Origin of the sequence: Mycoavidus sp. SF9855, from assembly GCF_024582735.1 — a bacterium.
Lineage (GTDB): Bacteria > Pseudomonadota > Gammaproteobacteria > Burkholderiales > Burkholderiaceae > Mycoavidus.
Genome location: NZ_CP102085.1, coordinates 455344 through 513014 on the forward strand (window position 1 = coordinate 455344; position 57671 = coordinate 513014).

At 50.6% G+C, this 57671-nt stretch carries 44 protein-coding genes, 1 tRNA gene and 3 pseudogenes (2 of these 48 only partly in view); 23 read left to right on the plus strand and 25 right to left on the minus strand.

All coding sequences use genetic code 11. The features are described 5' to 3' along the window. The 4 genes in view from NQD60_RS01955 to NQD60_RS01970 are tightly spaced (at most 51 nt apart) and all read right to left on the minus strand, a layout consistent with a single transcriptional unit that may run on beyond the window. Nucleotides 1-3115, minus strand: the 5' portion of a protein-coding gene (locus NQD60_RS01955; RefSeq protein ID WP_257100847.1) for a DEAD/DEAH box helicase. Its footprint begins 1250 nt before the window's first position; only the first 3115 of its 4365 coding nucleotides appear in the window; it begins with the start codon at nt 3113-3115; its stop codon lies beyond the left edge, outside the window. A 51-nt stretch (nt 3116-3166) separates the two neighbouring features. Next, the gene (locus NQD60_RS01960) at nt 3167-3613 is read right to left on the minus strand and encodes a nuclear transport factor 2 family protein (protein WP_257100848.1); all 447 of its coding nucleotides are present in this window, start codon (nt 3611-3613) and stop codon (nt 3167-3169) included. A gap of 12 nt (nt 3614-3625) precedes the next feature. Further along, nucleotides 3626-4654, minus strand: coding sequence for a lipopolysaccharide heptosyltransferase II (waaF, locus tag NQD60_RS01965; RefSeq protein WP_257100849.1), 1029 nt, complete (start codon nt 4652-4654; stop codon nt 3626-3628). Nucleotides 4655-4681: 27 nt separating this feature from the next. After that, nucleotides 4682-4870: a zinc-finger domain-containing protein gene (locus NQD60_RS01970; RefSeq protein ID WP_223693642.1), complete on the minus strand. Its 189-nt coding sequence runs from the start codon at nt 4868-4870 to the stop codon at nt 4682-4684. A 351-nt stretch (nt 4871-5221) separates the two neighbouring features. Here NQD60_RS01970 and NQD60_RS01975 point away from each other — a divergent pair, with 351 nt between their 5' ends. The 5 genes from NQD60_RS01975 to NQD60_RS01995 all read left to right on the plus strand — a co-directional run bounded on the left by NQD60_RS01975 (nt 5222) and on the right by NQD60_RS01995 (nt 10329). Beyond that, on the plus strand, nt 5222-6430 hold the full coding sequence (locus NQD60_RS01975) for a phosphoglycerate kinase (RefSeq protein ID WP_257100850.1): 1209 nt from the start codon (nt 5222-5224) through the stop codon (nt 6428-6430). A gap of 164 nt (nt 6431-6594) precedes the next feature. Next, a complete protein-coding gene (fba, locus tag NQD60_RS01980; RefSeq protein WP_257100851.1) occupies nt 6595-7659 on the plus strand; it encodes a class II fructose-bisphosphate aldolase in 1065 nt (354 codons plus the stop codon). A gap of 41 nt (nt 7660-7700) precedes the next feature. Beyond that, the gene (locus tag NQD60_RS01985) at nt 7701-8591 is read left to right on the plus strand and encodes a phosphoribosylaminoimidazolesuccinocarboxamide synthase (protein WP_257100852.1); all 891 of its coding nucleotides are present in this window, start codon (nt 7701-7703) and stop codon (nt 8589-8591) included. A gap of 23 nt (nt 8592-8614) precedes the next feature. Then, entirely contained in the window at nt 8615-9121 is a 507-nt protein-coding gene (gene purE / locus NQD60_RS01990; protein ID WP_257100853.1) for a 5-(carboxyamino)imidazole ribonucleotide mutase, read from the plus strand. Further along, nucleotides 9121-10329: a 5-(carboxyamino)imidazole ribonucleotide synthase gene (locus tag NQD60_RS01995; RefSeq protein ID WP_257100854.1), complete on the plus strand. Its 1209-nt coding sequence runs from the start codon at nt 9121-9123 to the stop codon at nt 10327-10329. Before purE ends, NQD60_RS01995 begins: the two co-directional genes overlap by 1 nt. A 14-nt stretch (nt 10330-10343) precedes the next feature. On the opposite strand, the gene NQD60_RS02000 is transcribed toward NQD60_RS01995, so the two are convergent. From NQD60_RS02000 to NQD60_RS02015, 3 genes are all read right to left on the minus strand, one after another. After that, nucleotides 10344-11246, minus strand: coding sequence for an Rpn family recombination-promoting nuclease/putative transposase (locus NQD60_RS02000; RefSeq protein WP_257100855.1), 903 nt, complete (start codon nt 11244-11246; stop codon nt 10344-10346). Between the two features lie 95 nt (nt 11247-11341). Further along, nucleotides 11342-11848 carry a methylated-DNA--[protein]-cysteine S-methyltransferase gene (locus NQD60_RS09125; protein WP_306438077.1) on the minus strand — a complete coding sequence of 169 codons (507 nt, stop codon included), beginning with the start codon at nt 11846-11848 and terminating at the stop codon, nt 11342-11344. 11 nt (nt 11849-11859) lie between these two features. Beyond that, entirely contained in the window at nt 11860-13308 is a 1449-nt protein-coding gene (locus NQD60_RS02015) for a DNA-3-methyladenine glycosylase 2 family protein (protein WP_257100856.1), read from the minus strand. A gap of 366 nt (nt 13309-13674) precedes the next feature. Here NQD60_RS02015 and NQD60_RS02020 point away from each other — a divergent pair, with 366 nt between their 5' ends. The 7 genes and pseudogenes from NQD60_RS02020 to NQD60_RS02050 all read left to right on the plus strand — a co-directional run bounded on the left by NQD60_RS02020 (nt 13675) and on the right by NQD60_RS02050 (nt 25060). Further along, nucleotides 13675-14763 (plus strand): L-threonylcarbamoyladenylate synthase, encoded by a 1089-nt coding sequence (locus tag NQD60_RS02020; RefSeq protein ID WP_257101233.1) that lies wholly within the window; start codon nt 13675-13677, stop codon nt 14761-14763. 99 nt (nt 14764-14862) lie between these two features. Next, entirely contained in the window at nt 14863-16341 is a 1479-nt protein-coding gene (dacB, locus tag NQD60_RS02025; protein ID WP_257100857.1) for a D-alanyl-D-alanine carboxypeptidase/D-alanyl-D-alanine-endopeptidase, read from the plus strand. 87 nt (nt 16342-16428) lie between these two features. Then, entirely contained in the window at nt 16429-17064 is a 636-nt protein-coding gene (locus NQD60_RS02030) for a DUF924 family protein (protein WP_257100858.1), read from the plus strand. Between the two features lie 101 nt (nt 17065-17165). Then, complete coding sequence (gene elbB, locus NQD60_RS02035; RefSeq protein WP_257100859.1) at nt 17166-17840, plus strand: isoprenoid biosynthesis glyoxalase ElbB; 675 nt, start codon at nt 17166-17168, stop codon at nt 17838-17840. 33 nt (nt 17841-17873) lie between these two features. Next, nucleotides 17874-19004 (plus strand): TDT family transporter, encoded by a 1131-nt coding sequence (locus tag NQD60_RS02040; protein ID WP_257100860.1) that lies wholly within the window; start codon nt 17874-17876, stop codon nt 19002-19004. Between the two features lie 49 nt (nt 19005-19053). Then, nucleotides 19054-19161, plus strand: a pseudogene (locus NQD60_RS02045) (group II intron reverse transcriptase/maturase); the annotation flags it as partial. A 625-nt stretch (nt 19162-19786) separates the two neighbouring features. Next, nucleotides 19787-25060, plus strand: coding sequence for an NACHT domain-containing protein (locus NQD60_RS02050; protein WP_257100861.1), 5274 nt, complete (start codon nt 19787-19789; stop codon nt 25058-25060). A gap of 461 nt (nt 25061-25521) precedes the next feature. Here NQD60_RS02050 and NQD60_RS02055 read toward each other — a convergent pair. Both NQD60_RS02055 and NQD60_RS02060 read right to left on the minus strand, forming a co-directional pair. Continuing rightward, nucleotides 25522-25597 (minus strand) — tRNA-Thr (locus NQD60_RS02055). An 11-nt stretch (nt 25598-25608) separates the two neighbouring features. Further along, the gene (locus NQD60_RS02060) at nt 25609-26133 is read right to left on the minus strand and encodes a disulfide bond formation protein B (RefSeq protein WP_257100862.1); all 525 of its coding nucleotides are present in this window, start codon (nt 26131-26133) and stop codon (nt 25609-25611) included. 161 nt (nt 26134-26294) lie between these two features. Here NQD60_RS02060 and NQD60_RS02065 point away from each other — a divergent pair, with 161 nt between their 5' ends. The 6 genes and pseudogenes from NQD60_RS02065 to tyrS all read left to right on the plus strand — a co-directional run bounded on the left by NQD60_RS02065 (nt 26295) and on the right by tyrS (nt 35290). Beyond that, nucleotides 26295-28055, plus strand: a complete 1761-nt coding sequence (locus NQD60_RS02065; RefSeq protein WP_257100863.1) for a cation:proton antiporter — start codon at nt 26295-26297, stop codon at nt 28053-28055. A 200-nt stretch (nt 28056-28255) separates the two neighbouring features. Then, nucleotides 28256-29125 (plus strand): annotated as a pseudogene (locus NQD60_RS02070) (gamma-glutamyl-gamma-aminobutyrate hydrolase family protein); the annotation flags it as partial. An 80-nt stretch (nt 29126-29205) separates the two neighbouring features. Then, nucleotides 29206-30324: a glycine cleavage system aminomethyltransferase GcvT gene (gene gcvT, locus NQD60_RS02075; protein WP_257100864.1), complete on the plus strand. Its 1119-nt coding sequence runs from the start codon at nt 29206-29208 to the stop codon at nt 30322-30324. A 59-nt stretch (nt 30325-30383) separates the two neighbouring features. Then, complete coding sequence (gcvH, locus tag NQD60_RS02080) at nt 30384-30764, plus strand: glycine cleavage system protein GcvH (RefSeq protein ID WP_257100865.1); 381 nt, start codon at nt 30384-30386, stop codon at nt 30762-30764. A 137-nt stretch (nt 30765-30901) separates the two neighbouring features. Continuing rightward, on the plus strand, nt 30902-33883 hold the full coding sequence (gene gcvP / locus NQD60_RS02085) for an aminomethyl-transferring glycine dehydrogenase (RefSeq protein WP_257100866.1): 2982 nt from the start codon (nt 30902-30904) through the stop codon (nt 33881-33883). 165 nt (nt 33884-34048) lie between these two features. Then, the gene (gene tyrS / locus NQD60_RS02090; RefSeq protein WP_257100867.1) at nt 34049-35290 is read left to right on the plus strand and encodes a tyrosine--tRNA ligase; all 1242 of its coding nucleotides are present in this window, start codon (nt 34049-34051) and stop codon (nt 35288-35290) included. A 75-nt stretch (nt 35291-35365) separates the two neighbouring features. On the opposite strand, the gene ruvB is transcribed toward tyrS, so the two are convergent. The 6 genes from ruvB to NQD60_RS02120 form a co-directional block, all read right to left on the minus strand. Next, complete coding sequence (ruvB, locus tag NQD60_RS02095) at nt 35366-36427, minus strand: Holliday junction branch migration DNA helicase RuvB (protein ID WP_223693687.1); 1062 nt, start codon at nt 36425-36427, stop codon at nt 35366-35368. A gap of 37 nt (nt 36428-36464) precedes the next feature. Further along, nucleotides 36465-37043, minus strand: coding sequence for a Holliday junction branch migration protein RuvA (gene ruvA / locus NQD60_RS02100; protein WP_223693689.1), 579 nt, complete (start codon nt 37041-37043; stop codon nt 36465-36467). Between the two features lie 107 nt (nt 37044-37150). After that, the gene (ruvC, locus tag NQD60_RS02105) at nt 37151-37693 is read right to left on the minus strand and encodes a crossover junction endodeoxyribonuclease RuvC (protein WP_257101234.1); all 543 of its coding nucleotides are present in this window, start codon (nt 37691-37693) and stop codon (nt 37151-37153) included. Nucleotides 37694-37767: 74 nt separating this feature from the next. Then, nucleotides 37768-39351 carry a bifunctional phosphoribosylaminoimidazolecarboxamide formyltransferase/IMP cyclohydrolase gene (gene purH, locus NQD60_RS02110; RefSeq protein ID WP_257100868.1) on the minus strand — a complete coding sequence of 528 codons (1584 nt, stop codon included), beginning with the start codon at nt 39349-39351 and terminating at the stop codon, nt 37768-37770. Nucleotides 39352-39402: 51 nt separating this feature from the next. Next, a complete protein-coding gene (locus tag NQD60_RS02115; RefSeq protein ID WP_223693693.1) occupies nt 39403-39636 on the minus strand; it encodes a Fis family transcriptional regulator in 234 nt (77 codons plus the stop codon). Between the two features lie 355 nt (nt 39637-39991). After that, nucleotides 39992-41200 carry a UbiH/UbiF/VisC/COQ6 family ubiquinone biosynthesis hydroxylase gene (locus NQD60_RS02120; protein ID WP_257101235.1) on the minus strand — a complete coding sequence of 403 codons (1209 nt, stop codon included), beginning with the start codon at nt 41198-41200 and terminating at the stop codon, nt 39992-39994. A 252-nt stretch (nt 41201-41452) separates the two neighbouring features. On the opposite strand from NQD60_RS02120, the gene NQD60_RS02125 reads away from it, so the two are divergent. The 4 genes and pseudogenes from NQD60_RS02125 (at nt 41453) to rsmA (ending at nt 46461) form a co-directional block, all read left to right on the plus strand. Next, the gene (locus tag NQD60_RS02125; protein WP_257101236.1) at nt 41453-43753 is read left to right on the plus strand and encodes an LPS-assembly protein LptD; all 2301 of its coding nucleotides are present in this window, start codon (nt 41453-41455) and stop codon (nt 43751-43753) included. Nucleotides 43754-43809: 56 nt separating this feature from the next. After that, a pseudogene (locus tag NQD60_RS02130) lies at nt 43810-44292 on the plus strand (SurA N-terminal domain-containing protein); the annotation flags it as partial. A 205-nt stretch (nt 44293-44497) separates the two neighbouring features. Continuing rightward, nucleotides 44498-45622: a 4-hydroxythreonine-4-phosphate dehydrogenase PdxA gene (pdxA, locus tag NQD60_RS02135; RefSeq protein WP_257100869.1), complete on the plus strand. Its 1125-nt coding sequence runs from the start codon at nt 44498-44500 to the stop codon at nt 45620-45622. Beyond that, on the plus strand, nt 45622-46461 hold the full coding sequence (gene rsmA / locus NQD60_RS02140) for a 16S rRNA (adenine(1518)-N(6)/adenine(1519)-N(6))-dimethyltransferase RsmA (protein WP_257100870.1): 840 nt from the start codon (nt 45622-45624) through the stop codon (nt 46459-46461). Before pdxA ends, rsmA begins: the two co-directional genes overlap by 1 nt. Before the next feature lie 37 nt (nt 46462-46498). Here the strand turns inward: rsmA and NQD60_RS02145 are convergent, their stop codons facing one another. The 9 genes from NQD60_RS02145 to miaB form a co-directional block, all read right to left on the minus strand. Next, the gene (locus NQD60_RS02145; RefSeq protein WP_257100871.1) at nt 46499-47245 is read right to left on the minus strand and encodes a 1-acyl-sn-glycerol-3-phosphate acyltransferase; all 747 of its coding nucleotides are present in this window, start codon (nt 47243-47245) and stop codon (nt 46499-46501) included. A 6-nt stretch (nt 47246-47251) separates the two neighbouring features. Continuing rightward, complete coding sequence (gmhB, locus tag NQD60_RS02150) at nt 47252-47809, minus strand: D-glycero-beta-D-manno-heptose 1,7-bisphosphate 7-phosphatase (RefSeq protein WP_257100872.1); 558 nt, start codon at nt 47807-47809, stop codon at nt 47252-47254. Between the two features lie 84 nt (nt 47810-47893). After that, nucleotides 47894-49993, minus strand: a complete 2100-nt coding sequence (glyS, locus tag NQD60_RS02155; protein WP_257101237.1) for a glycine--tRNA ligase subunit beta — start codon at nt 49991-49993, stop codon at nt 47894-47896. A gap of 28 nt (nt 49994-50021) precedes the next feature. Further along, entirely contained in the window at nt 50022-50972 is a 951-nt protein-coding gene (gene glyQ, locus NQD60_RS02160) for a glycine--tRNA ligase subunit alpha (RefSeq protein WP_257100873.1), read from the minus strand. 158 nt (nt 50973-51130) lie between these two features. Further along, the gene (gene lnt, locus NQD60_RS02165) at nt 51131-52711 is read right to left on the minus strand and encodes an apolipoprotein N-acyltransferase (RefSeq protein ID WP_257100874.1); all 1581 of its coding nucleotides are present in this window, start codon (nt 52709-52711) and stop codon (nt 51131-51133) included. 88 nt (nt 52712-52799) lie between these two features. Further along, a complete protein-coding gene (locus tag NQD60_RS02170; protein WP_257100875.1) occupies nt 52800-53687 on the minus strand; it encodes an HlyC/CorC family transporter in 888 nt (295 codons plus the stop codon). A gap of 56 nt (nt 53688-53743) precedes the next feature. Then, on the minus strand, nt 53744-54403 hold the full coding sequence (locus tag NQD60_RS02175) for a gamma-glutamylcyclotransferase (RefSeq protein ID WP_257100876.1): 660 nt from the start codon (nt 54401-54403) through the stop codon (nt 53744-53746). Between the two features lie 12 nt (nt 54404-54415). Further along, a complete protein-coding gene (ybeY, locus tag NQD60_RS02180; RefSeq protein ID WP_257100877.1) occupies nt 54416-54874 on the minus strand; it encodes an rRNA maturation RNase YbeY in 459 nt (152 codons plus the stop codon). Further along, a complete protein-coding gene (gene miaB / locus NQD60_RS02185) occupies nt 54871-56271 on the minus strand; it encodes a tRNA (N6-isopentenyl adenosine(37)-C2)-methylthiotransferase MiaB (protein ID WP_257100878.1) in 1401 nt (466 codons plus the stop codon). The genes ybeY and miaB overlap by 4 nt, the downstream gene beginning before the upstream one ends. A 288-nt stretch (nt 56272-56559) precedes the next feature. Between miaB and NQD60_RS02190 the strand changes: the two genes are divergently transcribed. Next, nucleotides 56560-57393, plus strand: a complete 834-nt coding sequence (locus NQD60_RS02190) for a ferritin-like domain-containing protein (protein ID WP_257100879.1) — start codon at nt 56560-56562, stop codon at nt 57391-57393. A gap of 9 nt (nt 57394-57402) precedes the next feature. Here NQD60_RS02190 and NQD60_RS02195 read toward each other — a convergent pair whose 3' ends face one another. Further along, nucleotides 57403-57671, minus strand: the final stretch of a protein-coding gene (locus NQD60_RS02195) for a cytochrome c (RefSeq protein WP_257100880.1). It continues 1045 nt past the right edge of the window; only the last 269 of its 1314 coding nucleotides appear in the window; its start codon lies beyond the right edge, outside the window; it ends in the stop codon at nt 57403-57405.

The following is a 57671-nucleotide window of genomic DNA, read 5'->3' on the forward strand; positions in this document are numbered from 1 at the left end:
GAAAATGCTTTTTTAACATGCTCCTGTAATTGGCAATCAGTTCGAAAAATTCAAGCACAGATTTTTTGACGTCGAACTGCTTAAGCCGCTGGATCCGGTCAGCTGCATCACTGATATGAATCCTAAAATAGGCTTCCAGTTCTGAGCGATAGCCGTTGTTCATCGCCAAACTTGCCTGACTGGATTTGACATTGCTAAACTGCCGTTGGTCGCCAAGTACAACCACTTTTTTGGCCCGCAATAACGCCGGAAATGCCTGTGCAATAGAGACTTGCGATGCCTCATCAATCACCACTAGATCAAACACACCGTGCTTCAGGGGTACATATTCGGCAAAGTCACGAATACTGGCAATAATGACTGGAAACGCTTGCGTGAGTGCATCAAAGGCCGCGACTGGAAATTTCTGTTTGGCTTTGATGACTTCCGCTAAGGTCTTTGCAGTTGCACTTTTATCATCGATAAAGTTTAGAAAGCGCCCGTCGATTTCGCTACTCATGCGGGTGGTATGAAGTTGCGCTAATCGTTCCATCTCTCTGACGTAGTTAAAAGAGGGCGCGCTACGGATAATGGCTCCGGACGTTTGCCATAGCAGGCTGTACTCGGAGACGTTATGCAGCAGATCCAGTAAGGCCTGCACGTTTTGCGCAGAGTGCATATGCGGTGCGGCTTTGAATTCTTTTAACGCGCTATGTTCCATCAGCTTTGGCAAGATCGAGTGTTCTCCGGCAAGCAACGAGAGCGCCTCTAACCAACGCCCAGCTTTACTGACGCTTGCTGGGGGCGTACTGGAATTAAGCAATACATGATAGACCGAGCGCATTAGGCCTGGCGATGACGGCGTTTGCTGTAAGGTTTTCGCAATGCGTGTCAGAATCAGATGGACTTCACGTAGCTTGCTGAGCTGTTTATGAAATGCTAAGGGTCGCGCGCAAGGCAACTCGTTGGCGAGTTGTTGGTCAAGGGCTTGAGCTTGTGTCCGTGAAAACAGAAAGCCCACAATGGGTTTGCGGATCGCGTGATACGCTAGAATAAATTTTTCTAATGCTGCATATTCGGCCATGCCCAGCGGGGCAAACAGGGCCAGGCTGTGGCGCATTGACCAAACGTCACTCAACTGGGTCAATAGCGCGGTGGCTTGCAATGTAGACACAATCTCAAGTAAAGAACCCGCCGCGAGGTGGCTGGCGATAAAGCGACTGGCTTCAATCCGCTCATCACTTGACAGCAAATCTGCTGCTAAACGCTGAACTGCATCCGCTGAGAGCGGTGTTTGCAATAACGGTAAAAGCCCTGATATATGTGGCGTAATGTGCCCTTCAAGGGTGCGTAGGCGTGCCAGATCTTTTAGTGTGACCGATGAATAAGCGGTAATGGTTTGCGCCACGTCCGCGCGCACAGCGGCATCTTGTGCGGCTGTTTCATCCGCCAAGCGTTCAGCTTGCCCCTTTGTGACCTTCCAATATGTCTTGATTTTTTCAACGGCCGCTGACGACACCAGGCGTGGGTACGAATTTCCCGCTTTACCTAAACGTAGGATTGGATTTGGAAAGTCATCATCTTGCCGTACACTGGCGAGTGCTGTTTGCAATTTATCTTCGACGACGTCCAGCGCTTCTTTTTTGTCTGACAGAATAAGCAGTGAGCGGGCCGACACAATACTGTCAAATGCAATTGCAGTGATGGTGTGCGATTTGCCTGTGCCGGGCGGCCCTTGTACCGTGACAAAACGGCAAGCAGGGTGAGCCAGCGCGGCTAAGATTTTGCGTTGCTCTTCATTCAGTGGGATCGGCGAGCGGCCCACTAGACGGTCGACAATCGGCGTGTTTTCCCATGCCTCTTCAACTTCTCGCCAAATGGACTGGGGCTCTTCGGTAATGAAACGTTGGATGATGTCGTTAAAAAGCTGGTTGACCTCGTTTTGATCCGCGCCGGTTGCTGTTAACAGCGCTTCATAATCGTTGACCTGACTTTCATCGCTTTTATCAAAAACCGATAAATAAGAGGCTTTGGATAATTTAAGCTGGCTCGATCTGATGGTTTCCAAGGTGGGTAAACGCACATCAAATGCCCCGGATAAATCAAGAACAGGCGTTATTTTAGTGAAAATACGGCTTATTTCATCCAAGAAACTGGCGCTTGCCAGCGGATAAATAATTCGCTGCGCAATCGGGAAAAGCGCTGACTGACCTGCGCCGGGCTTGAGTTCTTGTAAGATGAAATCAACTGCATCACGATTGGTATACAGATGCGGGTTAAATTCCAGTACATATTCGCTGGTTTTTTCATCTAGGTTAAGTTGGACTGGAATATAAAAAAGAGGAAAGGCAAGCTTATCAAAGCGCAGCTCGCACAGATAAATATAAAAGGCTAGGTTATCGCCCGTGCGCATCGTTTGCCAGAGATCGCGTAGTGCTTGATATGCGTTTGCGGCTGCAAAGCCATCAAAAAATGCTTTTAGCTGGGTGCGTGCGTCAGTCGCCACAAAAAACTCTGTGAGAACGGCCTGGACAGGTTCAAGCTTGCCAGTGACAATGAAAGTATTGAGTGCGATGGGCAGGTTGCTGATCGTTGCAGCGCATAGTGACTCAACTAAATCATGTTCTACCTCAAAAATAGAGTCAAGCGCCGCATAACTTTGGTGTTGAAAGGATTCGTTGAGCAGGCTCAAGAGTGGATGAATCACTCGCTTTGAGACTGCTTCAGCGAAGGACGCGATCACTTCATCAACGAAGGCCTCAGGATTTTGCGTAGCGCGCTCACGTAAGGCGGTGGCGCGTGCTAGCGTGTCATCGTGTACCGCGTTAAAAATGGCGCCGTCAAGAGCGTCAATCTGCTGCTTGACGAGATTTTTTAAGACCGGACTAATCGGCGTGGTGTAACGGTTACGTCCAATGCGCAGGGGTTTTAAATTGGCCATTGGCGCAGCAAGTTGTTTCCAAATTGCGCTAAGTAAAGTGGAGTATTGTCGCAACGGTATGCCACAACGAAATCCAGCTTCAGTTTGTAGTTGGATTTTCCGGCGCGGGGCAGCAGATTTTTTAAAATCTGTGCGCAGAAAATCCATGAAGTAGCGGCTTATTTTTTGCGCGAAATGGGTAACAGCTGGAGGCATAGATAGGGCCACTCCGTAACGGATATGCAAAGTGAGCCTGTTGCGCTATGGTTAGTGCAAAGACCCTTGATTTTGCTCGAGGCCATTGGTAAAAAGCGAAGCCGCCTGCTCAGGCATTGGACTGGCATGAATATGTGCGACTCTCCATTTTCCGCATTCCTGGACTAAAACATAAGTTGTCAGCACCAATTTGGGTTGCTCATCTTGGTTAACCGGATTATGGGCTTCGGTCACGACATAGATTGCTGTACCTGGGCTTTCATAAGAACGCGTATCGAGCACCGCGATCTTAGGGGCGCCATATTCAAATTGCTGAGCCAAATGGTAGCGAATCGTATCCAAACCATTAAAAAGAATGCCATCCACGCTAATGAAACTGACCGCGTCTTCATCGATCCAAAGCGCCATGAGGTCTTCAAGCTTGCTGTCAGCCAGCGCGTGGTAATACGCGTGCAGCGTATCAATAGCCGTATCGAATGGGCGAGTGAAGGAAGGCATGAGGTTCTCTTGTTAACTCTTGATCAGCAGCATTTCACGTAATTGCTCGAATATATGTTCTGGTTTGAGTTGGCGCAAGCAGTTCAAATGCCCCAATGGGCATTCGCGCGCAAAACACGGACTGCACTCGAGATGTAACCATTGTACCCGGGCGGTGTCAGTTAGGGGAGGGGTATGGCGTGGGTCGCTTGAACCGTAAAGGGCCAGTAGCGGCCGGCGCAACGCGGCAGCAATGTGCATCAGCCCGGAATCATTGCTGACTACGGCGCTGGCGCTGGCAATTAAGGTGCATGCATCGTTCAGTGTGGTTTGTCCGCATAAATTGCGTACATGGGGCGCGTGTGCGGTGATGAGTGCGCCAAGTGGCGCATCTTGTGCTGAGCCAAGCGTAACAATTTGCGCATAAGGGAAAGCATAGGTAATGAGTTGGGCAAGCGTAGCAAAATGTTCGACCGGCCAGCGTTTGGCACTGCCGTATTCAGCGCCCGGACAAAATGCGATAAGAGGCGCCTGTGCAGTCAGCATAAAGCGTTGCGCAACAAGCGCTGCTTTGTGCGGATCGAGCGTGATGCGCGGCAGCGGCAACTCATCTGGCAACTGCGCGCGTGGGGCATAGGCCAGTGCTGCATAGTGTCGCACCATGGTTGGCCGCTGTGCGTTTTTGCGTGGATTGGGGTGGCGCACATTGACGAGCCCATAACGGTGCTCACCATGATAGCCAATGCGCAGCGGAATGTGCGCAAGCCATGGGAGTAAAGCGGATTTGGCTGAATTGGGTAGCACATAAGCAGCGTCATACTGGACTGTGCGCAGCGTCTGCGCAAGCTGCCAGCGTTGCCATAATTGTACTTTTCTATGAGCGAGCTGGGTGGGGTAGATGTGGTCGATTTCCGGCATCTGCTGCAGTATCGGCGCCACCCAGTTTGGCGCGACTGCATCTAGAATGATGTGTGGATGTAACTTCTTAAGCAAAATGAAAAGGGGTTGCGCCATGAGCGCATCGCCAATCCAATTGGGAGCGATAATGAGTACGCGTTGCATTAAGATGACTGGCTAAAGGATGAGCGGCTAAGCCAGGCGGGTAATCACTTCGCTATGGCGCAGTACATAACGTGTACCGCAATAGGGGCAACTCGCCTCGCCATGGCTCAGGTCGATAAAAACACGTGGGTGCGAACTCCAGTGAGGCATTTGGGGATTCGGACAATACATTGGGAGTTCGTCTATATTAACTTCAAGCAGTGGTATTTGCGTCATCTGTGATTCTCTTTAAATTGGCGTGAGCCAGTGTGCATATTGAGGATTTTGACCCGCCATAAAGCGGCTCCTGAGTGCCGCGATTTAATATTTAGGCTGGCTATTATAAATCAGGTGTTATGCCATTTATTTAGCGTATAACGAAAGAGTGATTGGGATGGCGATAGCCGGCGCTGAGCGGGGTTTCTCACGGGGGAATTTTTACAGGCTGGAGGTTTTTTCGTATAGTGGGTACAATGCGGAATTTCCCCGGCGAGCCTATTAGTTTTTTGCCGAACGTATTGGTATGCATCCTGCTTTACCTTATTGTCTTTCTGATTTTCTGCGGATTTTATCTGCGCTGTGCTCTCCATGCCCCAAATTCTGTGCCTTACTGATTTGATTGCTGCTGGTAAACTGACTGGCAAGCGGGTGTTTATCCGTGCTGATCTCAATGTGCCGCGCGATGCAGCCGGTCAGATCACCGACGATACTCGCATCCGTGCTTCTATACCCGCTATGACTGCAGCCTTGGCTGCAGGTGCGGCGGTTATGGTGACCTCTCACCTGGGCCGGCCCATTGAAGGCCAACTTAAACCGGAAGATTCTTTAGCGGCTGTTGCCCAACGGTTAGGTGAACTCCTTGGCCGTACTGTGCCATTGATCCGTGATTGGGTCGAAGAAGGCGTTGAGCTTGCTCCGGGGCAGTTGGTTTTACTAGAAAATTGCCGGGCAAACCTAGGAGAAAAAAAGAATTCGGACACACTCGCCCAGAAAATGGCGGCGCTGTGCGATATTTATATTAATGATGCATTTGGCACGGCACATCGCGCCCAAGCATCAACGCATGGCATCGCAAAATATGCGCCAATCGCAGCCGCGGGGCCTCTCCTTGCTGGTGAATTAAGTGCGCTTGCACGCGCGCTTGAACAACCCAAGCGGCCGTTAGTGGCAATCGTTGCAGGTTCAAAAGTATCGACCAAACTCACCATTTTGAAGTCACTGGCACATAAGGTTGACCAACTGATTGTGGGCGGCGGCATTGCGAATACGTTTTTGCTGGCGGCTGGTTTGCCGATTGGCAAATCGCTGGCTGAAGCTGATTTACTGAGTGAAGCTAAGGCAATCATGGAATTGATGCAGCAACGTGGCGCATCAGTACCTATTCCGCTGGATGTGGTGACTGCAAAAACATTTAGCGCCAGTGCGCCACCTGAAATCAAACCGGCGCACGCGGTGGCTGAAGATGACTTAATTCTCGATCTGGGCCCAGCTAGCATGAGCCAACTGACGGCGCTGCTGGCTAAGGCCGGTACGATAGTATGGAATGGGCCAGTGGGCGTGTTTGAGTTTGATGCCTTCAGTGACGGTACAAAAGCGCTGGCGCAAGCGATTGCAACCTCTGATGCGTTTTCAATCGCAGGGGGGGGCGATACACTAGCCGCGATCGCAAAATACGGTATCTCTGATCAAATAGATTATATTTCGACTGGCGGCGGCGCTTTTCTTGAGTTTCTTGAAGGTAAAGCACTGCCTGCTGTAGAGGTACTCATGACGCGCTCAGTATCTGGAACCGGATGACTACTTATGTATTGTGCCACTTAGTTATGACCATTGTCCCCACCTGATTTATACGCACGGTGAGGTTAGTCTATGGAACAGACGCTGGTATGAATACCACGAAAATCGCGCAAGTTAGTGATGCGTAAACATCATTTTATTATTTTGAATTAAGGAGAAAGCAAGTGCCTCTCGTATCAATGCGCCAATTGCTTGACCATGCCGCTGAAGAAGGCTATGGACTGCCGGCCTTTAATGTGAATAACTTGGAACAAGTGCAAGCGATTATGGCAGCGGCTGATGAGGTCAATGCGCCAGTGATCATGCAAGCGTCAGCAGGCGCTCGTAAATATGCTGGCGAAGCCTTTTTGCGCCATTTAATTGAAGCTGCAGTCGAAGCCTACCCTCATCTGCCAGTGGTTATGCATCAAGATCATGGCCAATCGCCAGCAGTCTGCTTGGCGGCCATTCGTAGCGGCTTTACCAGCGTGATGATGGATGGTTCACTGCATGAAGATGGCAAAACGATTGCCTCTTATGAATATAATGTGGCAGTTTCAAAAAAAGTCGTCGATTTGGCCCATGCAATCGGTGTGACCGTAGAGGCAGAGTTAGGCTGTTTGGGCTCGTTAGAGACCATGCGCGGCGATAAAGAAGACGGTCATGGCGCTGAATGTGCGATGAGTCGTGAGCAATTATTGACTAATCCAGAGCAAGCGGCTGATTTTGTTAGTCAAACTCAATGTGACGCACTGGCGATTGCTATCGGCACTTCGCACGGCGCGTATAAATTCACCAAAAAGCCGACCGGCGATATCCTGGCCATTGAACGCATCAAAGAAATTCACCGCCGCCTGCCCAATACGCATTTAGTCATGCATGGCTCATCGTCGGTGCCACAGGAATTGTTGGCCGAAATCCGAGAGTTTGGCGGCGAGATGCAACAAACTTATGGCGTGCCGGTTGAAGAGATTCAAGAAGGGATCCGCCACGGTGTGCGCAAAATCAATATTGATACCGATCTACGGCTGGCTATGACGGGTGCGGTTCGACGCTTTCTGGCTGAAAACCCGAGCAAATTCGATCCACGCGACTATCTCAAGCCCGCTCGCGCCGCCGCGCAAGCGATCTGCAAAGCCCGCTATCTCGCTTTTGGCTGTGAAGGGCAGGCTAGCAAAATCAAGCCAGCACCGCTTGAAAAAATGGCTCAACGTTATCAAAAAGGCGAACTGACGCAACAGGTGCAGTAAAAATTAACGCGCGTGCTCACCAGTCGAAAAAAATACTTCTTATGCCGTCACCTACACTTTATCAATCTTCGTTGTCTTCGCTGAACCTGTTAGGCTGCGGCAAAGTCCGCGACAATTATGCGGTTGGCCGGGATCAACTGCTGATTATCACGACTGACCGTATTTCGGCGTTTGACGTTGTGCTCAATGAGCCGATTCCTGGGAAAGGATACGTCCTTAACCAGATGTCAAATTTCTGGTTTGCGCGGTTTGCGCATCATGTCCCCAATCACTTAACAGGGGTTGCGCCTGAGTCCGTCGTGGCCTCTGACGAAGTTGCGCAAGTCAAAGGCCGTGCGGTAGTCGCTAAGCGCTTAACGCCGATTTTGATTGAAGCGGTTGTGCGCGGTTATCTGGCAGGAAGTGGCTGGAAAGATTACCAAGCAACTGGAGCGGTATGTGGGGTTGCGTTACCGGTTGGCTTGAAAAATGCGCAACAGTTGCCGCAGCCGATCTTCACGCCAGCGGCCAAAGCCAATCTTGGCGAGCATGACGAGAATATCTCTTTTGCTGCAGTTGAAGCCTTGATTGGGACTACCTTGGCATCGCAAATTCGTGATCTTAGCTTGTTACTTTACCGTGAAGCGGCAGAATATGCGGCAACGCGCGGCATTATCATTGCAGACACCAAATTTGAATTTGGCTTAGACGAAAATGGCGTTTTGCACTTAATGGACGAAGTGCTCACTGCCGATTCATCGCGCTTCTGGCCGGCTGACCAATACCAGGTTGGTGAAAATCCTCCCTCGTTTGATAAACAGTTTGTGCGCGATTGGCTCGAGACGCAGTCTTGGTCAAAGACTCCGCCTGCTCCTACATTGCCGGCCGCGGTGATCGAAAAAACAGCCGCCAAATATCACGAAGCGCTCGAGCGTTTAACGGGCGAAATTTAATCAGCTATGCAAGGCTTAAGCAGATGGAAAATGACCAGCGACAGCCGCCATTGATAGGCGTGGTAATGGGTTCAGCCTCGGACTGGGACGTCATGCGGCATGCGGTGCAAATTCTAAAAGAGTTTGATGTGCCGTATGAAGCTCAAGTTCTTTCCGCACACCGTATGCCTGACGAGATGCTGGCTTATGCACAGAATGCGCGCGCGCGCTCACTGGTGGCGATTATTGCCGGAGCTGGGGGCGCGGCACATTTGCCGGGTATGCTCGCCGCAAAAACCACGGTACCGGTACTGGGCGTGCCGGTGCCAAGTCAATATCTGAGAGGCGTCGATTCGCTCCATTCAATTGTACAAATGCCAAAGGGCGTGCCGGTTGCTACTTTCTCGATCGGCGAAGCAGGCGCGGCCAATGCGGCCTTATTTGCCATTGCGCTATTGGCCAATGTTTCTGCTGAATTTACCCGCAAACTCGAACTATTCCGCCAGCGACAACACGATGCTGCGTGTGCTGCAACACTACCTAATCTCTAATGTTTGCTCCTAGCTTTCCAATTTTGCCCGGTGCCTGGCTTGGCATACTGGGTGGCGGCCAGCTTGGCCGCATGTTTTGTTTTGCGGCCCAAACAATGGGTTACCGGGTAGCGGTGCTGGACCCTAATCCAGCGAGTCCAGCAGGCGCAGTAGCGGATCGTCATTTGTGCGCGGCTTACGAGGATCAGGCAGTGCTGGCTGAGTTTGCTCAGCTATGCGCGGCGATTTCCACCGAGTTTGAAAACGTGCCAGCGGCAAGCCTTGAGCACCTAGCGCGCACAACCTATGTTAGCCCGGCGAGTCACTGTGTTGCGATTGCGCAAGATCGGATTGCAGAAAAGCGTTTTATGGAAAGCTGTGGGGTAGCGGTTGCGCCTCACCTCATCATAGAGTCGGCAGATAGGCTGGCGCAGTTCAGTCATGAACAGCTTACTTCAGTTTTGCCGGGCATTTTAAAAACCGCCCGCCTGGGCTACGATGGCAAAGGCCAAATTAAGATTGCAAGCGCAGTCGAACTGCAGCGTGCTTATGCTGAGCTTGGCGAGGTGGCCTGCGTGCTTGAAAAACAGGTACCGATTGCTTATGAAGTCTCTACGCTAATTGCCCGCAGCGTAAATGGTGCAACCGCTGTTTACCCACTGGTATGCAATACGCATCAGCATGGAATCTTAATGCAAACGATTGCCCCGGCGCCAAATGTGCCGCCAGCACTAGTCGACGCTGCAACGTGCACAGCTTTGGCGATTGCTGAGCAACTGCGCTATGTGGGGGTTTTATGTGTTGAATTCTTTGTGCTGGAAGATGGCTCGTTATTAGCCAATGAAATGGCTCCGCGCCCACACAACTCCGGTCATTACACGGTAGATGCTTGCGCTACCAGCCAATTTGAGCAGCAAGTACGCGCAATGACGGGGCTGCCATTAGGTGACACGCGGCAACATTCGGCCGCGGTTATGCTGAATCTGCTGGGGGATCTTTGGTTTGCTGGAGGTGGGTGTAATCAAATGCCACCATGGCATGAGGTGATTGCATTGCCAGCGGCACGGCTCCATCTTTATGCGAAAGAGGAAGCGCGTCCAGCCCGTAAAATGGGTCATTTAACGCTTGTTGCGGCAACATTGGACGAGGCCTCTGCTGCCGCGTGTGAAAGCGCGCAGCTGCTACAAATGATATCAACTAAAGCGCATGGACAATATCCGTTTGATTAGCACATACGGTGTGATTAATTTTCTGGCATGAGAGCGGTGATTGTATCGTCAGAAAGTTTCGTGACTTGCTTGATAAAATCAAAGGCTGCACCTCCTGTTAACATATTTTTAGCTGTTTCAAGCATAGCGTCTTGACGGCCTTCCTGACGGCCTTTTTGTCGGCCTTCTTCAATTAAATATTGCGCAGCAGACATAATGTCCTCCCGGTAATGTGGTGCGGTGTTAATCATAAATTGGACAAACTGCTTATCCATTCCATGCCCTTCTTTTGCTAAATAATATAGTAGTCCTTGTCTCTTTTCAATGGCTAGTGGATAGCGGTCAAAAAGCTCAAAAATCTTAGGCACAAGTTGTTTCAGATCCCAGCTATAAATGTGTTTTTGCGCTAGTTCTAATGCTGCACAACGCTTATGTGCCATTAAGATATTGTCTGGTATTGCTGATAAAGCAATCAACTGAATGGGCTTGGTTAATGCTAATATTTTTTGTGCTAAAGTCTTATCCCTAAAACATTCTAAGAGGCTGAGCGGACCTCGATAAGACCCTGCGCCTCGATAGAAAATGATCGGCAGCACGACAGGCAATAACGTATTACCTTGGTTAAGGTGTTGTTTCATGAGCGCGCTTTGGTAGCGCCATAGTTTAAATGGGGTGAGCTTACCCACTGCGCTTTCGTGTTCAAGCAAAATATACGCTGAGCTGTGCTCGTTCATTACACGGATCGAATAAACGATATCGCAGTAATGCTGGCTTAAATCATTTTCAACAAATGCACCTGGAGCAAGCGTTAAAGTATCAAAATCAAACTGTTGTTGCACAGAATGAGATAAGTGAATTTGCAAAAACTCTTTGGCGATGTCTACATCCATCAAGAAGAGCTTAAACAATCCATCATGTGGCATCGATAAGTGACTCATCTAACGATTGTCTGGTTGGTTGGCTTACCGCCAACGGGTGAAGAATGCCAAACATTCTGTCACGACCAAACAATGATGAATACTAGACCAAATGTCTAATTTAAATGAGCTTTTTCTAGCGTAAGTAAGGCATGTTTTACGTCGAGCCCGCCTGCATAGCCAGTCAGACTACCACTGGCTCCAATGACTCGGTGGCAAGGTACAATCACAGCAATCTGGTTGGCGCCATTGGCAGCGCCTACTGCGCGTGCCGCTGTTGGGCGGTCTAGGGTACGGGCTAGCTCGCCATAACTCAGGGTTGTACCGTATGGAATAGCAGTGAGTTGCCGCCAAACGCGAAGTTGAAAAGCCGTGCCTAGTGGCGCAAGTTGCAGGTCAAACTTTTGCCGGCGGCCTTCGAAATATTCCTCAATTTGCTGCTGAACAAAGGCAGTTTTGGTGTTTTGCCATTCGACATCAATCCCCTGCAGTAAACGGCGCGCGGCTCGTGTTTCTCCGGCAAATCCAAGCCGAACTAAAGCGCCTTCGGTTGTGACGATGGCTGTCATTTGTCCAAGTGGGGTCGAGAATTGCCCGCCAAAATAATGTGTTTGAGGTTGCATGGTCTCTCTCCTTATGCTTGAGTCGCTAAGCTGGCCCAAACATGGCAGGTAGCGAGGCTGCGATGGGGGGCGAAGGGGGCCATTAGGGCTGCCATCTGCTCTACGCTTGGCCTCTGTGGTAATTGATGCAGGCGTTGTAGTCCTGTCGCCAAACCACTGTCGCCAGCTGGCACGCAATCGGCTAACCCTAAACCACGCATTAAAGTGTAGTGCGTGGTCCATGGTCCCAGACCGCGTAGACTGCGTAGGGTTCGGTCTGCGACTTGAGCCGAGCCTTGCGCTAAGCGTTCTAATGGCAATAGCCCTGAGCAGACTGTTTGCGCAGCATTAATCAAATACTCTGCTTTAGAGCGTGAATAACGTAACGCGGTTAATTCAGAGGGGTCCATCGCAGCAATGCGCTCGGGTGATGGATGAGTATATTGACCACCTGTGCCAACTGGGTCACCTGCGTGTTTGATCAGAGCTCGCCGTAGTTGTACCGCGAAAGCTAGATTAATTTGCTGTCCGATGATTGCCCATACGAGCGCCTCAAAAGCGCCTGGCGCTAGAGGAATGCGTAGGCCGCGGTGATTCGCAACGAGCGTTCGCACATATTCTTGTTTATTCGCTCTCGCCTCAAAACTGGCGCTGTCACTATATAAACCTAACATACGCATAGCGATAACATGTGCTTTAACCATTGTTTGCGGCGAAGGTGCGCCATCATATTCAACTTCACACCAGGCGCCTGGCGTTTGCACGGTGAGCTTGAGCTTCACTAATAAGTTGTTGAATTTGAGTGGAATAGAGATCTGTTGACCGCAGACTTGTTCAAAGGTGCCATCGCGATCTCGTCCATGGTAACGAAGCACATCAATTGTCCGAAAGTCTGCCGGTAGTTGCAGTAAAAAACTCTTTGACTCGCGTAAAGCCCGATAGGCGCCTGGTGTCATTGCAGTCGTGGCCAGAAACTGCCGATGGAAGGTGGCCTCGCTCTCAAAACCTGCTTCATGAGCAAGATCGATCACCCGCTCATTTGAATCAATTAACCGTTGACAAGCGAAAGCAATTTGCTCTTGGCGCAATAGCGCCGCCGGCGTTAGATGAGCGTGAGTGCGGATGAGTTCAGCTAAATTGGTGATGCCAATGCCCGCGGTTGCGGCGAGACTATTCACATCCTTAAATGCGCTAGGCTCAGCGCGCACCCGTTCGATTAAGCCTTCATATAAGGCCTCATCCCAACGCATGCCACGTGCAAAAAGATCTGGGCGACACCGCTTGCAGGCGCGTAAGCCCGCAGCAATCGCTTCCGCTTCACTCGCAAAGAAGCGGACATTGTCAAACTTAGGTTTGCGCGCAGGGCATGATGGCAAACAGTAAATGCCGGTGGTGAGCACCCCAGTGAAAAACCGTCCGTCATAAGTTTGGTCTTTGGCAACACTACGCTCGTACATCGTTTGTTGATTTAATTTCATCATTCTGTTCCACTTTATGCGCTGAATGTCTATTTTTCAACTGCCATTACTCATCAAATGATCGTGATGCACATCTACTAGACCGCTGATTTCAGCGCTGGTAGGCTTCCATTTAGAGCAACCGTCATTGTGTAGTACATTGATAGCTGATAGCTTACTTTGGTTAACTCTCACCCGCCTCTCACAGACACCGCTGGAAGTAGAATTCATGGTATTGTGGGCTAATGAGTACTTTTTCTATTTGCAATACTGTGTTGAGCGTTTTTTTCAATTTTGTTTTCCTATTCAAATCAGGAGGTTTCGGCCGTGCACGATAACCTCTTGTCTAAATTCACCCTATCTGATTCCGGGCGTTGCCCGCCTACGGCTTTGCCCGTTGACGAAAGCGGTATTGCGCAGGCGGCCCACTTGCTGGAAAGGGGGGAGTTGCTCGCGTTTCCAACTGAGACCGTCTACGGTCTTGGCGCTGATGCGGAAAACCCTGCAGCTATTGCGCGTATTTATACCGCTAAAGGCCGCCCACGCAATCATCCGGTGATTGTGCATCTGGCTCCCAATGCAGATCTTGCTTACTGGGTAAGCGGAGCGCTCCCGCTGAGTGCTCGCGCGTTGATTGATGCATTTTGGCCTGGGCCGTTGACATTGATTCTGCCGCGTGCTGCCCATATCCCAGATGCGGTGAGTGGCGGCCAGGCGTCAATTGGGCTGCGCTGTCCTTCGCATCCAATCGCGCAGGTGCTGTTACGTGCTTTTCGCGGGCCAGGCGGCCTGCGTAGTGGCGGGCAGGGTGGGGTGGCGGCACCTTCCGCTAATCGCTTTGGCCGTGTCAGCCCAACGTGTGCCCAACATGTCTATGATGAATTTGGGGCGGCAATACCCGTACTCGATGGCGGGGCATGTGAGGTGGGTATTGAATCCACTATTTTAGATTTGTCGCGCGGTTTTCCCGCGCTGTTGCGCCCCGGGGAAATTAGCGCTGAGCAGCTGGCGGCCGTGTTGGGGGAGATGCCACAATTGCCAGTGCAACCCAATGAAGCACCAGCAAAAGAAGGAAAAAAAGCGTTGCTTCATGCCAGCAGCGGCGAGCGCGCACCACGCGTATCAGGTACGTTACGTGCGCATTACGCACCGCGCATACCATTGGCTTTATTGACGGCAGATGAGATGATGCAAGCTCTTAGCCGCCGCCATCACGGCGAATCTGTCGCGGTCGTGGCGCGGGCACGGTTAGCCGCGCGGTGTGCCGTGCAATGGGCGGAGTGTGCTGAAGTGCGTATCATTGCGGCCGCTGAAGAACCCCATGCCTATGCGCATGAGTTATATAGCCTGCTGCGCACATTGGAAAATACTGACGCAGAGCGTATTTTGATCGAACAACTACCCGCCGAACCGGAGTGGGCGGCGCTCAATGACCGCTTGGGCCGGGCTGCCGCAGCTTTTAATTTGTCGGAATCATGAGCGTATCAGCGTGTCGTACTTCACCACCATGGGTATCTGTAATATAAACACGCACCCCAGTTTAGGAGCCGCCGGTCTTTAGGCCGGTGAAGAGGTCAATTGCATCAGATTCGTGGTGCGGCTCTTATGCTTGCGTTAGTCTGCGTAGGCACAATTGCAAGTATGTCTTGCGATGTGCGCGCGCGGCCGCCCTCCACCCAACCCTCTATCACGACTGCTACAACATTGCCTGCTACCGTAAGGGCTGCTTTACGTCAGGCCGGCGTGATGCCGTCTTCGATGAGTGTGGTGGTCGAGCGCATTGGAGCTGTGCGGCCGTTGCTCTCGGTTAACGCCAGGCGGGCGATGATTCCTGCCTCGACGATGAAGCTCGTGACCACTTTTGCCGGGCTCTCCATATTAGGTGCGGATTTTCACTGGCAGACTAAAGCCTATGTTGATGGCGACCTTAAAAAGGGGGCGCTACAGGGCAATTTGTATATCAAAGGCAGTGGAGATCCTAAGCTGATTCCCGAAGAGTTAATTGACCTTGTTGAGCAAATCCGTCATGCAGGGGTAGTCAGTATAGAGGGAGATTTGGTTCTTGATAAAAGTTACTTTGCCGACTCGACACGTTATGTCAAGTGGTTTGATGAGAAAGCGGGTGCGCCGTATAACGTTGGCCCCGATCCCTTATTATATGCTTTCAAGTCGTTGACCTTCACGCTCACGCCGCAAGCCGATGGGACAATGGTCATTATGGCTACGCCTGCGCTTGAGCAATTACACATTACCAATGCTTTGCAAGTCACGCTCAATTTATGTTCCGGCCTGCCTAGCGCTGCTGCCCCATTTGTACTACTTGAGCCCGACGGTAGCACGCATGTAGCGTTTGCCGGTGAATACCCATTGGCTTGTGGGACCCGCGTTAAAAGTGTCGCTCTGCTGGATCACAGCCGGTTTTTTGCGAGAGGGTTTCTTGCCTTATGGCGACAGTCAGGTGGGACCTTTAGCGGACGTGTGCGTGAAGGGCGGAACTCTATTGATGCATGGCCTGTCGGGCTTCATAAGGGGCCGGTGTTGGCTGAGATTGTGCAGGATATTAATAAGTTCTCAAATAATCCAATGGCGGATAACCTTTTTTTGACGATTGGTGCACAAAGCAATAAACCACCGGCAGATGTCGCCAAATCAGTACAGGCGATTAAACAGTGGCTGCGCCACACCGGCCTGGCGATGCCTGAGTTGGTGATGGCTAATGGCTCCGGTTTATCGAATCAAGTGCGCGTCAGTGCGCGTTCGTTGGCGACATTATTACGCGTCGCAAATCAAAGCCCGGTCGCGCAAGCTTTTGTTGAATCACTGCCGATCGTGGGTATTGACGGGACCATGCGCCATCGCTTGCTCAATACTCCGCTGGTTGGGCGGGCGCGGATCAAAACCGGTACGCTTGATCAGGTGCGCGCTATCGCCGGTTATGTGAGCGCAGCAAACGGTGATAGCTATATTGTTGTCAGTATGATTAATGATCCACGTGCCCCTGCTGCGCAGGCAGCTCATGATGCGCTCCTTGAATGGGTCTACCAAAGACGGCGCTAAAGAGATAGCATATCTTTTCGCTTTTAGATGGATAATAATTTGGTCATAATGACATTTAATATAACTTTCTGACTAACCTTAAACACGATGAATGCTAAATCCGAGCAATCCCTTGAAGAGGCTGCACAAGAGCATGCAATACTTGCGCCAGATGCGCGTGAGGTGCTGGATTTTTGGTTTGGCCCGCCAGGCTCGGCAGAATATGGCGGTGACCGTACCTTATGGTTTAGCCAATCTGATGAAATAGATGCCGTGATCCGCAGCCGATTTTTGGCCATGCATGAGAGAGCTATGGCTGGACAATGTGATGCCTGGGCAATGACGCCATTGGGAGCCTGTGCTTTGATCGTCTTGCTGGATCAATTCTCGCGCAATCTATATCGAGGCACAGCGCGCGCGTTCGCCTCTGATGCGCGTGCGCTTGAGGTCGCGCTGACGCTGCTTGGCAGCGCCGAAGATCGCTGTTTGCCAACACCTTATCACCGCTGGTTTGTGTATCTGCCGTTTGAGCATGATGAGTCTGTACATGGCCAGCGTGAGTCGTTGCGCTTGTTCGAGGTACTTAAGTCTGAAACAGGTCTAAGTGCTCCTCTAACCTGGGCGCGCAAGCACGCAGAGGTGATTACGCGATTTGGCCGCTATCCGCATCGGAATGCCATTTTGGGGCGAGTATCTAGTGCCGAAGAAGAGGCATTTCTACGCGAACCTGGTTCGTCTTTTTGATAGGTGTCGGCATAGGGGGTATTCAATACTTGGATTTATAAATAAAATTTACCTATAAGAATACCTATGTATACCGAACAGCAGATTAAAAGAGAGATGTGATGAAACGAATTGGCGTAATTTTAAGTGGTTGTGGTGTTTTTGATGGTGCCGAAATACATGAGTCAGTATTAACTTTACTGGCCATAGAACGTGCCGGCGCGCAGGCTATTTGTTTTGCGCCAGATAAAAAGCAACTTCATGTTATTAGTCACTTATCTGGTGAAACGACTACAGAAAATCGTAATGTTTTGGTAGAGGCGGCGCGCATTGCTCGCGGTAAAATCACGGCCCTTTCCGACGCTGATCACACTTTGTTAGATGCTCTGGTTTTACCCGGTGGTTTTGGGGTAGCGAAAAACTTAAGCGACTTTGCTACGCAGGGAAGCGATTGCTTTATTGAACAAGAGCTTAGTCAATTAATACAAAAAATGTATAAAGCTGGCAAACCCACTGGATTCATCTGTATTGCCCCGGCACTAATCCCTAAATTATTCAAAAATCTGACAGAGCAGCCAGTGAGCCTAACCATTGGTAATGACAGTCATTTGGCGGCAATGCTTGATCAAGCGGGAGGGCAGCATGTTATTTGTGCGACGGATGCGATTGTGGTCGACAGTAGGCACAAAGTGGTGACTACGCCAGGGTATATGCTCGAAGGCGCATCAATCGCAGAGGTTGCGCAAGGGATTGATGCTCTGGTTAAGAAGGTCTTGGAATTAATAGAAATACTCTGACCCTTACATATCAGTCTGATCAATAGGGCATTAATGATGATTCCACTCCCCCTGAATCGCTTGTCGCATCCGCGTGAACTGATCCGGCAATTTACGCCTAATTGGTTTACCGCCACGATGGGTACAGGTATTGTTGCCTTGGCATTGGCGCGCTTCCCCTTTCCAATCAATGGGGTAAAGGCAACGGGTGAGGTGCTTTGGCTTATCAATATAGGCTTATTTATAGTGTGTAGCCTGTTGTATGCGGCACGCTGGATATTTTTCTTTGATGGGGCCAAACGTATTTTTCAGCATAGCGCTATGGGTATGTTTTTTGGTGCGATCCCGATGGGTCTCGCGACCATCCTCAACGGTTTCTTGATTTTTGGCACTGAACGTTGGGGACACACGGCGGTCGAGATCGCCACCCTCCTGTGGTGGCTGGATGCAGCGCTGGCCCTGCTCTGTGCATGGCTGATTCCGTTTCTTATGTTTACCCGCCAAACCCACACGCTGCAAAACATGACGGCCATTTGGCTGCTGCCGATTGTGGCGGCGGAAGTGACCGCTGCATCGGGTGGTTTGCTGCTGGGCTATTTGCCTGCAAATTCAGCATCTAGCGCTATTTTGTTTTTCAGCTATGCGCTTTGGGGTACTTCAGTTTTGCCAGCCTTGGGGATCTTGGCCATTTTGTTTCTACGTATGGTGCTACATAAATTGCCCGGACGTGATATGGCTGTCTCAAGCTGGCTTGCAATGGGCCCGATTGCCACGGGTGCGCTCGGTCTGCTGCAACTGGGTGAACAAGCACCCCGTATTCTGGTTGCGCCCGAACTTATCGATATCGGGCGACTTGCCGAAAGTACCGGCGTCATCGGCGCCTGTATCTTGTGGGGTTATGGTTTGTGGTGGTTGGTTATCGCAATTTTGACCACCTTACATTATCTGCGGCAAGGATTACCTTTTAACATGGGGTGGTGGGCGTTTACCTTTCCAATCGGCGTCTATGCGTTGGCAACATTGACATTGGCGCGGATCACGGAGGTCGGATTGTTTGCCATACTGGGTGCGATTTTCGTCTGCATGTTGCTCGGTTTCTGGCTGATCGTTACAGGGCGCACCTTGGTGGGCATTTATCACGGCACGCTATTTGTTGCACCCTGCCTTGAAGGTTCAGGAAAGTAGCAAAAGTTACGCTATTTTTACGCCAAATGAAAAGCGTTTTTCTTGTTGTCAAATAGCGGCAAATAGCCGTCGCTGGTGGCATAACAGTGGTTTAGCCCTTAACAAAGTGCTGACGATTGCCTACTTTGATGCTCTTGGCATGCCAAAACTCTCCTGACCTCAACTTCTCGAACCGCCCGGTTCGGACCCGCATGCCGGGTGGTGTGGCAGGGGCGGACTCTCGGGTCCCCCCTATGCCGATAGTTTGGCAGGATGGATTCTGTTTTGCCTTGTGTTCATGCCGGATAACAAAATAATTTCATATCCATTTCCAATTGATTAATGGAAACCATTTTCTGTCCGTGAGAGGGGGGCAACTTCACCTTTCCGCTAACCGCCAATCCTGACATTTTGCCGTCACCAAACCGTGGTGATCCAGTACCTGCGTGCCGAGGTCTACCTCGCCTTTCACCATTGACCTCGCTATAACTCTCAAAAACCCATATCACAACAGCATCTCACTCAAAATTCAAGCTTTTTTATGAGGGTGGCGGAATGTGGGGTATTAGCTTTCCGAAGCAAATTTTGAGTAAAATTTCGCACATTAAACTTCGATAGAAGATTGTCGAGGCGAAAGAAATCTTAATGAGTCTGAGCGGTCTCTTGGTGAGATGGAGTTAGCTGGTGGCTCGTTAAGTGAGTGCGCTTGATTCTCTACAAAAGGGAAGATAAGACGCTGCTTTTATTCTGGGTAGGGGGTGTCCTTGATTCACTCAGTTCTAATAAATAATAAAGGGAAGAAAATGTTGAATGCATTAATGGGGCTTGGTAATAGAGTGATCAATACATCATCAACCTCAATTTCTGGTTTGCCAGCAGCCCGCAGGCTCCAAGAAGAAGTGAACAATCATGAAAGGCTGGGGGACCTGGATAAAGCAAAGGAATGCTTTGAAGCAGGAATTCGCAAAGCAGAAGACTTGCTCCGGCGCACCCATAATAAATCTGAATTAGGAAAAACAAGAGAGCGGCTTGCAGCGAGTCATTTTTATTATGGTAATTTTCTGCGCGAGTGTGGGGATAAATTAAACGCTGAGGCTAACTATAAAAAGGCCTTAGAGCACGCGGGGTATATGGATTTAGAGCAGCCTGAGGCAGTGGAGTTGTTCAACCAAATAAGCGTTCAGTATCGCTCGATTTTAGCCGATGACGGAAATGCAAGTCAGGGGAATATTAGTCAGCTTGATCAAACAAAAGTTTCTGAGGAGCATGGGCGGATTTCAAAACTTAGCTTAATTCCCTTGCGGCGGCAGGGTGCCTCGTTTGCCCAGGAAAAAAGCGCGCTGGTGGATTACCTGTTTGAAAAGGCGTTGTCGACGCTGGGCTCCTTAGAGGTGTCCAACAAACCCAGCCTGTTTCTGGTATATGCGCACGATAATTCAACTCACGGAAAGGCCGAGGCCTCTACGTCTCGATATTTAATCAAGAAGTTATCTAAAATCCGGGTCAAGTTGTATTCCGATCAAACCCCGATGGGGCAACCGTATTCAAGCTCTCCGGAAGATCTGAAAGAAGACGGCAAGTTAGAGGATATCTTAACTAATCAGCTCTGTTTGCTGCCCGATCGGTTGCAAAGCGGTGTGAAACCGGTTGATAAGGTTGTGGTGTGTTGTTCTGAGGTACTAGGAAGCTATCTAAAATGGCCGGACTATGACAATTTTTATAAGCAACTTCGAGAGGCTTATCGCGAAGATCGAGAAACTTATCTCAAAGATGGTGAACAAGCGAAGGCTTGGGCTATCCGTGAGGTAGTCAGAGAATTTTCGCAAGAGCCGAGATATAAAGCAGGGTTTCATCATGTGCTGACAGAAATGGCTTTTTTGCAAATCCGAGCAGAGTGGCTGAAAAATGGTCATGGGATTATCCCAGTTCCATTAACTCGAGGTGGCTATGATGATTGCCTGCCCGGTTTTATTTCAGCGACCACGGTTCGGATGGGAGATATTCCTCGTTTTGAGGCGCAAGTCCAAGCGGGGCGAGAAGTGTATCCGAATCAAAGTCGACACTGGGTACTGTTCAAGCTGATCGAGCGGCTATTAGTGGACAGTGATGAGGCTAAAACGTTTCTGAACAAGTTTTGGCAGGGGTACGACGATTGCATTTCTTGGCTGAAAAGTGAGCCTTCAACACCTAGCGAACTTGAGTTTGTTAAGCTAGTAGACCGTATTTTCGATGAGATAGAGAGAGCCTTGCACAAGCAGCTTGCCTCTACTGTGAAGCAGGTTTATCCAGCTTGGCAGAAAGTGGACGCGCGGTTGTTAGATCAATCACGGGATCTGGCCAAGATTCAAACTAGGGTAAATTCACTGGTCAAAAAACTATTAGGCAACTTGCAGAAAAATATCCAGAAATTAAGAGCCACCTACTTAGAGGGTTTGCAGCAAGATAGAGAGATTAAAGATGCGCTGGCGAACTATGTCTCGCTTGAAGGTATTCCACTTCATGATTCAACCAGATTTGATTTAGAGAGCAAAGTTCGAGATTTCTTAAATTCGGATAAAAAAGTCTTGCTCCTATTGGGAGAGGCTGGCTCGGGCAAATCTACCTTTAATCGACACCTTGCCGTCAGCCTGTGGGAGGCGTATACCCAGGTGGATAGGGTAGAGGATGTGCCAATTCCGGTGTTTATAGAGTTATCGAGTCTGTCAGGGCCGAGTCAAAATCTGCTCAATGCGTTCTTTGAAACACAGGGTTTCTCGAAGGAACAGATCAACGAATTACAAACTAAACACCGTTTTGTACTTATTCTGGATGGCTTTGATGAGATTGAGCATCGTCAGCAGGTATTTTATAAAGATAACCAGTTGCATGCTTGGCAAGAGGCGAAAATCATTATCAGCAGCCGTCCAGAATATTTAGGACCGAATTATCAATACAAATTCCATCCGTCAGGCGAGCGCAGTGCGTTGCAGGAGTACCAGTTAGCGCCGTTTTCGGAGGAAACGATAAAGCGGTATATTGATCGATATAGCGCAACCCACCGGCATGCCTTATGGAACGCGCAACGTTATAGAAAAGCCCTAGAAGAGCCCAACTTAAAGGAGTTGGTCAGCAATCCATTTTTGCTGAAAATAACCTTGAGCGTATTGCCTGAGTTGAGTGGGGCGCCTCAAACAGAGGGCCAACGGTTTACCCGAATTACAATTTATGATCAGTTTGTAAAAAGTTGGTTTGATCGCTCGCAACAGAGGTTGAATCAAATACTGGTGCCTGACTCAAACGAAAGAAAAGAGTTTAAGGTTCTAGAGCGAGCAGGGTTTGCTGGTTTCGGGGTGGACTTTAGCAAGGAACTGGCGGTAGAAATGTACCAGGCAGGGGAAGTGATAACGTATTATCTGGCTACGACTTATGCGAAATGGAAAAAAAATAACGCTTTGACAGAACTGGATTGGCAGAGGCGCTTATTAAGCGATGAAGATACTGCCGCGGTGTTAATGCGCTTGAATGCGCCGTTAATCTGCCAGGACAGGCCGAATGACTTAGGCAAGGCATATCGATTTATCCATAAGTCTTTGCGGGATTATTTTGTGGCACGAGCGTTGTGGGAAGAGCTTAGCATTCATGTCAAGATTAGTCCCTCCTCATGGTTCAACAAATTAACTATCGTAAACGATCCGGCGGTATTGCAGTTTTTAGTGGAACGCGTGTGGCAAGAACCCGAATTAGAAAGCCAGCTTTTAAGCGTGATTGAACAATCTAAAGGGAAAGAAGGTACTCAGTTTGAGAAGGGAGCAGCGAATGCGCTGACAATCTTGGTAAAAGCTGGAATATATTTAAACGGCAAGGATTTTAGCGGGATACGCGTGCGTGGCGCCAATTTAAGCAATGGGGTTTTTGACCATACACGATTTGAAGGGGCAGACTTACGGGATGTGGATTTGTCCCGAGCATGGCTACGGTTGGCGGATTTCGCTGAGGCAGATTTAGCGGGTTTGCAATTGGGTGAAAAGCCCGCTTTAGAAATGAAAAGTGGGGTTATGGCTTGTTGTTATTCGCCGGATGATCATTGGCTTGCTGTAGCAATGGATGAGGAAATTAGGCTCTATGAAACCGGAGTTTTGCAATGTATACACACGTATGACGGACATGAGGATGACGTGGAGAGTATCGCGTTCTCAAGTGATGGTCAGTGGTTAGCGTCTGGAAGCTCTGATTGTACGGTGAAGCTGTGGCATGTCTGGGGTGATCAATCTCTTGTGCACACGTATGACGGGCATGAGTCTCGTGTGACGAGTGTCGCGTTCTCAAGTGATGGTCAGTGGTTAGCGTCTGGAAGCTCTGATTGTACGGTGAAGCTATGGTTTGTCTCTGGCGAACGAACCCCAGCGCACACATATGACGAGCATGAGTATGGAGTGATGAGTATCGCGTTCTCAAGTGATGGCCAGTGGTTAGCGTCTGGAAGTTATGATTGGACGGTTAAGCTGTGGACTGTCACGGGCGAACGAACTTTAGTGCACACGTATTACGGGCATGAGGAGGCCGTGATGAGTGTTGCGTTCTCAAGAGACGGTCAGTGGTTAGCCTCTGGAAGTAATGATGGTACGGTTAAGTTGTGGACTGTCACGGGCGAACGAACTCTAGTGCACACGTATGACGGGCATGAGAGGGAGGTGATGAGTGTCGCGTTCTCAAGCGATAGTAAGTGGTTAGTATCTGGAAGTACTGATTGGACGATGAAGCTATGGTTTGTCACGGGCGAACGAACTTTAGCACACACGTATGCCGGGCATGATGATGAAGTGATGAGTGTTGTGTTCTCAAGCGATAGTCAGTGGTTAGTGTCTGGAAGTTTAGATAAAACAGTGAGGCTGTGGACTATCTCGGGCGCACGGACTCTAGCGCACACGTATGACGGGCATGAGGGGGGAGTGGGGGATATCGCGTTCTCAAGCGATGGTCAGTGGTTAGCGTCTGGGAATTCTAATTGGACGGTGAAACTGCGGACTATCACGGGCGGAAAAACTCTAGTGCACACATATAATGGGCATGAGTCTTATGTGCCGAGTGTCGCATTCTCAAGCGATGGTCAGTGGCTAGCATCTGGAAGTGGTGATCAGACGGTGAAGCTGTGGGATGCCTCGGGCGAACGAACTCTAGTGCATACATATAAAGGGCATGAGGGTGGAGTGTTGAGTGTCGCATTCTCAAGCGATGGTCAGTGGTTAGCGTCTGGAAGTAGGGATCAGAAGATAAAGCTGTGGAGTGTCTTGGGCGAAAGAACTCTAGTGCACACATATAGCGGGCATGAGGATGCCGTGATGAGTGTCGCGTTTTCGCCCGATGGTCAATGGTTAGCGTCTGGAAGTAATGATAAGACCGTGAGGCTGTGGACTGTCTGGGGTGTACGGACTCTAAAGTACACGTATGACGGGCATAAGAATTATGTGAGGAGTGTCGCATTCTCAAGCGATGGTAAGTGGTTAGCGTCTGGAAGTATTGATTGGACGGTGAAGCTGTGGACTGTCACGGGCGAACGAACTCTAACGCGCACGTATGACGGGCATGAGGATGGAGTGACGAGTGTCGCGTTCTCAAGCGATGGTCAGTGGTTAGCGTCTGCAAGTATGGATAAGACGGTAAGGCTATGGTCTACTCTAACCGGAGATTGTCAAGCAGTACTGAAAAATTTTGTTGGTACCGTCAAAACTGTCGCGTGGCAGCCCACGCAGGATGGTCCAACCATACTGGGTACAGCAGACAAAGCTATTCGTCTTTGGCGAGTCACTTATGACTCAGATCAAATTGGCTCCATTATGTTAGATTGGGCTTCAAGGCAAAATACACTAAACGCAGAAGGTGCATGGATCGAAAATGCCAAAAATTTAGACCATCAAAATAAGGCATTGCTTATGCAATTAGGTGCAGGGCACGCTGGAACTGATAAAGGAAAGGCGGCTAACGTATCGACTCAGGAAAATTCAGACTTAAATAAAACTGAAATCGCTCGCATTAAAAGGGCATTGTTTGTTGATCTAGAGCGAAAAAATGATATTTTTGATGGATTAATCGAGGAATAATTATTGCTATCTTCAACAGAGCTCGACGAAACATTCTGACCTGAGGGAGAATTGAATGAGGAGGGAATAACTGGTGCCGAATTTCTCTCAAGAAAAGAACTCGTTCTACAAATTCAATCTCTTTAGGGATAAATAGAAAAGTCATGGAGTGCTTACGATATCTCCGGTAATCTGGTAAGAGTATCCACTGCGCGTTTTGCCAAACTGGCCACGGTAGCGGTGAGTACTCTGGCACAGGGATAGCGGTTGCGAATGCAGGAATCAACCAGCGTCCTTTATGTTGTGGGTCTTCATCGGCAAGATTGCTATAGAGGTATTGGCTAGGACATACCTACAGAATAGCTGTGTTGTGTTCCGCGTTTATGTTGGAAACAGGAGATGCATAACCCTCGATAAACCCTTATTCTATATGGTTTTAATTGGTTTTGCAGAGGGACTTAGTGACTATTGCTGAGGATAAATGGTGCCGGAAAGAGGAGTCGAACCCCCGACCTTCGCATTACGAATGCGCTGCTCTACCAACTGAGCTATTCCGGCACGAGGGGCGATTATAACGAGCTTTTTGTTGCGCTGCCAAGCCTATGTGATGAAAAGAGGCTAATGCTAATCAAGACAAGGATCGACAGATAGCCGATTAATGACCATGCTGAGAGCGATAATCCAAGAATTGGCGCATAGGGTACTTCACATAAACGGCTGACGGTGAATGCTGATGGTAAAATCCAGGCCAGTGGCAGGTTATCGACAAGTGGGCGCAAAACATCGAAACCGCAGCTAAAGAATGGATGCTTAAGCACCCAGATATGGCGCGCAGCGGCAGCAATACCGCCGGCAGTTGCAAGCAGCGTGAGTACACGTAGCGCCAAGTTAAGGCAACGATGGCGTACGATAGCTCCTGCTAGCGCAAAAAGCGCTATGCATAGATATGCATAGCGTTGCAAGATGCATAATGGACACGGGGCTTCGTTTTCAACGAATTGAAGATAGAATGCGCCGCTCAAAAATGCGGCACTGATTAGACTGCTGAGCAGGAGTAAACGCGATGAACGGAGCCAATCAAATCTTGGATTCATGAAAATGGATAAAATGGAGTCGTTAAATTAAAAACTATTGTAGCGCGAAGAAGTCACAACGGCTGTTCGCTTAAGCTATAGTTCGGGAGCGAGCGCTGGATTTTAGCGCTGCGGCTTAGTCTAATCATATTATTGTATCTGCCTTCAAGGACACGTACTGCATGCAGCATACCATTGGTTTTATTCATGACCTGGCGGTGATCATGTTGATCGCCGGCATTGTTACTGTGCTTTTTCATCGCTTCAAGCAGCCGGTTGTGCTTGGCTATATTGCTGCAGGGGTGATTATTGGGCCCCATACGCCGCCGTTTGAGTTAATTGGCGATGAGACATCGATTCATACGCTGGGTGAGCTTGGCGTGGTTTTTCTAATGTTCTCGCTCGGGCTTGAATTCAGTTTGCGCAAGCTTGCCAAAGTGGGTGCCACAGCGATTGTCGCTGCGTTATCAGAGATTGTGCTGATGTTGTGGCTAGGCTATGAAATCGGCTGCTGGTTTGGCTGGAAAACCATGGATGCGCTTTTTCTTGGAGCCATGCTGGCGATTTCATCGACCACCATTATTGTCAAAGCGTTAGACGAACTTGGCTTGAAACGTGAACGTTTTGCGCAAACCGTATTTGGCATTCTGATTGTTGAGGATATTCTTGCTATTGCGATGATTGCCTTGCTGTCCGGAATTGCGAGCAGTGGCTCGGTAGATGCCGGCAGTGTCGTGATCACTCTGGCACGCCTAATGTTGTTTATGGTCGTATCGCTGGTGCTCGGGTTATTGCTGGTGCCGCGTCTATTACAATATGTGGCGAGTTTTAAACGCGATGAAATGTTGTTAATTACGGTGCTTGGCTTGTGCTTTGGTTTTTGCTTAATCGTGCTCAAGCTTGGTTATAGTATTGCACTTGGGGCCTTCTTAATTGGCGCGATTATGGCTGAATCGCGTGCGCTGCATTCGATTGAGCGGGTGGTTGCGCCGCTACGCGATATGTTTAGCGCAATCTTTTTCGTGACGATCGGGCTGATGCTTGATTTACGCGCATTGGTCGACTATGCGTGGCCGATTGCAGTGATTACAACCGTGGTGGTGTTTGGCAAAATTCTGACTTGTGGACTTGGCACTTTCGTTGCGGGCTGCGATGGCCGCACCTCAATGCGAGTCGGCATGAGCGTGGCGCAAATTGGCGAGTTTTCGTTCATTATTGCGGCGTTGGGCGTGTCTTTGCATGTGACAAGCGATTTTCTTTACCCGGTTGCGGTTGCAGTTTCTGCTCTGACAACGCTCTTTACACCTTATTTGATTCGAGCCGCTGATCCGTTGACGCAACGCATTGCGGAAATATTGCCCCGGCCGTTTGTACGCTTGTTTTCTAATTACGCGCAATGGTTATCGAACTTACAACTCACCGGCGATAACGCTGCGGTCTTTAGACTGGTGCGCAGTATTGTGTTACAGATTGCGGTGAACCTTGCGCTGGTTGCGGCCATTTTTATCGGTGTTTCTTATTTTGCGATCCGCATCGATGACTGGGTTAACGCCCGAGTGCCCGATGAACGTGTCCAAAACGTTTTGTGGTGGAGTGCAGCGCTGGCTATCTCGATGCCTTTTCTAGTTGCGATCTACCGCAAGCTTAAATCGCTGGCGCTCTTATTAGCCGAAATTAGCGTGCGGCCTGTAGTCACGGGACGCTTTACCACCAGTATCCGGTATGCGCTGGCTGAGCTTGTGCCCGCGATCGCGATGTTTGGCGTATTTTTATGGGTGACGGCTTTGAGCGGGCGTATTCTGCCTCCTGTCGATTTGTTGATTGCAGTTTTAGCCTGTGCAGCGCTTTTGCTGGTGGTACTGTGGCGCTGGTTTGTGCGAGTCCACGCTAGGTTGCAAATTGTGCTACGTGAAACTTTTGACAATAACCAAGATCATGGTTAGGCGGGCTGTTTTTCTGCTAGTTGTTAAAAAATAGAGAGAATTCATCTGAATAGGCAATTGCAATGAATGAACACTCACCATCGACAGTAGTCGAGTCCTCTGCAACCACGGTGGAGTCAACCCACCCTGCGTCCGTCGCGGCGGCGCCTGAAACAACTGAATTGACAGCTCCTTTAGCAGACAATTCTGCTACTGCTTCTTATGTAAAAGAGAATGAGTCAGCGTGGTCAGTCTTCGGGCGTAGCGTTGCTGCGCGTTTGCGCATGCTGTATGGCCGGGCCACGCAGCGCATCACACAACGGACCTTGCGCATCGGTATCTCAGCGCGAATTTTCCATCCGGAACCCGATGGCAAGGGACTACGCGGTAAAACGCTGCAATATTTAGAAGAATCTATTGCGCACTGGGTGATGTCGCGTGACGTTCTCGTCTTTATGATTCCGACTGTAGGGCATCAAGGCATGTTGCATCCCAGCAATATTCGGCTGCGCGATTATGCCAAGCATCTAGATGGGCTGGTGTTGCAAGGTGGCGCGGATGTCTCACCGCAATCGTACTCGCCTGAAGCCACTCGTCCTGAATGGTCAGGGGACCGGGTGCGTGATATGTATGAGCTTGAGCTATTGCACGAATTTATTGAGTCGGGTAAACCCGTGCTCGGTATCTGCCGCGGTTGTCAGTTGATTAATGTCGCGTTTGGCGGGACTTTATATCAAGACATTGCGAGCGATGTACCCACGGCTGGCGTGCATGTGAGTGAGCAATATGATTTGCATCGGCATGCCGTCAATTTTCCAGCGGGGGCAACGTTTTCTACGCTATTTTCAGCGAGCGAGGCAACGATCAATTCAATTCATCATCAAGCTGTCAAAACGCTGGGGCGCGATCTGTCAGTTGAGGCCATCTCAGCGGGCGACGATATCATCGAAGCGGTGCGTTACAACAAAGCGCCATTTGTCGTGGGGGTGCAATGGCATCCTGAGTTTCATCGCGCACAGGGACCCGAGTTACTTGATTGCACGCCGCTGTTGGATAGTTTTTTACGGGCTGCGCGTGAGACTCGGTTTTAGAGGTCGCACTTCCTAAGCATAGAGAGAAGCGGGCAGTATAATATTTATAATTGAATTGAAATCTCCTCAGGCGGCGCTTGATGACTGAATTGAAAAAAACACCTCTTTATGCGATGCACTGCGCGTCCAATGCTCGTATCGTTGATTTTGGCGGCTGGGCGATGCCGCTGCATTATGGCTCGCAGCTTGATGAGCATCAGGCAGTACGTACGGATGCAGGCATGTTCGATGTCTCGCATATGTGTGTGATTGATATTGGCGGTACTGTCGGCAGTGATGATGTGCGCACTTTTTTGCGCTACGTGCTGGCCAATGATATTGATAAACTCAAAACCCCCGGGCGTGCATTGTATTCGTGTATGCTTAATACGCACGGTGGCGTCATTGATGATTTAATCGTTTACTTGGTTCGTGAAGACCTATTTCGCGTCGTTGTGAATGCAGCAACGGCTGAGCAAGATATTGTCTGGCTTAACCAATTAAATGCTGAAGGTGAGTTTGGCGTTACGCTGATGCCGCGGCGTGATTTGGCGATGATTGCAGTGCAGGGTCCGCACGCCTGTAAAAAAATATTGCAGGCAGTGCCTGCTGTGCGTCGTGCAACCGAAGCACTGAAGCCATTTGGTTTTGCGATTGTGTCGGCTACGCCATACGGTGAAATGTTGCTAGCGCGTACCGGTTATACGGGCGAAGATGGTTTTGAGCTTATCGTTGCGGCTGATGCGGCTACCGCCTTGTGGCTCAAGCTAGCTGAGGCGGGTGTGCGTCCGTGTGGTTTGGGCGCGCGCGATACGTTGCGGCTTGAAGCAGGCATGAATTTATATGGCCAGGATATGGACATTAACACCTCGCCGCTTGATGCGGGCTTAGGGTGGACAGTCGAGTTGGCGGTAGCTCGAGATTTTGTTGGCAAGGCCGCGTTATTGCGCGCTGGCTGCCGAGCAACCTTCGCAGGTCTCATATTGTGCGAGACGGGTGGAGTTTTGCGGGCGCATCAAACTGTGTTGACAGCCGCGGGTGAAGGAAAAATTACAAGTGGTACGTTTTCACCCGTATTGCAACAGTCGATTGCCTTTGCGCGTATGCCATTAGAGGTGCAGGTAGGGGACCTGGTACAGGTCCAAATTCGTAACAAACAATTAGCTGCGCGTGTTGTGAACTTGCCTTTCGTACGTCATGGCAAGGCGCTGGTCAATTGATTTTAAATTGATTTTTTAAATTTTCCGATGATGCACGATTTAATCAAAAGGAATGACTAATGAAACTTCCAGCAGATTTACAATACACTGAATCGCATGAGTGGGTGCGGCTTGAGACCGATGGTACTGTCACCATCGGTATTACTGATCATGCGCAAGAGGCGCTGGGCGATATCGTCTTTTTAGAGTTGCCGACTGAAGGTACCAAGATTGACGCTGGCAAGTCGTTAGCGGTGATTGAATCCGTTAAAGCAGCTTCTGATATTTATGCGCCTATATCGGGTGAGGTCCTTGAAATAAACGAGAAGTTGGCGGAGGAACCTGGCGCCGTTAATGCCGATCCATATGCTGCTTGGCTGTTGAAACTTAAACCCTCTGAGCAGGCAGAACTTGCGTCATTAATGAGTGCTGAAGCATACCGCCAATCGCTTGGCGGTTAGTTTTTTCTGTAAACTGAGCTGGCTCTAACAACTTAGGCCAGCGGTTAGCTAGCCTATTCACTTCTTCGTAGTACACGCTTGTCTTGTTTTGCAGTAGCCTACTGCAAAGTAGAGTGTGAAACCCAATTTAGTTCCCGATGCGATCCCCCTCTCTTAATTCAATCGATACCCCTTCTTCTCTCCAGGCATTGGAGACTCATGATAGCTTTGCCAAGCGCCATCTTGGCTTAAGCGATGAAGAGCAACAACAGATCTTGACTGAGCTTGGCTTTAGCTCACGTAAAGAACTGATAGATGTGGTGGTGCCCGCTGATATTCGACGCCATGATGCGCTGCCATTAGGCGCTTTTAGTGAACCTAAAAGCGAAGTGCAGGCACTGGCTGAACTTCGTTCATTGGCGGCGCAAAATCAGGTATTGCGCTCTTTTATTGGTCAGGGCTATTACGGCACGCATACCCCCAGCGTGATTTTGCGTAATGTGCTTGAAAACCCTGCCTGGTATACCGCTTACACACCTTATCAGCCAGAAATTTCACAAGGGCGATTGACCGCATTACTGAATTTTCAGCAAATGGTGACTGATTTAACTGGCCTGGCGCTGGCGAATGCATCAATGCTTGACGAAGCCACCGCGGCGGCTGAGGCGATGGGGTTATTATGGCGCATTAGCACGATCAACTCACCGGTGTTTTATGTCGCAGATGATGTGTTGCCGCAAACCCTGGCGGTGGTTCAAACACGTGCGCAGGCACTAGGGATTGAGGTCGTGATCGGACCTGCTGAGGCAGCTACAAAAGCCCAGGCGTTTGGCGTGTTGCTTCAATATCCAGGGGCCGATGGTACGGTGCGCGATGACCGGGCGCTAGTGAAGGCGCTCCAGGTGGCGGGTTCACGCGTGGTTGTCGCCGCGGATTTACTCGCTTTGACCTTATTGACGCCACCGGGTGAATGGGGCGCGGATATTGTCGTAGGCAATACGCAGCGCTTTGGCGTGCCGATGGGGTTTGGTGGTCCGCATGCGGCTTATTTTGCTGTGCGCGATGAATATAAGCGCCATTTACCGGGGCGCTTGGTGGGGGTCACGGTTGACGCACAAGGCAAGCCAGCGCTGCGGCTTGCACTGCAAACACGAGAGCAGCATATTCGCCGGGAGAAAGCCACCTCAAATATTTGCACGGCACAGGCGCTGCTGGCGATTATCGCGAGTATGTATGCGGTCTATCACGGCCCGTCGGGACTGCGCGCCATTGCTTTGCGCGTGAGCCGGCTGGCTGAGATTCTTGCTGCGGGGCTTGAACAACTTGGATTTACGATTGTCAATCAGACTTATTTTGACACACTGACAATCAAGACCGACGGCTTAACTGACACGATTCACGCGCAAGCTGTGCGGCATGGCATGAACTTGCGGCGGATTGATGCAACGCAAGTAGGGGTGGCTCTCGATGAAACGACTACGCGCGCTGATGTGATTGAGCTATGGAGGGCATTTAGCTTAGCCAGCAGGACTCAAGAGGGCTTAGTCAAGCCGTTTAGCGAAGCAGCTAAAGCGAGCCAAGCGGGTGCAATAGACCAGGCCTTTTTACCGGATATCGATGCCCTGGATGCCACGACTCGTTCGCGCCTACCCGTTTCGTTACTGCGCCAAAGCAGTTACTTAACGCATCCAGTCTTTAACAGCTACCATACTGAACACGAAATGCTGCGTTATTTACGCGGCTTGGCGGATAAAGATTTAGCGCTTGATCGCACAATGATTCCGCTCGGCTCATGCACGATGAAGCTCAATGCCAGCTCGGAAATGCTGCCGCTGACCTGGCCTGAATTTGCGCAGATGCATCCGTTTGCACCTGCTGCACAGACTGTAGGCTATCGGGCGATGATTGCACAATTGGAGCAGATGCTGGTTGCGTGTACCGGCTATGCTGCGGTTTCATTGCAGCCTAATGCGGGCTCACAAGGCGAATACGCGGGCTTGCTCGCGATCCGTGCCTATCATGCATCGCGTGGTCAAGCGCAGCGTGATGTTTGTCTGATTCCTGCCTCAGCGCATGGGACCAATCCAGCCTCAGCTCAAATGGCTGGGATGCGAGTGGTGGTGGTGAGCTGTGATGCAAATGGCAACACCGATCTTGCTGACCTTCGCGCGAAGGCGGTGCACTATGCCGCACAACTCGCCGCGATTATGATTACTTATCCGTCCACCCATGGTGTTTTTGAGCGCAATGTGAAAGATATCTGCGAGATTGTGCATACGCATGGTGGTCAAGTGTATATCGATGGCGCTAATATGAATGCGATGGTGGGTTTAAGCGCCCCGGGTCAGTTTGGTGGCGATGTTTCGCATCTCAATTTACATAAAACTTTTTGTATTCCACATGGCGGTGGCGGACCCGGGGTCGGGCCGGTTGCGGTGGCAGCACATTTAGTTCCTTTTCTACCTAGTCATACTGCGCTCGAGCCAACTAAAGCGGCGGGTGTTGGCGCGGTGGCCGCGGCACCTTATGGTTCGGCGTCGATTTTACCCATTTCATGGATGTATATTGCAATGATGGGGGCGGCAGGTCTCACCGCCGCGACTGAATGCGCGATCTTGGCCGCGAACTATGTGGCTCATAAGCTAGGCGCGCATTACCCGCTACTCTATAGTGGCCCGCAGGCAAGAGTTGCGCATGAATGTATCCTTGATCTGCGGCCTTTAAAAGAATCAACCGGCATTACGGTAGACGATGTGGCTAAGCGTTTGATCGACTATGGCTTTCATGCGCCAACGATGAGCTTTCCGGTGCCAGGCACGCTGATGATCGAGCCAACCGAATCGGAATCTAAAGCCGAGCTTGATCGCTTCATTGACGCGATGATTGCAATTCGCGCTGAAATCCGTGAGATTGAAGAGGGCCGTGCCGATCGCGCAGATAATCCTCTCAAACATGCGCCACACACGGCTCAAGTAGCGACTGCAAGCAATTGGACGCATGCCTACTCGCGTGAAACAGCCGTGTGGCCACAGCCTATATTATTGTCGCGCAAGTATTGGCCGCCGGTTGGCCGGGCTGACAATGCTTACGGCGATCGCAACTTATTTTGCTCCTGTGCGCCAGTCAAAGAAAGTGTGTGAGCATAGGCTACTTAGCGAGGCTAGAGCGCTCCCAAGACGCGTGGTCCTGCAGCGCCGCCACCACAGACGTAAACAGCTTGGCAGGTATTGGCAGACTGTGCGATAGTCCGTGCAATACAGTCGATTTTGTTTTTAAATAGTTCCAACTAGCCCATTTGATTTAGCGTGAAGACTCAGCATCCCTCTACCCAATCCGCACCTATTACTGACGAAGTACAGGCGGCGTTAGCTATTGCCCAGCGCGGCTGTGATGAACTCTTGATTGCAGAAGAGTTTATCCAAAAGCTGGCGCGTAGCGCCGCCACTGGCATACCTTTGCGCATTAAACTCGGACTTGATCCAACTGCGCCAGATATTCATTTAGGGCATACGGTGGTGCTCAATAAAATGCGCCAATTGCAGGATTTGGGGCATACCGTCATCTTTTTAATTGGCGATTTTACTTCACTTATTGGCGACCCGTCCGGGCGCAATATTACTCGGCCGCCGCTTACGCGTGAGCAAATCGAAGCCAACGCAAAAACTTACTTTGAGCAAGCCTCGCTGGTGCTGGACCGAGCTAAGACTGAAATACGCTACAACAGTGAATGGTCAATGGCGCTCGGAGCAGATGGCATGATTAAGCTTGCCTCACGCTATACCCTGGCGCGGATGCTTGAGCGCGATGATTTCACGCAACGTTTTCAGGGTAATACGCCGATTTCGATTCACGAACTCTTATATCCGTTGATGCAAGGATACGATTCAGTGGCTTTAAAAGCTGACCTCGAGCTAGGCGGCACTGACCAAAAATTTAATTTGCTGGTTGGGCGCGAATTGCAAAAGCAATATGGGCAAGCCCCTCAGTGCATTTTAACAATGCCGCTATTAGAGGGGTTGGATGGTATTGAAAAGATGTCCAAATCCAAAGGCAATTATATTGGCATTCAGGAAAAACCCGCCGATATGTTTGGTAAGTTGATGAGCATTTCAGATGATTTGATGTGGCGCTATTATGAGTTGCTGTCATTTCGCAGCTTAGCTGAGATTGAAGGGTTTCAAGGCGAAGCCAGCGCTGGACGCAATCCACGTGACTTTAAAGTTTTGCTGGCACAAGAAATGGTCACCCGCTTTCATTCAGCAACCGCTGCTGAGCGTGCCTTAGAAGAGTTTAATCACCGCGCGCGTGGTGGGGTGCCAGACGATATTCCGGCGCTGACACTAAATGGCGCGCCGCTGGCCATTGGCGCTTTGTTAAAGCAAGCAGGTTTGGTGCCATCGACCAATGAAGCGGGGCGTAATATTGAGCAAGGCGGGGTGCGGATTGATGGTGGGGTTGTGTCTGATAAAGCGCTCAAAGTAGAGGCCGGGACTTATGTGGTGCAGGTGGGTAAGCGGCGTTTTGCGCGCGTGACTGTATCGGCCTGATTTTATTAGAATGGTGCCCCATCAGTTTCTTGGTCACCTGATGGGGCGGCGCCACTTTTAAAAACGCAGCAGCGGTTAAAGACCTTTTATGTCCCACAGTTCTCGAATTGGCCCACCATCAGGCGCGGCGAGCCCAAAATGCCGGTAGGTGAGTAAAGTCGCAATACGTCCGCGCGGAGTTCGCTGTAAAAAACCTTGCTGGATCAAATAGGGCTCAATCACGTCTTCGATCGTATCGCGCTCTTCGCCAATTGCGGCGGCAAGGTTATCGACGCCGACTGGCCCGCCATCGAATTTATGCAAAATCGCTTCGAGTAATTTGCGATCCATCAAATCAAAACCAACCGGATCAACGTCAAGCATGGCCAGGGCAGCATCCGCGATAGCGGCGGTAATGTTGCCATCGGCTTTGACTTGCGCATAATCGCGCACGCGGCGCAAAAGCCGATTTGCGACGCGGGGCGTGCCGCGCGAGCGCCGCGCGATTTCAAGGGCGCCATCGTTAACGATAGGGACCTCAAGCAACTGCGCTGAGCGGCGGACGATTTGCGCCAGTTCTGCCGCATCATAAAATTCAAGCCGCGCGACAATGCCAAAGCGGTCGCGTAGCGGGTTGGTTAGCATGCCAGCGCGAGTGGTTGCGCCAATCAAGGTGAAAGGCTGTAAATCAAGTTTTACACTGCGTGCAGCAGGGCCTTCGCCAATCATAATATCGATTTGATAATCTTCGAGTGCTGGGTACAAGATTTCTTCGACGACCGGAGACAGTCGGTGAATTTCATCAATAAAGAGCACATCATTGGCTTCAAGATTGGTCAACAACGCAGCTAAATCGCCGGCGCGCTCAAGAACGGGTCCTGAGGTTTGTCGCAAATTCACGCCCATTTCACGCGCAATGATATGAGCCAGCGTGGTTTTACCCAGCCCAGGTGGACCAAACAGCAACACGTGGTCAAGCGCTTCAGCTCGCTGTCTGGCGGCTTGAATAAAAATTTCCAGCTGTGAGCGTACTTTTTGCTGACCGATATAATCATCAAGCTGGCGTGGCCGCAGCGCTCGCTCAAAGACTTCTTCATTAGGTGAGGTAGAGGTCGCGGTGATTAAGCGGGAACTTTCCAGAGTGTCGGTTTCGATCATTATTGAACGGATAGTAAGCAGTTAAAGCTAATTTAAGCTAGGTTTTAGACAGGGCTTTCAAGGCAAATTTAATCCCGTCCGACACACTGGCGCTAGCGGGTATGCCCTTGACGGCCAGCAACGCTTCTTTCTCCGAATAGCCTAGCGCCAGTAATGCATTGAGAATATCGGCAGCATCTAGGCCAAGTGCATGGCCCGTTCCGGTGCCTAGCTCAGCGCCCAGTTTACCCTTTAATTCAAGCAGTAGCCGCTCAGCGGTTTTTTTACCAATGCCCGGAATGCGGGTTAGCAAAGCGGTGTTTTGGGCGGTGACGGCCTGCGCTAAATCGGCCACACTCATGCCAGATAACACAGCAAGCGCCATCCGTGCGCCGATACCGCTGATTTTAAGTAGCTCACGAAAAGTTGAACGTTCTGGCGCGCTAGCAAAACCATACAGTAAATGCGCATCTTCGCGCACCAACAATTGGGTGATTAATACAACCGGCTCGCCAGTTGCGGGCAAGGTGTAAAAAGTGCTCATCGGCACATCGATTTCATAGCCAATGCCATGGCAATCGATGAGTAGGCGCGGTGGATTTTTTTCCAGCAAAATGCCGGCAATTCGACCAATCATGACAAAAATAAAAAAACCAACTTAAAAGACAAGTGTAGCGCATTCGGGCCAAGCAGTTGGTGGATCTGGGCCAACGCTTATAACGAACAGGCTAAGGAGAAGGGGGATTAACCTACAAGCCGGCCGCGGCGCATGCGATACCCTTTTTGCGTAAGCGCAGGAGCAAGACCGCCAAGAGTGTTCAGTGCGCTGCCGCTATGCGCGTGGCAAATGGCCACGCCAAGCGCATCAGCCGCATCAGTGCCTGGTAGGCTATTTAAGCGCAAGAGCCTTGCAACCATCTGCTGCACTTGTTCTTTGCTGGCGCGCCCGTGACCCACAACAGCTTTTTTTAACTGTAACGCCGTGTATTCATAAACAGGCATGCCTCCGGCCACGAGCGCGCAAATTGCTGCCCCGCGCGCCTGGCCGAGCAGTAATGTCGATTGCGGATTGACATTAACAAAGACCTTTTCAATGGCTGCCTGCATAGGGGTATGCTGGCCAAGCAGGACTGCGATGCCGTCAAAGATCGTCCCAAGCCGTTGTGGCAAATCGGCATTGGGGGTTTTGATGACGCCACTTGCAAGATAGCTTAAATGTTGACCGTTTTGTTCGATCACGCCAAAACCTGTGACCCGCAAACCGGGATCGATGCCGATGATTTTTATGCTAGCCCTCCGCTTGAATTATTTGCCTAAAAAAGACACTCTGTTCCAAAATCAGCATGATCCGATTGCCTTGATCAATGCCGGAAGTGGCGTGTGCCGGTGAATACCATGGCAATATTATGCTCATCAGCAGCAGCAATGACCTCGTCATCGCGCATCGAGCCGCCTGGTTGAATCACACAGGTCGCACCTGCTGCAACAATCACATCAAGTCCATCGCGAAATGGAAAAAATGCATCCGAGGCAGCGGCGCAACCGGCTAAGCTTAAGTTAGCATTTTCCGCTTTAATGCTGGCAATGCGGGCGGCATCGATACGGCTCATTTGGCCGGCGCCAATACCCAGCGTCATATGCTGCGCACAAAATACGATCGTGTTTGATTTAACAAACTTAGCAACCTGCCAGGCGAATAACAAATCATCCATTTCTTTGGGGGTTGGATGCCGCTTGGTGACCACGCGTAGCTCATGCAATTGACTATTTTTTGCATCGGGCGATTGCACTAATAAACCGCCGCCGATGCGCTTTAAATCGAAAGCATTCAGCGTCTGGCCCAGCGGAATTTCAAGCACGCGCAGGTTTTGTTTGGCGGCGAGCAGTTGCTTGGCGCTGTTGCTAAAGGCGGGGGCAATCAGCACTTCGACAAATTGCTGCAGCACAGCGTGTGCCGCTGCTTCATCGACTTCGCGATTAAACGCGATGATCCCGCCAAAAGCGGAGGCTGGGTCAGTTTGAAATGCTTTGCCATAGGCCGCAGCGGCACTATCTGCGAGCGCGGCGCCACATGGGTTCGCATGTTTGACAATCACGCAGGCATAGGTCTCGGCGCCAGTTGCGTTGAAACTCCTGACGCATTCCCAGGCAGCATCAGCATCGGCGAGGTTATTGTAAGAAAGCTCTTTGCCTTGTAGCTGACGATAATTCGCGAGCGCGCTATCAGGGGGGGTAAGATCACGGTAGAACGCCGCCTGCTGATGCGGATTTTCACCGTAGCGTAGGTCTTGCACTTTCTCAAAGGCTAGATTGAGCACAGCCGGGTATGGGTTGCGTGTGCTATGCGTTAGATCTTCGCCTAAGCTACTCAAGTAATTGGCAATCGCGCCATCGTATTGCGCGGTATGCGCAAAGGCTTTGGTCGCGAGCCTAAAATTAGTGGCGTAGCTGACGGTATGAGTGGTTTGCGCGCGGATTTCATCGAGTACTACGGTGTAATCAGCCGGATCAACGATGACCGTGACATCGCGATGATTTTTAGCTGCCGAGCGCAACATTGCAGGCCCGCCGATATCGATATTTTCAATTGCTTCGGCGAGCGTGCAATCCTCACGTGTAACGGTCTGGGCAAATGGATAAAGGTTCACCACGAGCAGATCAATGGTGTTGATATCGTGCTCTTGCAATGATGCTTTATGCGCGGGCAAATCACGCCGCGCGAGTAAGCCGCCGTGTATTTTAGGATGCAGTGTTTTGACGCGCGCGTCGAGCATTTCAGGAAAACCCGTGTAATCAGCGACTTCTGTGACGGCGATGCCTGCCTCACTTAAGTGCTTAGCGGTACCGCCCGTCGATAAAATAGCAATGCCAAGCGAAGAAAGCGTGCGGGCAAATTCGACAATACCCGATTTATCTGAAACAGAAAGGAGTGCTTGTTTGATCATTATTCATTAAAAATAGAAAAACCCGCTGCTAAAACAGCGGAGGGTCAGTGACTACAATAAATTGTGTTGCTGCAATTTCTTGCGCAAAGTATTGCGGTTAATACCAAGGTATTGGGCTGCCAGCAATTGTTTTCCGCCTGCCCGTGCAAGGATGTACTCAAAAAGTGGCTTCTCGACACATGAAATAACCATTTCATAGAGGTCATGTGGCGGCGAACCGTCCAAATCCTGAAAGTATTTAGCTAAACTTTTGTGTACGCAGTGTTCGATGTCGCCTTTGCTCATACGACTAACCACTCAATTTGAGAAAATGACTCAATAGAATATGAGCGGCGGCGATGCTGACAGTGAATAAAGGGGGGCCTAGGACTGGCAAAAAACGGGTGGGATACCATAGATGAAGCAGATATATAGAGGGTGCAGGAGAAAAAGGCTATATTCTAACGCTAACCTACCTGCTAATTTGCTTTGTAGTGCTTTAAATCTCCTATTAAGAAAATATGTTGATAGTTAAATTGAGGTGGATCAGTCAACTTAAATTTAAGGTTGCTTGCTGGGCCGGCTAAATAGCCGAGCGTAAGCACGAAATATTTTCAAATGGGTAACGAACGATAGATTTGACTGCGAGTTCCTGATTCAATTAGTTCCGCTGGCCAAATATCATATGTTGCGCCAGTCTACGTTTGAGTGGTGGTAAGCAATCGAGCGCAGTCAAAGCAAACCCATAGCTGGGCGCAAGTAATGCACTCAATGGAGGTGCAAAGCCGCTGGTAAAAATGCGCGCCAGTAAATCGGTGCCAGTAATGGTTAATTTCCGGTCAGCGCGCCGGCGCTGTGCAAAGCGGGCTAGAGCCGCGGGTGTCGGGCCTGCTTCGGATAAAGCTTCCACTAATGTATAAGCGTCGCGTAAGCCTAGGTTTAACCCTTGCCCTGCCACTGGATGCAAGGTTTGAGCTGCATTGCCAATCACCGCGGTGCGATGCTCGGCGAGCGTTGCCGCCGTGTTTAAGTTCAGCGCAAAGGCAGCACGGCCATTGATTTCGGTAAAACGTCCGAGACGAGAGCCGAATAGTGTGCTCAGTTCCGCTAAAAATGCGCTTTGATTTGTCTGTAGCCGGCGTTGTGTGTCGTCAGGGCGGCCGCACCAAACCAGCGCATAGTCAGCGTTGCGGGTGCCCCCTAAAGGAAGTAGGGCAAGTGGGCCTTCATTGGTGAAACGCTCCCACGCGACATAGGGCTGTGGCGTGCTGACGCTGACCACGCCAACCAAAGCAGTTTGCTGATAAGCACGAGTATTGCTGTGCTGAGGGTTCAGCGCAGAGGGTTGAGCATGATATTGGCCACCCTCTGCATGAATTAAAAGCCGCGTGCGTAGCGTGCGTGTACCGGTGGCAGTTTCGATCGGCAGGGTCACACTATACGCGTCTTGCGTAGGCACGCCCGCCTTGGTTTGGGTAAAGCGGTGTAGCGCCTTGGCAGGTAGTGCGTTTTCAAGCGTAGAGAGGAGCGCGCCGTAACGTACCACATAGCCAAGTGCTGGCAAACGCTGTTCGCAGCAGTCGATAAGCGCACGCCCAAAATATCCGCGTTGCGAGATATGCACCCGTTTAATTGGCACAGCCGAGGCCGGCCAGCCGAGCGTCTCAAGCAGGCTATGGCTGCCTTGCGAGAGAGCAAAGGCACGCGGGTCGTTGTTTAATGCAGAGGGTTTATTGGCATCAATGAGAGCGATAGACAGTGTGCGTGTTGCGCTGCGACGCATGAGCCAGCCTGCTAGTGCTAGGCCAACTGGCCCTGCGCCAACAATGATCAAATCAAAATCAAAGGGCGCGGGTAGCAAGTGGGGCATGGCTGGATGGGCCTTGTGGCCTTCTGCTAGCCAGTCTGAAAGTTGTGCTAGGCGGATGTCAACAGGATAGGAGAATGTCATCAAAATATAACGAATAGAGATCTTGCCTATATAATACCCGATGACTTTTTTGTATGCTGTTGGGCGAGGGTCTCTTTGGGCATTGCTTTTAGACATATTCCAAGCTTCGGCAGTTTTAAATTTTTTTATTCAACTTTGCCTCGATCTATTCATCCGCGTCTTTCATCTTTAATGGCTGCTTTGCTGGCGTTGCCAGCCAGTATGCCGCTCTGTGCATTCAGTCAACCGCTAGGGCAGGTCATCAGTGCGGGTGCGCCGGTAGTGCTGACTACATCCTCTGGGCTGAGGCTAGCGCCGCAACTTGAAGAGCACCCATTACGCGCAGGTCATGGCGCGGCAAAATTTGTGCTGGGTGATCAAGTCGAAGCGCAGGGCGAGCAACAAGTGACCGTTTCGGGCGCCGCTGAGGTGCGCAGCCCAACCCTCGTGATCAAAGGCGACCGGCTGCATTATGATGCCGCCACCGATCAAGCGGATGCTTACGGGAATGTGCGCATTATCAACAAGGGTAATACTTTTAGCGGACCTGAAGCGCATTTGAAGGTCAAGGCGAATGAGGGCTATATGCTCTCGCCTAACTATCACTTCAATGCTGGCGGTTCGGGTAGTGCGCAACGGATTGACGTGTTGGATCCTGAGCGCACAGTGATTACGCATGGCACCTATACGGGATGTCCATGTCCGCAGCCGGCATGGAATATCAAGGCGAGCCGGGTTGAATTTGATAAAGCCAATAACTCGGGTGTGGCGCGCAATGGCGTGCTGTTTTTTCAGCAGGTGCCGCTTTTTGCTAGCCCTTACCTTTCATTTCCATTATCAACCGAACGGGTCTCTGGGTTATTGCCGCCGGTGGTTGCACTGGGTTCAACCGCGGGCGCCGACGTTACGTTGCCGTATTACTTTAATCTTGCGCCGAATCGTGATTTGACGCTTTATCCACGTTATATGTCGCACCGTGGCACGCAGTTTGGGGCGGATTATCGTTATTTGTCGCCCACCTATGCGGGCTCGATCAACGTTGAATATCTGCCTCATGATGAAGTCATGCAAAGCCGGCGTTATGCCATCTATGCGCAACACCGGCACGAGCTGAAAAATGGCTTAGGCGCTTATTTCAACTACAACCGCGTATCGGATAAGACTTATCCAGAAGACTTAACCGCCGGTAATATTTTTATGAACGGCACGCAGCTGCTCTATCAGCAAGAGGCCGGCCTGACTTATAACCAGGGCCCTTGGTCCGCACTGGCGCGCGTGCAGCGTTGGCAAACGTTGCCGCCATCGGCTGCGCCTTATGGGCGGGAGCCTGAGTTAAACGTTAAATATGAGCGTTATGATGAATATGGTTTTGATTTTGGCGCGCAAGCGAATTATTCGCGTTTTAGAATTGCTACGGCGGATTTAACAGAAGGTGAGCGGATTTATTTAAAGCCATATCTGAGTTATCCGCTGATGACTCCGGCTTATTTTATTGTGCCAAAGCTGCAGTATCATCTGGCTTCGTATGACCTGAGCACGATTGCATCGACGGCTGGCCCTCGCCAACCCCGCTATTTTGGCTCGGCGATTCCAACGCTTAGCTTAGATAGTGGACTCGTCTTTGAGCGTGCAGTGCGTTTTTTTGGAACAGAGTATATTCAGACTCTTGAGCCGCGGTTATATTATGTGTATACGCCTTACCGGGAGCAAAATTTTATGCCGCTCTTCGATACGGCGGAAGCCGATTTTGGTTTGGCCGAAATTTATACTGAAAACACTTTTGTGGGTAATGACCGCGTGGCCGATGCAAGCCGGTTGACGGCAGGCATAACAACACGTTTTACTGATCCAGTAACGGGCCATGAGCGAGGGCGTTTAGTGGCGGCGCAGCAGTACTATTTTCAGCAACAGCGGGTGACTTTGCTACCCAATGAGTCGAATCTGCGAGCCAATCATTCCGATTTATTATTGGGTGCTGCGCTGAAATTAAGGGCGGGCCTTAGCTCAGAAACAGCGGTGCAATTTAATGCGGATAATAATGAATTGATCCGCTCCAATATTGGCTTTGGTTGGAGTCCAGAGGACCGCAAGGTGTTGAATTTGGCATATCGCTATACACGTGCTAATCCAACGCTCAACTATCGGCCTATTAAGCAGGCGGTGATCTCTGCCCAATGGCCGTTAAGCCGCCGTTTATATGGCATAGGGCGGCTTAATTATGGCCTCGATAGCCGCCGCTTAGTCGATAGTCTATTAGGTTTTCAGTATGATGCGGATTGCTGGGCATTTGGCTTGGCAATCCAGCGCTTTGCGAATGGGATTGATCCGAGTGGAGCGAATGCGACTGGCACGCGTGTGCTGGCGCAGCTTGAGTTTAAAGGGCTGTCAAGAATTGACAATGGATTGATTGAGCAATTGCGTGCGAGTGTGCCAGGATATGTTGGACTGCCGCCACCGCCGCCACCGCCCTCGCGTTTTTCAAATTATGAGTAAGTGAGTTGTTTATGCGAATTTTTGATTGGGTCAGGCTCTGTACTGCCACGACTTTAATGGTTTTATGTGTATTTCCTGCGGCCGCGCGTGAGCAAAAACTGGCGCATTCTGTTGGCCAAGAAGTAGATCGAGTGCTGGTGGTGGTGAATCATGAAGTGATTACCAAACGTGAGCTAGCTGCCCGTCTGGAGCTCGTAACACGCCGTTTACGGCAGACCCATGCGCCGCTGCCGCCGGCTGCGCATTTACAGCGGCAGGTGTTGGAGCAAATGGTGTTAGAGCGGATGCAGATCCAACGGGCGAAGGATGAGGGTATTGTGGTTAATGATGAAATGGTGCAACGTACACTTGAACAGATCGCACAGGCCAATGGCTTGTCGCTTGAGCAATATCGCAAGCGCTTAGAAAAAGAAGGCGTAGCGTGGTCAGTCTTTGTGGGCGATGCAAAAAATGAACTGATCTTTAGTCGGCTGCGCCAGAAAGAAGTAGACCAAAAAATTGTTGTCTCTGATGCTGAAGTGGCTAATTATCTGGCTAATCACCATAGCGCTGATGTAACCGGCCATAAGCTAGATGCTGAACGATCTCTCGCACAGCCAGAAGAAGTACGCCAAGCAATTGGCATGCACAAAGCTGAAAAAGCTTATGCCGACTGGCTGCGTGAGTTGCGAGATAGCAGTTATATTCGATATCAATTCGAGATAGAACCGCTTTAATTTTATTTGCTAAGTTTCGGCTTACTTTATGCACCCTGACTTTGCATTTAAGATCGCGATAACCACTGGTGAGCCAGCCGGGGTTGGCCCTGAGTTAACTGCGCTAGCGCTTGCTCGTGCGCTGTTAACGGAGTCTCCTGCTTGGCCTGATGCCCATTTTACTGTGCTGGGCGACACTGCCTTACTGGAGGCACGCGCCAAGGCAGTTGGTGTTGACTGGCTCGCGCTATTGGCAACTGGATACCTTACAGTACGCCACGAAGGGCTGGCTGCGCCTTCTAGAGCAGGCCAGCTTAACGCAAAGAATAGCCATTATGTGCTTGCGCTGCTTGATGCCGCTATCGATGGAGCGTTGGCTGAGTCTTTCGATGCGATCGTGACTGCCCCTCTACAAAAAAGTGTGATCAATGAGGTCGGTATTCCGTTTACCGGCCATACTGAATATTTGGCGGCTCGTACGGGGACTGCGCAGGTGGTTATGATGTTGGCAGGCTCGCGCAATGCGCGAACTGAATCTGCGGTGCTGGCTACGCCAACGCCCACCTCGGCTGCTGTCGAGAAGATCGCTCGCTTGCCTAAAATTTCACGCGTGCTGGGCCATGATTTCCGGGTGGCGCTGGCGACGACCCATATGCCGCTCAAAGAAGTTGCCGCGGCGCTCACGATTGATAAATTGATGGCTACGCTAGGCATTATCGATTCTAATTTGCGCCGTGATTTTGGCATACGGCAGCCCCGTATTTTGGTGACAGGACTAAATCCACATGCGGGTGAGCAAGGGCATCTTGGCCATGAGGAGATCGAGGTTATTATCCCGGCGCTAGAGCAAGCGCAGGCATTAGGGATAGATGCCCGCGGCCCCTATCCAGCAGACACCTTGTTTCAACCGCGGTATTTGGATCAGGCCGATTGTGTGCTTGCCATGTATCATGACCAAGGGCTGCCGGTGCTGAAATATGCGACTTTTGGTACCGGTATTAATGTGACGCTTGGTTTGCCAATTATCCGAACTTCGGTAGATCATGGCACCGCACTGGATTTGGCAGGTACCGGCCAGGCTGATCCAGCGAGTTTATTAGAAGCGATTGACGCTGCCGTTGTGATGGCCCGTCATCGCCGGTTTACACAGCTCAACTTGGTTTCTTCAATCTGATGCAAGATAGCAAATTTAGCTCAGTCGCTAGCCAGCGGCATCAAGGTCATATTGCTCGTAAGCGCTTTGGACAGAATTTCTTGGTAGATACTGGCGTTATTGAAAGGATTGCGGCGGCCATTGCGCCGCAGCCAGACCAATGCGTGATTGAGATTGGCCCCGGTTTGGGGGCGCTGACAGGACCCTTACTCACCCACTTAGGGGTGACGGGCGTATTGCATGCGATTGAACTTGATCGTGACCTTATTGTACGCTTGCAAAAACGCTTTGGCGCTCAGCTGATATTGCATGCAGGAGACGCGCTGACGTTTGATTTTCGGGCATTGGCAATGGCGCAACCGGTAGCGCCTGCCTTGCTACGCATTGTAGGTAATTTGCCTTATAACATCTCAACCCCATTGCTTTTTCATTTATTGAGCTGCGCTGACTGGGTTGTGGATCAACATTTTATGTTGCAAAGTGAACTGGTTGAGCGCTTGGTCGCAAGTCCAGGTAGTAAGGCGTATGGGCGCTTGTCAGTGATGTTGCAGTACCGCTACGAGCTCGATAAGCTGATTGATGTCCCTCCGACCGCGTTTTCGCCTGCTCCCAAAGTGGATTCTGCCGTGATTAGAATGGTGCCGCGTCCGTCGCACACTTTGCCTGAAGTGAATTGGGTAGGTTTTTCTGAGGTGGTGGCAGCGGCTTTCTCGCAACGGCGTAAGATGTTACGTAATACCTTGGCGGCCTATCGCACCCGGATTGATTTTGATGCCATGGGTTTCGATCTTGCGCGTCGTGCAGAAGAAGTGGCGGTCAGCGAATATGTCGCTCTTGCACAGCAAATCTCCGCCCGCTGAGCTTGGCGGAGATTTGCTTAATGGGGTCCTTGCCTAATTACAGATAAGCGGCCGGGTCAATGCGCTGCATCTCGGTTTCAATCCAAGCTTCAACCTCTGCATTCACTTCAGCCGGAGTACGGCCTGCTGTTTGGATTGGTTGGCCAATCGAGATAGTGACGACGCCTGGATATTTTATGAAAGAATTTCGAGGCCAGACATGTCCAGCGTTGTGTGCAATTGGAATCACCGGAACGCCGGCACTGACTGCAAAATGCGCGCCGCCTGCTTTGTATTGACCTCGTACGCCAATAGGGGTACGAGTGCCTTCCGGAAACATAATAACCCAGGCACCTTCGGCAAGCCGCGTGCGCCCTTGTCGGATCATGGAAGCAAATGCGCTATGGCCTTTTCTGCGGTCAATTTGCACCATCTTTAGCATACCCAGGGTCCAGCCAAAAAATGGTACAAACACCAGTTCTCGTTTAAAAACAAAGCACAACGGGCGTGGCATCAGCGCAGGAAAAGCCAGCGTTTCCCATGCCGATTGGTGCTTCGATAATAATACGGCGGGGCCGTTGGGCAGATTATCAAAGCCTTTAAATTGGTATGTGATACCGTTGAGGGTGCGTAGCATCCATAGTGTGATGCGGCACCAAGTGGCCGCCATTGCGTAACGGTGCCGTGCGTTCATAAATGGGAAGACTAAAAAGCACAGCAGCGCGTACGGAATCGTAAACACAAGCAAATAGAGCGATAAAAGTAATGAACGAATCAATACACCAGACGGTTTAGCAAGCAGCATAGATATTTAAACGGTAGAATTTGCCAAAAAATCAAGCGAAAAAGCCCATAAATCTGGGTGGATTTTTGTGCCGCTGGGCAGCATGCCAGCTTCATAGGTTGCGCGGCCCTTGCCGGTTAAAACCAGATGCACTGGAAAACCCAGGGCTGCTCCTGCCACTAAATCACGTTGCGCATCGCCCACCATCGGCGTAATGGTCGGTTCAATGTTAAAGCGCTCAGCAATCATCTGTAGCATACCGGGTTTTGGCTTGCGGCAATCGCAATTGTTATGGGCTGTATGGGCGCAAAAGAATACAGCATCAATCCGTGCGCCGAGCGCGGCGGCAGCTTGATGCATTTTAAGGTGAATGGCATTTAAGGTAGCCATATCAAAAAGACCGCGCCCAACCCCTGATTGGTTAGTTGCGACCACCACTCGATAGCCGGCTTGATTAAGTCGTGCAATGGCCTCAAGGCTGCCTGCGATAGGCCGCCATTCGTCGGGCGATTTAATAAATTCATCGGCGTCGTGATTAATCACGCCGTCGCGATCGAGAATGACGAGTTTTTTAGCTGTACTCATGGTTAGACGGGTTAATCTCTCTTGTTTTGAGGCATAGTTAGCATAGGCTGAGCCTCTTATCGCTAGAGCCAATAGCTTTACCAATTATCCTGTCGCTAGTTTTGAAAGGTCAGCTACGCAATTCATCAAGCTCCACAGTTGCGCGAGCAGAGCGAGTCGGTTCATCCGCAAAGCGCTATCTTCTGCATTGACCATCACCCCATCAAAAAATGTATCAACGTTGGTGCGTAATTGAGCCAGCGTGACTAACACTTGGGTATAGTGTTGTGCCGCAAGCTGTGTTTGTACGGTCGGTGTGATGGCTTCGAGTTGCACATAGAGGGCTTTCTCGGCGGCTTCTGTGAGTAAGGCTGGCTGCACTGTAGCGGGCGTTTCTGCCGATTTTTTCAAAATATTGGTAATGCGTTTATTCGCTGCGGCAAGTGCTGGTGCTTCAGGGAGCGCGGCAAATACGCGTACAGCCTCAAGCCGTGCCGGCAGATCGTCGATACGCGTTGGCGCATGGCTCAGTACGGCTTCGATTTCATTGGCGTGATAACCGCGCTCGCGTAATAGACCACGTAGCCGGTCTCGCAAGAAAGCCAATAGCGCGTCGCATGGATCTATCATCTGCGGCAAAGAGGCAAATGACGCAAAACTTGTGCGCAAGAGTTGTGCTAGATCGAGCGGCAACGCTTTTTCAAGCACCATGCGCAGTATCCCGAGTGCGTGCCGGCGTAATGCAAATGGGTCTTTATCGCCGCTTGGCGCAAGCCCAATGCCCCAGATCCCAACCAAGGTCTCAAGTTTGTCGGCAAGCGCGACTACTGTACTGGTGATTGAAGCGGGCAACGCATCGCCAGCAAAACGCGGCTGATAGTGTTCGGCGCAGGCTTGTGCAACTTCCGCAGGTTCGCCGTCGTGGCGGGCATAATACTGCCCCATTGTGCCTTGCAACTCGGGAAATTCATTCACCATCAAGCTTAGTAAATCCGCTTTTGCCAAGCGTGCGGCGCGTGCCACGAGTGAAGGATTGGCGCCAAGCTGAGGCGCAAGTGCCGTGGCGATATTTTCGATGCGTTCTATGCGCTGCAATTGTGAGCCGAGTTTATTATGGTAGGTCACGTTTGCAAGCTGGGGCACCTGCTGGATGAGTGGCTTTTTGCAATCCTGCTCAAAAAAGAATTTTGCATCGGCAAGCCGTGCCTGCACAACGCGTTCATTGCCTGTAATAATCGCCTCAGGGGTGGTGGTTGCCAGATTTGAAACCACTAAAAAGCGTGCCTGCAGCGCGCCGTTGACATCCGTGAGCGCAAAATATTTTTGATTGGTTTGCATGGTCAGAATCAGGCATTCTTGCGGTACGGCAAGAAATACCGGATCAAAGCGGCAGAGGTATACGGCGGGCCATTCAACCAGTGCGGTGACCTCATCCAGTAAGGCCTCGGGCAAGCTTATGCGTGCTGCGCCAGCATGTTTGATTAATGCACTGCGAATGACTTCGCGGCGGGTCTCGAAGTGGGTCAGTACTCGCCCAGTTTGATTGAGTGTGTTGCTATAGATATCTGCATTTGGCAGAGTGATCTCATGATTTGACAAAAAGCGATGCCCCAACGTTGTGCGTCCGGCCTTAAGCCCGAGCGCGCTCACGGGCACAATGGCTGTGCCATGCAGGGCAAGCAGCTTATGCGCGGGCCGTACAAACGCTACCCAAGAGCCATCAGGAGCTTGATAGCGCATGACTTTGGGAATTGGAAGCTGCGCTAAAGTTTCGTTAAGCGCTGTTTGCAAAGCCTCGGTTAGCTCGGCGCCAGGCACTGTACGATTTAGAAAGAAGGCCTCAACTTTACCGTCGAGTGCACGCTCAAGCTCTGCTAGCTTTAAATCGGCAAGCCCGAGCGCCGCCAGTTTTTTAGTGAGCGCAGGGGTGGGTTGTCCAGTCGCGTCAAGCGCAATGGAGACCGGCAATATTTTCTGGCGAACCAGCTTAGCGGGTGCCGCGGCACGTACTTGGCGGATCACCACAGCTAAACGGCGCGGGGTTGCATGCCGCTCAAAATCAGGAACGCCAGCAATCAGGCCCTGTGCGTTAAGCTTTTCGACCAGGCCGTTGGCAAACGCATCAGCTAAGCGCACAAGCGCTTTGGGTGGCAGTTCCTCAGTGAGCAGTTCAATGAGTAAAGTATGGATAGCGGATTGACTCATAGGAGGGGTGAGTGACGGCATGGCTTACTTAAGCCTGAGTTGGAACGGGGGTACGCGTGAGCATTGGAAAGCCAAGTTTCTCGCGTGAATCATAATAGGCCTGTGCAATCTGTCTTGACAGTCCGCGGATGCGGCCAATATAGGCGGCCCGTTCGGTCACTGAAATTGCGCCGCGTGCATCCAGCAAATTAAATGTGTGCCCTGCCTTCATAATCATTTCGTACGCGGGCAGCGCTAGTTGGGCTTGAATCAGGCGTTTTGCTTCCATTTCATACTGGTTAAAAAAGCTAAATAACAGTTCGACATTGGACTGTTCAAAATTATACGTGGACTGCTCGACTTCATTTTGGTGAAAGACATCGCCATAGGTCAGTATACGGCGTCCACTTTGAGTCTCGTTGGTGGAGGTATTGAGGGAGTTATGCTCTGGCCATTCAGCCCAAATCAGATCGTAAACGTTTTCAACTTGCTGCAGATACATGGCAAGCCGTTCTATGCCGTAAGTAATTTCTCCTAATACGGGTTTGCAATCGAGGCCGCCGACTTGTTGAAAATAAGTAAATTGCGTGACCTCCATGCCATTTAGCCAAACCTCCCAGCCTAGCCCCCAAGCGCCCAAGGTTGGGTTTTCCCAATCGTCTTCAACAAAGCGCACGTCGTTTTGGGTAAGGTCGAGTCCGAGCGCTTTAAGTGAGCCAAGATACAACTCGAGAATATTTTCTGGCGCTGGTTTTAACACCACTTGGTATTGATAATAATGCTGCAAACGGTTTGGATTTTCGCCATAGCGGCCATCTTTGGGTCGGCGCGACGGCTGCACATAAGCTGCTCGCCAAGGCTCAGGGCCGATTGCACGCAAAAAGGTTGCGGTGTGCGAGGTACCCGCACCCACTTCCATATCATACGGTTGCAACAGAGCGCAGCCCTGTGCATCCCAGTATGTTTGCAAGGTCATGATGATTTGCTGAAAGGTAAGCATTGGAAAATCCGAACATTCATATATGGCATGGCTAGCAAAGCGCTTGCTTTGAATCCGGCCATACCGAATATAGGCTAAAACCACAGATTTTAACGGTTATTGTTTGGCTTGGCGATTTTTGCTTAAGTCGCGCAAGGAGATAATGGGTAGGCGCTGCGTTAGCGGGGGTGCATCGTCCGCATCCGTGCCGCTGCAAAAATCACCAGCAGCACAAGAGAAATAATCAACACTGGCGCATTGCCATAAGCAATATAGGGGGTGAGTCCCACTCTACCTTGTACACGGGCTTCAAGTGCGCCAATGGTGAAAGCCGCTAATCTTTTTTCAACCTGGCCATCGGGGCCAATGACTGCAGTTGCTCCGGTATTGGTTGCACGCAGCACTGGGCGGCCGGTTTCAAGTGCGCGCATTTGCGCAATCTGTAAATGTTGGTCAAGTGCAATGGTGTTTCCAAACCAGGCGAGGTTGGTTGCATTGACGAGGATACTCGCTGGTATTGGGGTTTGGCGTAAAGTGCGAGCGATTTCTTCGCCGAAGATATCTTCGTAACAAATATTGAGCGCCAGCGGTTGCTCGCCAACAAAGAAAGGCAGCTGGACTGCCGGCCCACGTGCGAAATCACCCAATGGCATTTTCATGAGTTCAACAAACCAGTGAAAGCCCCATGGAATGAGCTCGCCAAATGGCACCAGGTGGTGTTTGTCGTAGCGGTAAAGAATGGGCGAACGTGGTGTAACCCCAAATAGGCTGTTGGTTAGATCAATTAGACCAGCGGCTGTGAGGGTCGCGCCGACCGAGCCGAAAATCACAGTTGAACCGGTTTGGTCAGAAAAATCTCGGATCGCGTGTGCAAAAGGTTCAGGTATATCCTGTTCTAGAACTGGGATTCCCGTTTCGGGGGTGATGATTAAATCAGCAGGCTGGGTGGTGATCAGTTCTTGGTAAAGTGCAATCGCCATATCAATACCTTGCTGTTCGAACTTTATTTCTTGCTGCACATTACCTTGCAGTAGGCGCACGGTGAGGGGCGCATGATTGGCGGGTTTCGTCCAAGAGATTTTCGTAGCCGCTATGCCGCCACTGAGCAGCACGATAATGATTATTAAGGGTGCAAGTACAGTCCATTTGCGCTGCTTATGCACCGCGGTTAACGTTTGTATCATCAGCGCGGCGTTAAAAGCCAGCAACCAGCCCACGCCATATACGCCAGTGACAGCGGCATACCCTGCTAACGGACCCGCAACTTGTGGATAGCCGCTTGCTAGCCATGGAAAACCGGTAAAGACAACGCCACGCAGCCATTCGCTAAGAGCCCACGCACAGGCAAACACCAAGCTACTGCGCCAGCCGATTTTTTGGCTAGTTGCAGATAGGTTTGATCGAGCGGCGGATACGACATTTTTATCTGTCTGCGAGTGAGTCCCGCTGCAAAAATACCATAAGGCAGCAGCCAAAACTGGCCAGGCTGCTAGATACAGAGCGAATAGAATTAGAGCTGCGAGCGCGAGTATAGCTGGCATACCGCCGTAGACATGCATGCTGATATATAGCCAGAATACGCCGCTCACAAAGTGGCTGAAACCGAATACCCCGGTGGCCAATAAAGTAGCGCGCAGGGTGCGCTGATGTGCAATCAGGACAAAAAATAACGTAAAAGTGACGATTTCAAGCCAACCACCATATGGCGTAGGCGCGAATGATAAGGTATGGGCAAGACCGGCCAATACAGCAATTAGCATGGGCAAGATCTGTCGCCAATAGGGCATAAGGCGTGCCTTAGCTGGCAGCGTTCGAGTTAAGGGAGGCAACTGCCAGCCATGGCGTGGCTTAATGGTGCTCAGCGCTGGCTTCAAATTCACCGGGCAGAGCCGTATGTGGAGCACGGCGCACAAGCAACATGTGAATCTGGCGTGCGTCACCTCGCAAAACCTCAAAGATCAGATTATCGATACGTACTTTTTCACCACGATGCGGCACACGAGCGAAGCGATGGGTAATCAAGCCGCCAATGGTATCGACTTCATCATCGCTATATTGCGTGCCAAAGACTTTGTTGAACTGCGCAATTTCAGTCAGGGCGCGTACGCGACAGCGGTCATCCGGCGAGCCGATGATATTGTCTTCTTCTTCATCGAAGTCGTATTCATCTTCAATATCCCCAACGATCTGTTCAAGCACATCCTCAATCGTAATGAGGCCAGCAATACCGCCATATTCATCCACCACAATCGCAATGTGATTGCGGTTTACCCGAAAATCGTGCAGTAGCACATTGAGGGGCTTCGATTCAGGAATGAAAACAGCGGGGCGCAACATGCCGCGCACATCGAAATCCTCTTCTGCATAAAAGCGTAGCAAGTCCTTGGCAAGTAGAATGCCAATCACATGATCCCGGCTACCATCATAGACGGGATAGCGCGAATGAGCTTTTTCAAGGACGAATGGGATAAAGCTCTCTGGACTATGCGCAATGTTAATCGCATCTATTTGCGCGCGTGGCACCATGATGTCACGCGCGCATAAATCTGTTACTTGAAAGACGCCTTCAATCATCGAGAGCGAGTCTGCATCGATCAGATTGCGGCTATGCGCATCTTGGAGCACTTCGAGCAGTTCGCTACGTGAGTCAGGCCCTGGAGAAATAAGGTCAGTTAGACGCTCGAGCAATGAGCGGGGTTTTCCGGTGAGTTTTCGACTGGGATAGACATCGTTCATATGGATGCGTTGCGGTTATAGGCCACGCGCAGAAAATAAAGAGCTTAAAGGATACACTAGTCGTCGGTTTTTTTGCATTGGCAACGCTCAAGCAGCGCTTCCAGTGCTCGGTCAGGGATGCCGCTAGCGCGTAGCGCTTCAACGGTGCGTGCTACGTAATCAAGTGTGGTGCCGCAGTGGCCCTGTGCGTGTTTAAAGGCGGTGCGCACAATATGATCTGGCAAACGTCCGGCATAAGTGGGTTTGTCGCGGTGCATCACAAAGGTCAGCGCGCGTACGCGGCGGCCGTCGTTGAGTTGACATGCTAGCCAAACAGGACGGTACGAGCCCATCGCCATTTCACGTTGCCACAGTTTTTCTAAATGAGGCATGGCGCCATCGGTGGCGATTCTAAAGGCGAGACCGGCGCATGAGCCGCCATGGTCAAGCGCTAGCACAAGGCCAGGGATCTGTGGCGTGCCGCGGGTCAGGCATGACCATAAATATAAGCCGCGATGGTAGCCATAAACGCGTGCGCTGCATGATTCAGCAGCGGGTAAATCAGGCTTCCAGATCAGTGAGCCATAGGCGAAGAGCCAGAGGTCGGAGGTGCGATCCCACTGTTTAAGGGAGGTTTGCAGTGAATGCGCCAACTCTTCATCGGTGAGTGGATGGACTTCGCCAAGCAGTGATGGATAATCTGGCGCAGCGGCTGCATTGCCCTGTTGATTCATCATAGAAACAGTCATTTAGCAATATGGGTTATCAAAACCAAGTTTGGCAAGCAATTCGGTTTCCAGTGATTCCATAACAGATGCTTCCTCGTCGTTGTCATGTTGATAACCTTGTGCATGCAAAATACCGTGCACAATCAAGTGTGCGTAATGGGCCACGAGCAGTTTTTTTTGTTCGTTGGCCTCCCGTTCAATGACTGGGCAGCACAACACCAAGTCGGCAGTAACTGGGTCGCTGAGGTTTTCTGCATAATTAAAAGTTAAGACATTGGTTGCATAATCTTTGTTGCGCCAAGTACGATTAAGCACTCTGCCTTCTGGCTCATCAACAAAGCGCAGGGTCAGTACGGCATCTGCAAAAAGCGCAGGCTTAATCCAGTGTATGAGCGTAGCGCGTGGCATCAATGCTTTATGCGATGTGCTGTCGCTGGCTACGAATTGTACGGTAAGTTGCAAACGAGGGGCGTGTTTCATGATGTCATGATTTTGCCGCGCAGCGAATGTGCATAAGCTTCTTCAATGGTCAGCTCAATAATTTGCCCAACTAGGCGTTGATGAGTGTGAAGCGGCGCTGGAAAATTGACAACGCGGTTATTTTCCGTGCGTCCGCAAAGCTCGACTGGATTTTTACGCGATGGCCCTTCGACCAATACAGATTGGGTGCTAGCGACCATCGCTGCGCTGATTTTTTGTGCATTGGCTTCAATCGCCGCTTGTAAACGTTGCAGGCGGCCTAGCTTAACTTCATGTGGCGTATCATCTATTAGATTGGCCGCGGGCGTGCCAGGACGGGGGCTATAAATAAAGGAAAAACTAGTGTCATAGCCGATTTCATCGACCAGCGCCATCAGTTTATCAAAATCGGCCTCTGTTTCTCCTGGAAACCCTACGATAAAGTCTGTCGAAAGCGAAATATTGGGGCGTATGGCGCGTAAGCGCCGCACAATGGATTTATATTCAAGCATAGTGTAGCCACGCTTCATCGCCGCGAGTATCCGATCAGAGCCGTGTTGCACGGGTAAATGCAAATGATCGACCAACTTAGGTGTGTTTGCGTACGCATCAATTAAGCGTTGGCTAAATTCTTTGGGATGAGAAGTGGTGAAGCGGATACGTTCAATGCCGGGAATCTCGGCGACATATTCAATCAAAGTAGCAAAGTCGGCGTATTCAGAGAGATTGTTTTCTGAAGCGGGAGCGAGCGTGGGTTCGCCTATTGGGCTTTGCCAAAGTCCCCAGTAAGCATTCACATTTTGACCCAGCAGTGTGACTTCGCGCACGCCTTGCTCGGCTAGGCCGGCGATTTCAGTTAATACGTCAGGAAGTGGGCGTGAGACCTCATCACCGCGTGTATAGGGTACTACGCAGTAGCTGCAATATTTGCTGCACCCTTCCATAATTGACACAAAAGCACTGGGGCCGTTGACTTGCGCCGGTGGCAGATGATCGAATTTCTCGATTTCTGGAAATGAAATATCGACTTGAGCGTGGCCGGTGCGTCGGCGCTGTTCGATCATGGCGGGTAGCCGATGTAGGGTTTGCGGGCCAAAGACCAGATCGACATAAGGCGCGCGGGCAATAATGGCTTGCCCTTCTTGGCTTGCCACGCAGCCACCGACACCTATAATAAGTTCCGGTTTGGCTTCTTTTAGGATACGTGCGCGGCCGAGGTCCGAGAAAACCTTCTCTTGCGCTTTCTCGCGCACTGAGCAGGTATTAAATAGAATAATATCGGCTTCTTCGGCAGAGGTTGTTTTAACCAATTCTTGCTCGAAAAGGTTCTTTGCTGTTGTCAGCACATCGGCCATTTTGTCAGAGTCATATTCATTCATCTGGCAGCCGAAAGTTTTGATATAGACTTTCTTGTTCATAAAAAGCGCCGTTCTCAGGGGTAAAAACTGGGGGCGATTGGAGTTGGTGCTCAGATGCGTTTTTTATATGATGAACTAAACTAGATATTGATAACGCAGACGCACCAGAGCATATCTGTATAAAAAGCGTATTATAGCTGGCTATTTGCCTGAAAGTGGCCCGTCTTTATTACAATGATGGATCGACGGGAGGCTTTTGCTGCTGACTTTTAGGTTGCGGCTGGGCCGTAGATTTTTACCGAATGCCCGAGTCTCTAAGCAGAGGAGTCAATTTTGGAGAGTCAAAAGATGCAAGCTGACACTATTGATATTACTACATTGCCATGGCGTGTTGAGGATATTGATTTTAGCCGGATTAATTACACGGCTGTGCGCGCAAGCGAAGAGCTAATGCTATTGTTGTGCGCTTCATCGTTTATCGAAAGCGGTTCTGATTTATATACCAAGAATTTGGTGAATTACTTTGGTGAAGATGCCGAAGTCGCTGAGTGGCTTAGCCTGCACTGGGAGCATGAAGAATTGCAGCATGGCCGAGCACTTAAGACGTATATTAACCATGTTTGGCCGCAATTTGACTGGGAGCTTGCGTTTGCGAATTTCTTTGCCGAATATTCAAAAATATGCACCGTGGATGAATTCGAGAAAACACGTGCCCTCGAGATGGTGGCGCGCTGCGTCGTTGAAACCGGTACGGCTACGCTGTATCGCGCAATCAATGAATGCTCCAACGAGCCGGTGCTGAAAGAAATCACCAACCATATCCGCACAGATGAAGTGCGTCACTATAAATACTTCTTCAAGTATTTTAAGAAATATAACGAAATTGAAAAAAATGGCCGCTGGGCTGTGCTTTGTGCACTGGTGCGGCGGCTCTTTGAAATTCGTAATGACGACACGGAAATTGCTTTGCGCCATGTATTGGCAATCCGCTATCCAGAGCAAGCTGGCAATTCAGCCCACGCACGGCAAATGAGTGCGCGTGTAAATAAGCTGGTGCGCCGTCATTTATCGGCGGATATGTGCTTGAAGATGTTGCTTAAGCCGCTTGATTTACCGCCGCGGATCCAGCCGAGCGTGCATTATCCACTGGCCAAGCTTACGCAACACCTATTTTTCCGTTAATCGCCCGGTTTACTCGAGTGGCGCCGAGCGCAAATCATTGACCTGCTGTGGCGACACGGATGTACCGTGGTTGCCCCAGGACATCCGAATATAGCTTACAACGGCTGCAACCTCCTCATCAGACAAATGCTGGGCAAAGGGCGGCATTCCGTATGGGCGTGGATTGCCGGTAGTGGAAGGTGGGTAGCCGCCATTGAGCACCATCCGAATCGGGTTAACGGCCGAGTGCATTTGAATTGACTGATTGTCTGCCAGCGGTGGGTATGCGGGAGGCTGGC

Coding starts and splice junctions, on each gene's coding strand:
- NQD60_RS01960 (WP_257100848.1), bottom strand. CDS start 3,613: ATGCCTTCCTTCACTCGCCCATTCGATACGGCTATTGATACGCTGCAC.
- waaF (WP_257100849.1), bottom strand. CDS start 4,654: ATGCAACGCGTACTCATTATCGCTCCCAATTGGATTGGCGATGCGCTC.
- NQD60_RS01970 (WP_223693642.1), bottom strand. CDS start 4,870: ATGACGCAAATACCACTGCTTGAAGTTAATATAGACGAACTCCCAATG.
- NQD60_RS01975 (WP_257100850.1), top strand. CDS start 5,222: ATGCCCCAAATTCTGTGCCTTACTGATTTGATTGCTGCTGGTAAACTG.
- NQD60_RS01985 (WP_257100852.1), top strand. CDS start 7,701: ATGCCGTCACCTACACTTTATCAATCTTCGTTGTCTTCGCTGAACCTG.
- purE (WP_257100853.1), top strand. CDS start 8,615: ATGGAAAATGACCAGCGACAGCCGCCATTGATAGGCGTGGTAATGGGT.
- NQD60_RS01995 (WP_257100854.1), top strand. CDS start 9,121: ATGTTTGCTCCTAGCTTTCCAATTTTGCCCGGTGCCTGGCTTGGCATA.
- NQD60_RS02000 (WP_257100855.1), bottom strand. CDS start 11,246: ATGAGTCACTTATCGATGCCACATGATGGATTGTTTAAGCTCTTCTTG.
- NQD60_RS09125 (WP_306438077.1), bottom strand. CDS start 11,848: ATGCAACCTCAAACACATTATTTTGGCGGGCAATTCTCGACCCCACTT.
- NQD60_RS02015 (WP_257100856.1), bottom strand. CDS start 13,308: ATGATGAAATTAAATCAACAAACGATGTACGAGCGTAGTGTTGCCAAA.
- NQD60_RS02030 (WP_257100858.1), top strand. CDS start 16,429: ATGAATGCTAAATCCGAGCAATCCCTTGAAGAGGCTGCACAAGAGCAT.
- elbB (WP_257100859.1), top strand. CDS start 17,166: ATGAAACGAATTGGCGTAATTTTAAGTGGTTGTGGTGTTTTTGATGGT.
- NQD60_RS02040 (WP_257100860.1), top strand. CDS start 17,874: ATGATGATTCCACTCCCCCTGAATCGCTTGTCGCATCCGCGTGAACTG.
- NQD60_RS02050 (WP_257100861.1), top strand. CDS start 19,787: ATGTTGAATGCATTAATGGGGCTTGGTAATAGAGTGATCAATACATCA.
- NQD60_RS02060 (WP_257100862.1), bottom strand. CDS start 26,133: ATGAATCCAAGATTTGATTGGCTCCGTTCATCGCGTTTACTCCTGCTC.
- NQD60_RS02065 (WP_257100863.1), top strand. CDS start 26,295: ATGCAGCATACCATTGGTTTTATTCATGACCTGGCGGTGATCATGTTG.
- gcvT (WP_257100864.1), top strand. CDS start 29,206: ATGACTGAATTGAAAAAAACACCTCTTTATGCGATGCACTGCGCGTCC.
- gcvH (WP_257100865.1), top strand. CDS start 30,384: ATGAAACTTCCAGCAGATTTACAATACACTGAATCGCATGAGTGGGTG.
- gcvP (WP_257100866.1), top strand. CDS start 30,902: ATGCGATCCCCCTCTCTTAATTCAATCGATACCCCTTCTTCTCTCCAG.
- ruvB (WP_223693687.1), bottom strand. CDS start 36,427: ATGATCGAAACCGACACTCTGGAAAGTTCCCGCTTAATCACCGCGACC.
- ruvA (WP_223693689.1), bottom strand. CDS start 37,043: ATGATTGGTCGAATTGCCGGCATTTTGCTGGAAAAAAATCCACCGCGC.
- purH (WP_257100868.1), bottom strand. CDS start 39,351: ATGATCAAACAAGCACTCCTTTCTGTTTCAGATAAATCGGGTATTGTC.
- NQD60_RS02115 (WP_223693693.1), bottom strand. CDS start 39,636: ATGAGCAAAGGCGACATCGAACACTGCGTACACAAAAGTTTAGCTAAA.
- NQD60_RS02120 (WP_257101235.1), bottom strand. CDS start 41,200: ATGCCCCACTTGCTACCCGCGCCCTTTGATTTTGATTTGATCATTGTT.
- NQD60_RS02125 (WP_257101236.1), top strand. CDS start 41,453: ATGGCTGCTTTGCTGGCGTTGCCAGCCAGTATGCCGCTCTGTGCATTC.
- pdxA (WP_257100869.1), top strand. CDS start 44,498: ATGCACCCTGACTTTGCATTTAAGATCGCGATAACCACTGGTGAGCCA.
- rsmA (WP_257100870.1), top strand. CDS start 45,622: ATGCAAGATAGCAAATTTAGCTCAGTCGCTAGCCAGCGGCATCAAGGT.
- NQD60_RS02145 (WP_257100871.1), bottom strand. CDS start 47,245: ATGCTGCTTGCTAAACCGTCTGGTGTATTGATTCGTTCATTACTTTTA.
- gmhB (WP_257100872.1), bottom strand. CDS start 47,809: ATGAGTACAGCTAAAAAACTCGTCATTCTCGATCGCGACGGCGTGATT.
- glyS (WP_257101237.1), bottom strand. CDS start 49,993: ATGAGTCAATCCGCTATCCATACTTTACTCATTGAACTGCTCACTGAG.
- glyQ (WP_257100873.1), bottom strand. CDS start 50,972: ATGCTTACCTTTCAGCAAATCATCATGACCTTGCAAACATACTGGGAT.
- lnt (WP_257100874.1), bottom strand. CDS start 52,711: ATGCTAATTGCTGTATTGGCCGGTCTTGCCCATACCTTATCATTCGCG.
- NQD60_RS02170 (WP_257100875.1), bottom strand. CDS start 53,687: ATGAACGATGTCTATCCCAGTCGAAAACTCACCGGAAAACCCCGCTCA.
- NQD60_RS02175 (WP_257100876.1), bottom strand. CDS start 54,403: ATGATGAATCAACAGGGCAATGCAGCCGCTGCGCCAGATTATCCATCA.
- ybeY (WP_257100877.1), bottom strand. CDS start 54,874: ATGAAACACGCCCCTCGTTTGCAACTTACCGTACAATTCGTAGCCAGC.
- miaB (WP_257100878.1), bottom strand. CDS start 56,271: ATGAACAAGAAAGTCTATATCAAAACTTTCGGCTGCCAGATGAATGAA.
- NQD60_RS02190 (WP_257100879.1), top strand. CDS start 56,560: ATGCAAGCTGACACTATTGATATTACTACATTGCCATGGCGTGTTGAG.